This is a genomic window from Flavobacterium sp. CYK-55 (assembly GCF_018413465.1).
Classification (GTDB): Bacteria; Bacteroidota; Bacteroidia; order Flavobacteriales; family Flavobacteriaceae; genus Flavobacterium.
Window position 1 is genome coordinate 57672 of record NZ_JAHCDK010000010.1, and the last position, 57671, is coordinate 115342.

At 41.8% G+C, this 57671-nt stretch carries 46 protein-coding genes and 1 tRNA gene (2 of these 47 cut by a window edge); 11 read left to right on the plus strand and 36 right to left on the minus strand.

Translation table 11 applies throughout. The features are described 5' to 3' along the window. Positions 1 to 2176, plus strand: partial view of a choice-of-anchor D domain-containing protein gene (locus KIH23_RS10940; protein ID WP_213213528.1) — the final stretch only. It extends 3440 nt beyond the left edge of the window; only the last 2176 of its 5616 coding nucleotides appear in the window; its start codon lies beyond the left edge, outside the window; its stop codon occupies positions 2174 to 2176. A 66-nt stretch (positions 2177 to 2242) separates the two neighbouring features. On the opposite strand, the gene bioB is transcribed toward KIH23_RS10940, so the two are convergent. Together bioB and KIH23_RS10950 are read right to left on the minus strand one after the other, a co-directional pair. Further along, positions 2243 to 3331: a biotin synthase BioB gene (bioB, locus tag KIH23_RS10945; protein ID WP_213213529.1), complete on the minus strand. Its 1089-nt coding sequence runs from the start codon at positions 3329 to 3331 to the stop codon at positions 2243 to 2245. A 62-nt stretch (positions 3332 to 3393) separates the two neighbouring features. Continuing rightward, positions 3394 to 4323 (minus strand): bifunctional riboflavin kinase/FAD synthetase, encoded by a 930-nt coding sequence (locus tag KIH23_RS10950; protein WP_213213530.1) that lies wholly within the window; start codon positions 4321 to 4323, stop codon positions 3394 to 3396. Positions 4324 to 4553: 230 nt separating this feature from the next. Between KIH23_RS10950 and KIH23_RS10955 the strand changes: the two genes are divergently transcribed. Further along, on the plus strand, positions 4554 to 7277 hold the full coding sequence (locus KIH23_RS10955; RefSeq protein ID WP_213213531.1) for a reprolysin-like metallopeptidase: 2724 nt from the start codon (positions 4554 to 4556) through the stop codon (positions 7275 to 7277). Between the two features lie 102 nt (positions 7278 to 7379). Further along, positions 7380 to 10064, plus strand: coding sequence for a reprolysin-like metallopeptidase (locus KIH23_RS10960; RefSeq protein ID WP_213213532.1), 2685 nt, complete (start codon positions 7380 to 7382; stop codon positions 10062 to 10064). A 46-nt stretch (positions 10065 to 10110) separates the two neighbouring features. Here KIH23_RS10960 and KIH23_RS10965 read toward each other — a convergent pair whose 3' ends face one another. The 4 genes from KIH23_RS10965 to KIH23_RS10980 form a co-directional block, all read right to left on the minus strand. Continuing rightward, a complete protein-coding gene (locus KIH23_RS10965; protein WP_213213533.1) occupies positions 10111 to 10626 on the minus strand; it encodes a hypothetical protein in 516 nt (171 codons plus the stop codon). A 1-nt stretch (position 10627) separates the two neighbouring features. Continuing rightward, positions 10628 to 11194: an aminoacyl-tRNA hydrolase gene (gene pth, locus KIH23_RS10970; RefSeq protein WP_213213534.1), complete on the minus strand. Its 567-nt coding sequence runs from the start codon at positions 11192 to 11194 to the stop codon at positions 10628 to 10630. 282 nt (positions 11195 to 11476) lie between these two features. Continuing rightward, positions 11477 to 12082 carry a 50S ribosomal protein L25/general stress protein Ctc gene (locus KIH23_RS10975; protein ID WP_213213535.1) on the minus strand — a complete coding sequence of 202 codons (606 nt, stop codon included), beginning with the start codon at positions 12080 to 12082 and terminating at the stop codon, positions 11477 to 11479. Between the two features lie 218 nt (positions 12083 to 12300). Further along, entirely contained in the window at positions 12301 to 13242 is a 942-nt protein-coding gene (locus KIH23_RS10980) for a ribose-phosphate pyrophosphokinase (protein ID WP_213213536.1), read from the minus strand. 283 nt (positions 13243 to 13525) lie between these two features. Between KIH23_RS10980 and KIH23_RS10985 the strand changes: the two genes are divergently transcribed. Next, positions 13526 to 13605 (plus strand) — tRNA-Leu (locus KIH23_RS10985). Between the two features lie 370 nt (positions 13606 to 13975). On the opposite strand, the gene KIH23_RS10990 is transcribed toward KIH23_RS10985, so the two are convergent. The 19 genes from KIH23_RS10990 to aspS form a co-directional block, all read right to left on the minus strand. Continuing rightward, entirely contained in the window at positions 13976 to 14410 is a 435-nt protein-coding gene (locus KIH23_RS10990) for a LexA family protein (protein ID WP_213213537.1), read from the minus strand. After that, positions 14401 to 15675: a Y-family DNA polymerase gene (locus KIH23_RS10995; protein WP_213213538.1), complete on the minus strand. Its 1275-nt coding sequence runs from the start codon at positions 15673 to 15675 to the stop codon at positions 14401 to 14403. Before KIH23_RS10995 ends, KIH23_RS10990 begins: the two co-directional genes overlap by 10 nt. Before the next feature lie 223 nt (positions 15676 to 15898). Next, positions 15899 to 17269 carry an NADH-quinone oxidoreductase subunit N gene (locus KIH23_RS11000; protein ID WP_213213539.1) on the minus strand — a complete coding sequence of 457 codons (1371 nt, stop codon included), beginning with the start codon at positions 17267 to 17269 and terminating at the stop codon, positions 15899 to 15901. Positions 17270 to 17283: 14 nt separating this feature from the next. Continuing rightward, positions 17284 to 18720 carry a NuoM family protein gene (locus tag KIH23_RS11005; RefSeq protein WP_213213540.1) on the minus strand — a complete coding sequence of 479 codons (1437 nt, stop codon included), beginning with the start codon at positions 18718 to 18720 and terminating at the stop codon, positions 17284 to 17286. Between the two features lie 10 nt (positions 18721 to 18730). After that, positions 18731 to 20611 (minus strand): NADH-quinone oxidoreductase subunit L, encoded by a 1881-nt coding sequence (gene nuoL / locus KIH23_RS11010; protein ID WP_213213541.1) that lies wholly within the window; start codon positions 20609 to 20611, stop codon positions 18731 to 18733. A 7-nt stretch (positions 20612 to 20618) separates the two neighbouring features. Then, positions 20619 to 20939 carry an NADH-quinone oxidoreductase subunit NuoK gene (gene nuoK / locus KIH23_RS11015; RefSeq protein WP_213213542.1) on the minus strand — a complete coding sequence of 107 codons (321 nt, stop codon included), beginning with the start codon at positions 20937 to 20939 and terminating at the stop codon, positions 20619 to 20621. A 1-nt stretch (position 20940) separates the two neighbouring features. Next, on the minus strand, positions 20941 to 21453 hold the full coding sequence (locus KIH23_RS11020) for an NADH-quinone oxidoreductase subunit J (protein WP_213213543.1): 513 nt from the start codon (positions 21451 to 21453) through the stop codon (positions 20941 to 20943). Beyond that, the gene (gene nuoI / locus KIH23_RS11025; RefSeq protein ID WP_213213544.1) at positions 21453 to 22001 is read right to left on the minus strand and encodes an NADH-quinone oxidoreductase subunit NuoI; all 549 of its coding nucleotides are present in this window, start codon (positions 21999 to 22001) and stop codon (positions 21453 to 21455) included. Before nuoI ends, KIH23_RS11020 begins: the two co-directional genes overlap by 1 nt. A gap of 135 nt (positions 22002 to 22136) precedes the next feature. Beyond that, positions 22137 to 22661, minus strand: a complete 525-nt coding sequence (locus tag KIH23_RS11030) for an ORF6N domain-containing protein (protein WP_213213545.1) — start codon at positions 22659 to 22661, stop codon at positions 22137 to 22139. Between the two features lie 74 nt (positions 22662 to 22735). Beyond that, positions 22736 to 23788, minus strand: a complete 1053-nt coding sequence (nuoH, locus tag KIH23_RS11035) for an NADH-quinone oxidoreductase subunit NuoH (RefSeq protein WP_213213546.1) — start codon at positions 23786 to 23788, stop codon at positions 22736 to 22738. Next, on the minus strand, positions 23781 to 24830 hold the full coding sequence (locus tag KIH23_RS11040; protein ID WP_213213547.1) for a 2Fe-2S iron-sulfur cluster-binding protein: 1050 nt from the start codon (positions 24828 to 24830) through the stop codon (positions 23781 to 23783). Before KIH23_RS11040 ends, nuoH begins: the two co-directional genes overlap by 8 nt. 34 nt (positions 24831 to 24864) lie before the next feature. Next, positions 24865 to 26229: an NADH-quinone oxidoreductase subunit NuoF gene (gene nuoF / locus KIH23_RS11045; RefSeq protein ID WP_213213548.1), complete on the minus strand. Its 1365-nt coding sequence runs from the start codon at positions 26227 to 26229 to the stop codon at positions 24865 to 24867. Position 26230: 1 nt separating this feature from the next. Next, positions 26231 to 26761 (minus strand): complex I 24 kDa subunit family protein, encoded by a 531-nt coding sequence (locus KIH23_RS11050; protein WP_213213549.1) that lies wholly within the window; start codon positions 26759 to 26761, stop codon positions 26231 to 26233. 31 nt (positions 26762 to 26792) lie between these two features. Further along, on the minus strand, positions 26793 to 28028 hold the full coding sequence (gene nuoD, locus KIH23_RS11055; RefSeq protein ID WP_213213550.1) for an NADH dehydrogenase (quinone) subunit D: 1236 nt from the start codon (positions 28026 to 28028) through the stop codon (positions 26793 to 26795). 18 nt (positions 28029 to 28046) lie between these two features. Beyond that, entirely contained in the window at positions 28047 to 28568 is a 522-nt protein-coding gene (locus KIH23_RS11060; protein ID WP_213213551.1) for an NADH-quinone oxidoreductase subunit C, read from the minus strand. 5 nt (positions 28569 to 28573) lie between these two features. Beyond that, positions 28574 to 29122, minus strand: coding sequence for an NADH-quinone oxidoreductase subunit B (locus KIH23_RS11065; protein ID WP_213213591.1), 549 nt, complete (start codon positions 29120 to 29122; stop codon positions 28574 to 28576). Between the two features lie 63 nt (positions 29123 to 29185). Beyond that, positions 29186 to 29551 (minus strand): NADH-quinone oxidoreductase subunit A, encoded by a 366-nt coding sequence (locus KIH23_RS11070; RefSeq protein ID WP_213213552.1) that lies wholly within the window; start codon positions 29549 to 29551, stop codon positions 29186 to 29188. 230 nt (positions 29552 to 29781) lie between these two features. Next, positions 29782 to 29976 carry a cold-shock protein gene (locus KIH23_RS11075; RefSeq protein WP_213213553.1) on the minus strand — a complete coding sequence of 65 codons (195 nt, stop codon included), beginning with the start codon at positions 29974 to 29976 and terminating at the stop codon, positions 29782 to 29784. A gap of 127 nt (positions 29977 to 30103) precedes the next feature. Beyond that, the gene (gene aspS / locus KIH23_RS11080; RefSeq protein ID WP_213213554.1) at positions 30104 to 31855 is read right to left on the minus strand and encodes an aspartate--tRNA ligase; all 1752 of its coding nucleotides are present in this window, start codon (positions 31853 to 31855) and stop codon (positions 30104 to 30106) included. Positions 31856 to 32151: 296 nt separating this feature from the next. Here aspS and KIH23_RS11085 point away from each other — a divergent pair, with 296 nt between their 5' ends. Beyond that, positions 32152 to 32472 carry a toxin-antitoxin system YwqK family antitoxin gene (locus tag KIH23_RS11085; protein WP_213213555.1) on the plus strand — a complete coding sequence of 107 codons (321 nt, stop codon included), beginning with the start codon at positions 32152 to 32154 and terminating at the stop codon, positions 32470 to 32472. Between the two features lie 76 nt (positions 32473 to 32548). Here the strand turns inward: KIH23_RS11085 and KIH23_RS11090 are convergent, their stop codons facing one another. From KIH23_RS11090 to KIH23_RS11105, 4 genes are read right to left on the minus strand one after another with little or no spacing between them, the layout of a single operon-like run. After that, positions 32549 to 36010, minus strand: coding sequence for an efflux RND transporter permease subunit (locus KIH23_RS11090; protein ID WP_213213556.1), 3462 nt, complete (start codon positions 36008 to 36010; stop codon positions 32549 to 32551). Positions 36011 to 36048: 38 nt separating this feature from the next. Beyond that, the gene (locus tag KIH23_RS11095) at positions 36049 to 37197 is read right to left on the minus strand and encodes an efflux RND transporter periplasmic adaptor subunit (RefSeq protein WP_213213557.1); all 1149 of its coding nucleotides are present in this window, start codon (positions 37195 to 37197) and stop codon (positions 36049 to 36051) included. Between the two features lie 19 nt (positions 37198 to 37216). Then, positions 37217 to 38539 carry a TolC family protein gene (locus tag KIH23_RS11100; protein WP_213213558.1) on the minus strand — a complete coding sequence of 441 codons (1323 nt, stop codon included), beginning with the start codon at positions 38537 to 38539 and terminating at the stop codon, positions 37217 to 37219. A gap of 18 nt (positions 38540 to 38557) precedes the next feature. Next, positions 38558 to 39154, minus strand: a complete 597-nt coding sequence (locus tag KIH23_RS11105) for a TetR/AcrR family transcriptional regulator (RefSeq protein ID WP_213213559.1) — start codon at positions 39152 to 39154, stop codon at positions 38558 to 38560. 146 nt (positions 39155 to 39300) lie between these two features. On the opposite strand from KIH23_RS11105, the gene KIH23_RS11110 reads away from it, so the two are divergent. Genes KIH23_RS11110 through KIH23_RS11120 form a run of 3 tightly spaced genes read left to right on the plus strand, consistent with a single transcriptional unit; the run spans position 39301 to position 41354 of the window. Then, the gene (locus KIH23_RS11110; RefSeq protein WP_213213560.1) at positions 39301 to 40275 is read left to right on the plus strand and encodes a polyprenyl synthetase family protein; all 975 of its coding nucleotides are present in this window, start codon (positions 39301 to 39303) and stop codon (positions 40273 to 40275) included. A 2-nt stretch (positions 40276 to 40277) separates the two neighbouring features. Beyond that, positions 40278 to 40994: a hypothetical protein gene (locus tag KIH23_RS11115; RefSeq protein WP_213213561.1), complete on the plus strand. Its 717-nt coding sequence runs from the start codon at positions 40278 to 40280 to the stop codon at positions 40992 to 40994. A 6-nt stretch (positions 40995 to 41000) separates the two neighbouring features. After that, on the plus strand, positions 41001 to 41354 hold the full coding sequence (locus KIH23_RS11120; protein ID WP_213213592.1) for a hypothetical protein: 354 nt from the start codon (positions 41001 to 41003) through the stop codon (positions 41352 to 41354). Here KIH23_RS11120 and KIH23_RS11125 read toward each other — a convergent pair. From KIH23_RS11125 to KIH23_RS11140, 4 genes are all read right to left on the minus strand, one after another. Beyond that, entirely contained in the window at positions 41351 to 41974 is a 624-nt protein-coding gene (locus tag KIH23_RS11125; RefSeq protein WP_213213562.1) for a hypothetical protein, read from the minus strand. The genes KIH23_RS11120 and KIH23_RS11125 overlap by 4 nt on opposite strands. Before the next feature lie 11 nt (positions 41975 to 41985). After that, entirely contained in the window at positions 41986 to 44370 is a 2385-nt protein-coding gene (locus KIH23_RS11130; protein WP_213213563.1) for a DUF5686 and carboxypeptidase-like regulatory domain-containing protein, read from the minus strand. A 54-nt stretch (positions 44371 to 44424) separates the two neighbouring features. After that, entirely contained in the window at positions 44425 to 45147 is a 723-nt protein-coding gene (locus KIH23_RS11135) for a hypothetical protein (protein ID WP_213213564.1), read from the minus strand. 120 nt (positions 45148 to 45267) lie between these two features. Further along, positions 45268 to 45801 carry a hypothetical protein gene (locus KIH23_RS11140; RefSeq protein WP_213213565.1) on the minus strand — a complete coding sequence of 178 codons (534 nt, stop codon included), beginning with the start codon at positions 45799 to 45801 and terminating at the stop codon, positions 45268 to 45270. A gap of 114 nt (positions 45802 to 45915) precedes the next feature. On the opposite strand from KIH23_RS11140, the gene KIH23_RS11145 reads away from it, so the two are divergent. From KIH23_RS11145 to KIH23_RS11155, 3 genes are all read left to right on the plus strand, one after another. Next, on the plus strand, positions 45916 to 48675 hold the full coding sequence (locus tag KIH23_RS11145) for a 2-oxoglutarate dehydrogenase E1 component (protein ID WP_213213566.1): 2760 nt from the start codon (positions 45916 to 45918) through the stop codon (positions 48673 to 48675). A gap of 247 nt (positions 48676 to 48922) precedes the next feature. After that, positions 48923 to 50152 (plus strand): 2-oxoglutarate dehydrogenase complex dihydrolipoyllysine-residue succinyltransferase, encoded by a 1230-nt coding sequence (gene odhB, locus KIH23_RS11150; RefSeq protein WP_213213567.1) that lies wholly within the window; start codon positions 48923 to 48925, stop codon positions 50150 to 50152. 305 nt (positions 50153 to 50457) lie between these two features. Further along, entirely contained in the window at positions 50458 to 51666 is a 1209-nt protein-coding gene (locus KIH23_RS11155) for a TCR/Tet family MFS transporter (protein ID WP_213213568.1), read from the plus strand. Between the two features lie 48 nt (positions 51667 to 51714). Here the strand turns inward: KIH23_RS11155 and KIH23_RS11160 are convergent, their stop codons facing one another. From KIH23_RS11160 to KIH23_RS11170, 3 genes are all read right to left on the minus strand, one after another. Beyond that, complete coding sequence (locus KIH23_RS11160; protein WP_213213569.1) at positions 51715 to 53970, minus strand: T9SS type A sorting domain-containing protein; 2256 nt, start codon at positions 53968 to 53970, stop codon at positions 51715 to 51717. A 143-nt stretch (positions 53971 to 54113) separates the two neighbouring features. Then, complete coding sequence (locus tag KIH23_RS11165; protein ID WP_213213570.1) at positions 54114 to 56969, minus strand: T9SS type A sorting domain-containing protein; 2856 nt, start codon at positions 56967 to 56969, stop codon at positions 54114 to 54116. A 66-nt stretch (positions 56970 to 57035) separates the two neighbouring features. After that, positions 57036 to 57671: the 3' portion of a T9SS type A sorting domain-containing protein gene (locus KIH23_RS11170; protein WP_213213571.1), read on the minus strand. The gene runs 1677 nt beyond the window's last position; only the last 636 of its 2313 coding nucleotides appear in the window; the start codon falls outside the window, past its right edge — the gene reads right to left on this strand; its stop codon occupies positions 57036 to 57038.

The following is a 57671-nucleotide window of genomic DNA, read 5'->3' on the forward strand; positions in this document are numbered from 1 at the left end:
AACTTGCCCGGGAATGATAGTCGCTTCGGATGTTTACGTAAACGGAAAATGGACAGGATTCAAAGATACCAACTGGTTCAACTGTGGCAATTGGGATACTTTATTGGTGCCCGATGCAACCGTTGATGTACAAGTGGGAGACAATGTTTTCAATCGTCAAGCCACGATTGATGCTACAGCGCAATATGCTGCGGCTTTCGGCAATATTGCAACTGCCAAAAATCTTACAGTAACCGGAGAAAAAGTTGAAATTATCGGTAACGCCAACAACAAACTTGAAGTTCATGGCAATGTTTTAATCAATGGTCCGGCAGGTTATATTGATATGGATGATTCTAACCCAGCCACTGCAGATGGGCAAATTTATTTATACGGAACTTGGACCAACAACATCGGTTCATCGGCTTTTGATGAAGGAAACGGAACAGTTCAATTTGTGGGAACAGGCGTTCAAACCATCAGTAGCTCAGCAACCGTCGGGACAGAAACATTTTACAATGTCATTCTTGACAATAATTTTGATACAGCAACTTCAAACGATTTGATTGCCTCTGGAACACTTACGGTCAATGCTGCCAGAAATGTCAACATTGACAGCGCAGGTTATATCATTGCTGGAAAAAAACTCAGTCATAATGGTAATTTAACCATTGCCAACAACGGACAATTGGTTCAGATTGATGAAGCCAACACCAATGATGGTACTTATACCGGAACTAAGTTTCAAGTCAATAGAACCGCACAAGTCAAACACTTTGATTATGTATATTGGGGTTCTCCGGTCAAAGATTTTCCGGTAGCTTCATTGCCGAATGCATATCGTTTTGAGTGGAATACCTTACAAGCCAATGCCAACGGAACTACCGGAAATTGGATAGCGCCAACTACCTTAACTATGACTACTGGTAAAGGTTACATAGCTCGTGCTTCAAACGGTGCTTCAACTCCTCAAGCCATGAATTTGGTTTTTCAAGGCGAACCCAATAACGGACAATTTACTTTCCCGATTAACCGCGGAACCTATGTCGGGCCTGACTATGATGCTGATCCAACTAACGCCACTAATGCATTGACAACTCAACGTGACGACAACTGGAATTTACTCGGAAATCCATATCCTTCAGCCATTGATGCTGAGAAATTTTTGGTTCTTAATCAAACCAAAATCGAAGGAACGGTTTGGATTTGGAAACACGGATTAGATCCGGCTGCTACCGGAAGCCCATTTTACAACAATTATCAATATAATTATTCAGCAACTTCCGACTTGATCAAGTACAACGGCTTGGGTTCTTCAGAACCAGATAGTTTTGCAGGAAGTATTGCTTCAGGTCAAGGTTTCTTGGTAGCCATGCTTGATTCGGCACCACAACCCGGAAGCACGGTTACTTTTAGCAATGATTTGCGTCGTGGTTCTTTAGTTAGTGCGTCTGGATTGTTTGACAATACTGACTTTTTTAGAATGTCAACAAATGTTGTTGCTGAGCATCGTCCGGAATCAAAAAGCCGCATATGGCTTGATGTTGTTAATCAACAAGGCGGTCAAAAAGATACCGCATTAATTGGTTATTCAGAAAACTCAACTCTCGGAAAAGATCATATGTATGATTGTATGAATTCGATTAAAAATGAGTTGACTGTTTATTCGTTGATTGATGCCGATCCATATATCATTCAAGGCCGACCTTTGCCTTTTGATGTGTCTGATGTGGTTCCAATGGGCGTAAAAATTGCCAATGAAGGGGCGCATACCATTGCCATCCGTAAAGTAGACGGATTGTTTGAAACCACGCAGCAAAATATTTATATTGAAGACAAGCAACTCGGATTGATTCACGATTTGCGTCAAGCTCCGTACAACTTCACCTCGCCAGCAGGCAGATATGATGATCGTTTTGTTTTGCGATATACCAATGAAATGCTGAGTAATCCATCATTTGAATCAAATCAAAATGTGGTGGTTTTGACCAAAACAGATTGTGTTGAAATTCACTCATACAACCAAAATATTCAGCAAATTGAAGTGTATGATGTTTTAGGAAGATCGGTTTTCGAAAGTAAAAACATAGACCAAGCTTCGTTCAACATCAATACTATTAGCCCGTCAAATCAAGTATTGATGGTTGAGGTCAAATTAAAAGACGGAACGCGGGTGGTTCAAAAGATCATTTACTAATTAAAATAAATCAAATAAAAAAAGGCCCGATATATTTCGGGCCTTTTTATTATTAGGTTGTAAAGATTAAGCTTTTGCTTTGTTGCTTGCTTCAAGGTTGCGCTCAATTTGATGTCCGGGGCGTGACCATTTTGGTTTTTCGCCTAACGAAGTAAATTGAGAATCTTTGGCTTCAACTGTAGTGGGTTGCATAAGTTTGATGAATGGTTTTTGCGGTTGCAATCCCAAAAGTTCAAACATTTTCATGTCTTCATTCACATCCGGATTAGGTGTGGTCAACAGTTTATCTCCAGCAAAAATAGAGTTGGCTCCGGCAAAGAAACACATTGCTTGACCTTCACGACTCATATTGGTTCTTCCGGCTGACAAACGAACTTGGGTTTCTGGCATGACGATGCGCGTGGTGGCAACCATACGAATCATTTCCCAGATTTCAACTGGTTTTTCATCTTCCATCGGAGTTCCTTCAACGGCTACCAGTGCATTGATGGGTACAGATTCTGGTTGCGGACTTAGGGTAGCCAAAGCAACCAACATCCCGGCGCGGTCTTCGATGGTTTCGCCCATTCCGATAATTCCGCCACTACAAACCGTAACATTGGTTTTGCGCACATTTTCAATGGTTTGTAGACGATCTTCAAATCCGCGGGTTGAAATCACTTCTTTGTAATATTCTTCAGAAGTATCTAAGTTGTGGTTGTAGGCATACAATCCGGCCTCGGCCAAACGCTGAGCTTGGTTTTCGGTCAACATACCCAAAGTACAACACACTTCCATATCTAATTTATTAATGGTACGAACCATTTCAAGCACTTGATCAAACTCAGGCCCGTCTTTGACGTTTCGCCAAGCAGCACCCATACAAACACGCGATGAACCACTTGATTTGGCACGTAAAGCCTGTGCTTTTACTTGTTGCACCGACATCAAATCATTGCCTTCAATATTGGTGTGATAACGCGCAGCTTGTGGGCAATAGCCACAGTCTTCTGGGCAACCACCGGTTTTGATTGAAAGCAAAGTCGATACCTGAACTACATTCGGATCGTGGTATTGACGATGGATGGATGCAGCTTCAAAAAGCAAATCCATCAATGGTTTGTTGTATAAGTTGATGATTTCTTCTTTGGTCCAATTGTGTCTGATGGTACTCATACATCTTATTTTATGATTGCCTCAAAAGTAGGTAATATGTTCTGAAATAACAATGCTGTTGATCAGCGGTTTTTTAGGTAGTTTCGGGTAATGTCTAAATCACGGCTAATGGCTTTCGTGAGCGCATCAAGCGATTCGAATTTTTCTTCATCACGGATGCGTTCCAAGACAGAGATGTCAAGCTTTTGTTCGTAAAGATCTGCTTCAAAATCTATGAAATAAACTTCTATTGAAAGGTTTTGTCCGCTTACTGTCGGGTTGGTTCCGATGTTCATCATACCATAAGTCAATTTTCCGTTGATGTGGCTTTGAACGATATAAACCCCTATTTTTGGAATCAATTTATAATCAATTCCGAGTTCGATATTGGCTGTCGGAAAACCAATAGTTCTGCCAAGTTGCCTACCTTTTTTTACTGTCCCACTCAACAAGTACGGATAGCCCAAATACTGGTTTGCCAATGTTATTTGACCTTCTTGTAGCGCAGTTCTGATTTTGGTTGAACTCACCGAAACATCTTCAATCTGTTGTGCGGATATTTGCTCAACTTCAAAGCCATATTGGTGCCCAAAATCAATGAGGTCATTAATGTCGGCAGTGCGGTTACGTCCGAAACGGTGGTCGTAACCAATCACAATTTTTTGAATATTGAGTTTTTCAACGAGAACTTTTTTGACAAATTCTTCAGCAGTGAGTCGAGAAAAACTGTGGTCAAAAGGATGAATAATTAAATAATCCAAACCGGTTTTCTCCAGCAACAGTGTTCGTTCTTCAATAGTGTTGAGTAATCTGATTTCAGATTGGTCTTGCAAGACCATTCTCGGGTGCGGAAAAAAAGTCAGAATGACACTGGCACAATGACTTTGTTGTGCACTGCTCAAGAGTTGTTGCACAATTTTTTGATGTCCGATATGAACACCGTCAAATGTGCCGATTGTGACAACGGTTTTTTGATGGCAGCTGAAAGAATCTATTGAGTGAAAAATATTCAAACGTGGTAAATTTTCTTGTGGCAAAGTTAATTTTTCTGAATGATTTTTTTCAAATGATTTTTTACACTATGATTGATGATTGTAATAACGTTGTGTTTTGATGCTTAAGTTGTCTTAATATTTAAAAAGTAGAGTATTTCTATAGCAATCTGTTAAAAAATACAATCTAATTATCAAATTATTACAAAATAGATAGTACCTTCGCATCGCATTAACCCACTTAAATTGAAATGAAAAAACTATTACTCACCTTGACTGTTGTAATGACTATGGCAGGAGCATATGCTCAACGAAAAGTGACCTGGTCTTACACTTCTGAGAAAGTTGCCGATTCACAAAGAATTAAAGAAGAAAACTATTCTCAAAACCAACAACTACTTAAAATTGACTTGGCTAATTTTAAACAAAGTTTAGCTGGTGTTCATGAAAAATTCTCACAACAACCAGGTCTTTTGGTTAATTTTCCGAATATTTCTGGACAAATGGAAACTTATGAAGTTTGGGAAAACTCAAACTTTGAAGCTGAATTGCAGGCTAAGTTTCCTGAAATCCGTTCGTATGTCGGAAAAAGTTTAGACAATCCGGGATCAACCATACACTTCAGTTTATCGCCTGACGGAGTTCAGACTATGGTGATGCGTCCTGATACAGGAAGCGAATTTATAGAGCCATACAGCAAAGATCATTCGGTGTATATTTTGTTTGATTCAGCAACCAGATTGGCTAACCGTTTACCGTTTAATTGTAGTACCGTTGATCAGAGAATCGGTGCTGAATTAGCTGAAAATCCGAGTGTTGCCAATAGAGCAAACAATCAGCTCTACAAGACCATGCGTCTAGCGCTTTCTTGCACGGGCGAATACGGTGTTTATTTTGGAGGTACTGTTGCCGGTGCAATTGCGGGTATGAATGCCACAATGACGCGTGTGAATGCCATTATGGAAAACGATTTAGCGGTTCACTTGAATATGATTGCCAACAACAATTTAGTTGTATATACCAATGCTTCAACAGATCCGTATTCGGCTGCCGGAGCAGGTTCTGGTGGTGCATGGAATGCTGAATTGATGAACAACTTACACAACGTTCTTGGCGATAGTGCTTTTGATATTGGCCACTTGTTCGGAGCTTCTGGAGGTGGAGGAAATGCCGGATGTATTGGATGTGTTTGTTCAAACGTATTGTCAACCGGAGGTACAGCAGAGAACAGTTATAAAGGTTCAGGATATACTTCTCCATCAAACAACGTTCCTGCCGGAGATACTTTTGATATTGATTATGTAATCCACGAAATGGGACACCAATTAGGAGCCAATCACACTTTTTCACACAATATAGAAGGTTCGGGAGTAAACGTAGAGCCAGGAAGTGGTTCAACCATTATGGGTTATGCGGGAATTACCAATTATGATGTTCAATCTAATTCAGATGCATATTATACCTATAGAAGTATTCTTCAAATACAAACAAATTTAGCAACAAAGACTTGTCCGGTAAGTACACCAATTGTAAATACACCGCCAACAGTTACAGCACCTGCTGATTTTGCTATACCATCAAATACTCCGTTTGTCTTAACAGCAGAAGTTTCTGATGCTGAAGGTGATACTCTTACCTATTGCTGGGAACAAAACAATACAGCGACCTCTGCTTCAAGTGGTGCGAATTCAGTTGTTTCGCCAACTAAAACTACCGGGCCAAACTTTAGATCGTTTATTCCTAAAGCGGTTAAAGAAAGATATATGCCAGACATGACTAAAATTTTGGCGGGGACTTACAATGCTAACTGGGAGTGCCTTTCAACGGTAACAAGAGCATCAAAGTTTACGCTTACTGTTCGCGATAATAACCCGTCTGGCCCACAAACAACTACTGATGAAGTAATTGTAACGACCAAAACGGCTTACAACAGCACAACTGCTCCAACTGGTGCGGGTCCATTTACAGTAACCTCTCAGAACACAACAGGAATTTGTTGGGCACAATCAAGTACACAAACCATTACTTGGGATGTAAACAATACAACCAGTTTGACAGGTTCAACCAATGTAAACATTAAATTGTCAACTGATGGAGGCTTAACATTTCCGCATGTTTTGGCCGCTGACACGCCAAATGATGGTTCTGAAGATATAGTTGTACCCAACATTGCCGCGTCACAAACTTGTCGTGTAAAAGTTGAACCAACAGGGAACTACTATTTTGCGGTTAACTCTAAAAACTTTTATGTAGGTTATGAGGCGGTTAATGCTTGTGATACATACACATTCAACACGCCTTACAACATTCCGGACGGAAGTAACAATTATACTTCTAAAACCATCAATGTTCCTACTGCAGGTACAATTACTGATGTAAACATTTCACTTAATGTAACACATCCAAATATTCAAAATTTGACTTTTGCTTTTGTTCGCCCGGGCGGCTCTTTGTCTACCTTGTTTACACAAATATGCTCAGGTAGTTCTGATATAAATGCAACTTTTGATGCTCAAGGAACCACTTATACTTGTGCCAGTCCGTTGGCAGGCAATATCATTCCGCCGTCTAATTATAATATGTCTAGTTTGAATGGCTTAAACAAATTAGGAAACTGGCAATTTGGAATCAAAGATAACGTGGCCGGTAATGCAGGAACGGTAAATTCTATTGCTCTAGAGATTTGCTCAACCAGTTTTGTGTTGTTGTCAAATAACGAGTTGACTTTCCAAAATTTAGCGGTTTATCCTAATCCATCAAACGGAAACTTTACAGTTGAGTTCCAATCAAAATCAAACAACAAAATTGGAATTGAAGTTTATGATATCAGAGGAAGAAAAGTATTCGGACAATCTTTTGATAACAATGGAATGTTCCGTGAAAACCTTGCTTTGTCAAACATTCAACCCGGTGTTTACATGGTTTCTATTCTTGACGGTGATGCCAAAACAGTCAAGAAAATTGTTGTTGAATAATCTAAACATTCTAAAAGTAAATATTAAACGCCTCTTCAAGGGGCGTTTTTTTGTTTTACATAAATTGTATATTTGAGCTTTATTAACCAATAAATTGCTGTCATGAAAAAAGTATTATTTTTTGCGGTTGCTTTTATTTCAGTCTCAATGAGCTATGCCCAAGATATCATCTGGAAGAAAGTTGACCATGTTCCTTCAGGTTTGGCCTTATTAGCCAGAGACTCAAATCCAACTGAATTCAAAATTTTTAGTTTGAACATAGAGGTTTTGAAAGCTCAGTTAGCCTTGGCTCCATCGCAAAACAATACCGGCCAGGAATCACAAATCATCATAGCATTTCCAAATGCGCAAGGTGAAATGAAACGCTACCGTGTTTACGAGGCCTCAGTAATGGATCCGGCTTTGGCTATTAAGCACTCAGAAATTCAATCGTATGTTGGCTTGGGGGTTGATGACCCAACAGCCAGAATCAGATTCAGTACAACTATTTTTGGATTACACACGATGACTTTGTCAGGAATTGACGGGGCCACTTTTATTGACCCATACACTAAAGATTTGAGTTATTATATGGTGTTTAACAAGTCAAAATTAACAACCAACAAAACCTTCAAATGTGATGTTGCAGATACTGAAATTGACCTAGTTGATACTATATTAAATCAGTCACCATTAAATCGTGCCAACAATAGTTTATTTAAAACTTATCGATTGGCTTTGGCTTGTACTATTGAATATGCTGCTTTTCATGTAAATGCAGCAGGAGTAGGTTCAGGAACTTTAGCTCAGAAAAAAGCCGCAGTTTTGGCTGCGATGGTGGTAACCATGACTCGAGTGAACGGTGTTTACGAAAGAGATATGGCACTAAGAATGGTTTTGATTGCTAATAATGAAAACATCATCAACATTACTTCAGATACTTTAGACAACACCAACGCCAATAATGTTCTTTTAGATCAAAATCAAACTTTCATTGATACCACAATTGGTAGTGCAAATTATGACATTGGTCACGTTGCCAGTACCGGCGGCGGTGGAGTTGCTACACCTCAATCACCGTGTAATGACGGTATCAAAGCACGAGGAGTTACCGGATTACCATCACCAGTAGGCGATGAATACGATATTGATTTTGTGGCGCACGAAATGGGTCATCAGTTCGGATGTTCGCATACTTTTAATGGTGATCAAGGAAACTGCGGGGGCGGGAATCGCGTACAAACTTCTGCCTATGAGCCCGGAAGCGGTTCAACTATAATGGCTTACGCCGGAATTTGTTCTCCGCAAGATGTACAATTGCACTCAGATGCGTACTTTCATGCCAGAAGCTTACTGCAAATGATTTCATTTGTCAATGCCGGAGGAAACTGCGCAGTAGCAATAGCCAACAATAATAACCCACCGGTAGTTAATGCAGGAGCAAGTTATACTATTCCCAACGGCACACCATTTGTGCTCACCGGCTCGGCTACTGACGCTAATGAAGATTCTTTAACCTATTGCTGGGAGCAATACAACTTTAGTTCATCAACAGCTTTGCCTTCGCCAACAGCCACCGGAGGGCCAAACTTCAGGTCGTTTAATCCAACGGCTTCACCCAAAAGATATTTTCCGGTATTCTCTAGTGTTTTGGCAAATAATTTAGCCCCAACTTGGGAGGTTATTCCAACGGTTTCACGCTCAATGGTTTTTTCGCTTGTCGTGAGAGACAACCGAAGCCCACTGGGAGGACAAACCGAACGAGGTACCATGAATGTTACTTTTGCCAGTGTAGGACCATTTAGAGTTACCTCACAAAGCACCAATACAGCTTGGGACAGAAATTCTACCCAAACGATTACTTGGGATGTTGCCGGTACAACTGCCAACAATATCAATACAGCCAATGTTAATATTAGATTGTCTACCGACGGAGGGGCTACTTTTCCGTATTTGTTAGCTGAAAACACCCCAAATGATGGTTCTGAAGATGTTATAGCGCCTGAAGTAACATCATCTAATTGCCGTATTATGGTTGAAGCCGTAGGGAATATTTTCTATGCACTCAACACCAAAGCTTTTTATATTGGCTATACTTTGGTAAATGGCTGCAATACCTATACGTTTAATACGCCTTTTAATCTCAATGACGGTTCTAATTTATATACTGTAAAAACCATCAATGTTCCAACAGCAGGAACCATCAGTGATGTAAACATCAGCGTTAATGCAACACATCCGAATTTACAGAATTTAATAATGGCCGTTGCACGACCGGGTGGAGCCATCGGAATTTATTTTAATCAGCAATGCTCCGGAAGTTCTGACATGAATGTAACCTTTGATAGTCAGGCGCCAACACTTACATGTGCGAGCCCAACAACAGGAACCTATGCGCCATCGGGAACACTTAATTTTGATAGTTTTAACGGATTTAGCCAACAAGGAAACTGGCAGTTTGGTTTTAAAGATGTGGTAGCCGGAAATGCCGGTTCAATTAATTCAATTGCACTTGAAATTTGTACTATTTCATTTGTAATGGCCAACAATAATTTTGCTTTTGAAAATTTTGCTTTGGTTCCCAATCCAAACAACGGAGATTTCAGCGTTCAGTTTAATTCAAATTCCAACCGCAACATTCAAATTTCGGTATATGATATGAGCGGCAGAACCATCTTTGATCGCAGCTATGCCAACCACGGATTGTTTGAGCAAGAAGTGCGTTTGCAAAATGCGCAAACCGGAGTTTATCTGGTTTCAATCTCTGACGGTGAAAACAAAATGGTCAAACGCGTTGTCGTTCAATAAAAACCATATTTATATAAAAGAAAAGCCGCTTTGAAAGCGGCTTTTCTTATGGCGTTGTCCAAGAAATATGTTGGACGATTTGTGGTACTTCGGAAATCGTGAAATTAAAATCAACCGAAGTTTTATTTTGACTTTTAGCAACCGATAACTGACCATTTTTGATGGCATAATAACCCGTTTGTCCTTTGCAATAACAAAATCTACCAAAGAGCACTTTTTTCTGCGCCAAAGCTTCATTGGCTAGGCTGATGTTGTCATGATCACTCACTTCAAAAATCACTTCTTCGCGGTATTGTGCGTCTTGTAAATTTCCTTTGACTTTGCGTTTGTAGGTATATTGATAAACGCTTTTGACATTATCATCAACCAATGTATAATACAAGCGGCCAAATTCGTCGGTTTTGAGTTCAATGGCTTTGTGCTGATTGAGTTTTACCGAGCAATCGCCATCTTTTGGACATTCACTGGTAACGGTAATATTAGATTCGGCGACCGTTTGTTTTTTTGATTTGCACGAAAACAAGGTTGTTGCCAATGCTGTAATATAAATCGCTTTCTTCATCTTACTTTCCGTTAAAAGTAGTCATGGTGTTTGAGATGCCTGCTGTTCCGAATGATCTGACAATCTCAGCGCCCAACTGTAAACGCTCGGGCAAAAGTTGGTTTTCTTCGTCTGACCATTCGCCCAAAACATAATTCACTTGTTGGCCTTTTTTAAAAGTATCGCTGATGCCAAATCTAAAGCGTGCATACTCTTGTGTGTTCAAGATTTGCTGAATGTTTTTGAGCCCGTTGTGTCCGCCGTCGCTGCCTTTGGTGCGGATTCTGATCGAGCCGAACGGCAAGTTCAAATCATCGGTGATGACCAATAAATTTTCAAGCGGTATCTTTTCTTTTTCAAGCCAATACTGAACGGCTTTTCCGCTGAGGTTCATATAAGTGTTGGGTTTGAGCAACAAATAAGTGCGGCCTTTAAATTTATATTCGGCCAAATCGCCCAAGCGAACCGTCTGAAAACTCAGTGATTCGGTGCGCGCCAAATGATCTAAAATTTTAAAACCAATGTTGTGGCGGGTATTAACGTATTCAGCGCCGATATTGCCCAAGCCGACAATGAGAAACTTCTTCATAACATCTGAGTTATCTGTGGGCTCGATGGTTTTTGAGGTGAATAAATTTGTGAGCCATTTCATGCGGTAAAAATAGCAAAATTTGTAGATGGTTCTATACGGTGAAACGCAAACCCTAGCCCTGACCGCAGCGGATATCCTTTTGCTAAATGCCCAACTTTGCTTTAACTCAAAAATATCCGAGCAAAAGATATAAGCGTAGGGCAGGTTCCCGGCTCAAAATAAAACATAAAAAAAAGCACCAGCGTAAACTGATGCTTTTGGTATAGTGTTTCGGAAAAATTATTTTTTCTTTCCTTTTGCACCTTTTTCTGCTTTGGCAGCTTCTTGAGCAGCTTTCATCGCAGCACGTGAAATCTTCACTTGACAGATCACCGTGTTGTCTGGGTGCATCAACTTAAAGTTGTTGGTTTCTAATTTAGTAACATATAATTTGTTACCCATTTGCAATTCTGAAATGTTGGCCTCAACAAAATCCGGAAGATTTTTTGGCAAAGCTTTTACTTTCAATCTACGCAAGTTCAAACGCAAATCACCACCCAACAATACACCTGGCGATGTTCCAACGATTTTCACCGGAACTTCCATCATGATTTCTTTGTTCTCGTTGAGTTGGAAGAAATCAATGTGCAAAATTTTGTCAGATACTGGGTGAATCTGAATGTCTTGCAAAATTACATTGGTTGATTTTCCGTTCAAATCCACGACTACTGTGTGTGCGTTCGGAGTGTACACCAAATTTTTAAATGCTTTTTCTTCTGCTGAAAAGTGAATTGGGCTATCTCCTCCGTAAATAACGCAAGGGATCATTCCAGCATCACGTAAGGCTTTAGTAGCTTTTTTGCCTACGCTTTCTCTTTCTTGTCCTTTAATCGTAATCGATTTCATTGTAAAAAAATATAATTAATAAATAAAAATTCTCTGTTGTTAGACTTCAGTTACCTGTGGTCTGTTTTGGGCGTTGCGTTCGTTCCTCACGCCGCGCTATTCGTTTCAATCTTTTACTCCGCTTTGCTCCGCAAAAGGATTTCCACTGCTATCGCTAACGCAACCCTGTTCCAAATCTACGCTTGTTTTTTTCTTGCAGCGCAGCGGTCTTTTTTCTCCTACATTAAGAACTTCCCGCTAATCGAGTTGTTGTTTTGTACCATGCGCATCACATCGGCAAAAAGCGGGGCACAACTCACCACCCTTATTTTTTCAGACGTTCTTTGCAACGGAATCGAATCAGTTACGATCAATTCACTCAGTTGCGAACGCTCGATTTTTTCATATGCATCACCCGATAAAATCGCGTGGGTACAAATAGCTCGAACGCTTAAGGCGCCTTTTTCAATCATCAAATCGGCCGCTTTGGCTAGCGTACCGCCGGTATCTACCATATCATCTACCAAAATCACGTTTCTGCCTTTGACTTCTCCGATGAGTTCCATCGTGTCAATCACATTGGCTGCGCGGCGTTGTTTGTAACAAATCACCACATCAGATTCTAAAAACTTAGAATAAGCATACGCTCTTTTTGATCCGCCCATATCAGGCGAAGCAATGGTGAGATTTTCTAGATTTAAACTTCTTACATACGGCAAAAAAATTGTCGATGCAAAAAGGTGATCTACCGGTTTTTCAAAGAACCCTTGTATTTGGTCAGCGTGCAAATCCATCGTCATGATGCGGGTAGCGCCCGCAGCATCTAATAAATTGGCGACTAACTTGGCTCCAATCGGAACTCTGGGTTTGTCTTTTCGGTCTTGACGTGCCCATCCGAAATACGGAATCACGGCGGTTACGTGTCGGGCCGAAGCTCTTTTGGCGGCGTCTATCATGAGCAACAATTCCATCAGATTGTCTGAACTCGGAAAAGTCGAGCACACGATAAAAACCCTGAGCCCACGAATAGACTCTTCATACGACGGTTGAAATTCGCCGTCGCTGTATTTTGAAAACGTCACTTTTCCGAGCGGTACGCCATAATGCGTGGCTATTTTTTCCGCCAGATGGATACTTTGCGAACACGCAAATATCTTAGCTTCCGGTTCCTGGTGTGGCATTTTTGTCGGTTGTTTTATTCCGTGATTTCACATACAATATGGCTTGTTCATTTCTGAAAAGCCAGACGTATGTAAACGTCTCGGAGGTAGTTAGTTAGTGTGTGTTGCCGTAAATGCGGGGCAAATTTAGAAATAAAAATCAAGTTTCTAAGATTATTTTTCACAAATTTCTTTAGGATATGCTAGATTATTTTTTACATTTGCACCGTGTTTTACAGCAAGCATGATTTTTCATGATTGTTTAAAGCGATAAAGCCAACTGTTGTTGGTTTTTGTCTGTCACGCCCGGATGGCGGAATTGGTAGACGCGCTGGTCTCAAACACCTGTGGGAAACCGTGCCGGTTCGACTCCGGCTCCGGGTACAAAAAGCTCCTCGATAGAGGGGTTTTTTTTTTAGAGCCGAGTCAAAATCTTTTTGTTTGTCGGCTCCGGGTACAAAAAGCTCCTCGATAGAGGGTTTTTTTTTTTTAGAGCCGAGTCAAAATCTTTTTGTTTGCCGGTATCGGGTACAGAAAGCCTCTGAGAAATCTCGATTTTTTCTATTTGTAGAATTTAGAAAATACCTGAAGCCCACTGGGCTTCCTCCTCTTAATATCAAATGGCTCCGGGTACAAGAAATCCTCTCTTTTAGAGAGGATTTCTTGTAGGGCCCTCTGACTGTTAATCAGAGGCTCCTTGAAAAACTTCATCAAATACATGAAGTTAAATTTTATTCGCATTTGCCCAACCGTCTCACTTCACCGCCTTAATCACATAGGTCACTATGCCCCAAATCATCAGTTGGGTTTCATCGGTTATTTGAATCGGTGGATATTTTGGGTTTTCGGGCATGAGCCAAAGTTCTTCTTTTTTGCGTTTGATGCGTTTTACGGTAAACTCGCCATCAACAAAACAAACAGCAATTTTGTGGTTTAGTGGTTCAAGGCTCCGATCTACCACAAGTAAATCTTGATCGTCAATGCCTGCGCCGGTCATAGAATCTCCTTGTACGCGAATGTAAAAAGTAGCCAACGGATGCTCAGAAAGCGCCGTGTTGAGGTCAATGCGCGATTCGGTAAAATCAAGTGCCGGCGACGGAAAACCCGCCGAAACGCCATGACTCACAAACGGTAAAGGTTGTGCATCTTTGAGCTCAGGGGTATAAATAATGTTTTTTTTTACAGACATTTTACAACGAGAATTTGATCCAACTGAGTGGTGTATTTGGGCGAAAGCAACTGCTGTTTCATGTCCCAGGTTTTGGGGCTTTGCGTTCCGAGTTTTATTTTTCGGTCGCCTATTTTTCGATTCACGGCATCAATGGCCTTCATTAGCGGCAAATGTTTCGGGTTTTCGTCTTCAAATAAATCAAATTGTTTTTGATTTTCCGGACTCAATTGGCTCACAATCACGCCCGCTTTGGCAAAAACCAAATCCGGATTCCGCTGGTAAATTTGCGCCAACAAATGAACAGCGGTTTGCACCAAAGTCAGCGTAGAATTTGAAGCAAAAGGCAAAGTCATCAGCTGCTGATAGCTTCGGCTTTTTCGGTGGCCATCCGGGTAGTCCACCGTTTTTAAAAAAACATACACCGATTCACAACACGATTTTTGTGCGCGCAATTTCTCGGCACAAACCGAGGCAAAGGTTGATACGCGTTCGCGCAAAGCATCGTAATCACGCAGCGCGTTCGGAAAACTCCGCGTCACGGCAATGCTCTTTTTTTCGGTGAGCGGCGCTTCAAGATCCAAGACTGATTGCCCTTCGAGTTCGCTGGCCAAACGCAAACCCACTACGCCCATCTGGAGTTTGATCCACGCCCGGTGTTTTGGGTCAACAAAGTCATAAGCGGTCAAGATATTTCGGTCTTTCATCTTTTTAGACAACCTAAAACCAATGCCCCAAACGTCTTCAATTTTCGTCCATTTAAGTGCTTTGATTCGTTTTTCATCAGTATCAATGATGTGCACGCCCAAGGTTTGGTTCGGAAACTTGCGCGCAATTTTGTTGGCTATCTTAGACAAGGCTTTGGTTGGGGCAAATCCCACACAAACCGGAATGCCCACCCATTGCTTGATGCGGTTTTTCATCTGCAAGCCATAGGCGTGAAAATCATCCACACGCAGACCATCAAAATTCAAAAAAGCTTCGTCAATACTGTATTCTTCAACATAAGGTGTATACTGCCGCAGAATTTCAAAAACGCGTTGGCTCAAGTCGCCATACAGCGCATAATTCGATGAGAAAACTTTTACATCGAGCTGTTTTAGCTCTGCTCGCACTTTAAATTCGGGCGCGCCCATCGCAATGCCGAGCGCTTTGGCTTCGTCGCTGCGCGAGATGATACAGCCGTCATTGTTAGACAGCACCACCACGGGTTTTCCGTTCCATTGCGGCTGAAAAACGCGCTCACACGATACGTAAAAATTATTGCAATCTACCAAAGCATACATGGCTTAAAGGTACAATTCAGCCACAAAAAATAAAACCCACAGAAGTTAATTTCTGGTGTTTTTTATCAGAAGCTCATCCGGCTCTGCGCTTTTATCTGGGCTTGCTCAAGACCGCCGCCCAGGATAACCGCTGCGATCCGGGCTAGGGCAGTAGCGGTTGGGCAAAATCTGAACATAAAAAAACCACCCGAAGGTGGCTGTATATTTTTTTTAAAGCAGTTGTTTACCCCAGTAAATCCATCACCAACGACGGAAACAAACCAACGGTCAAGTTGAGTAAAATGGCTACAATCGCTACGGTATAAATCAAAACCGGAGTTCCGGTGCGCGTTTCATTCGGCTCTTTGGTGTACATCGCCAAAATGAGTTTAAAGTAATAACCCACACTAATGATTGAGTTGATGACCGCAGCAATCACCACAATCAAATAACCCGCTTGAATGGTTGGTCCGAACAAAGCCAATTTGGCAAAGAAGCCCGCAAATACCGGAATACCCGCCATAGATAATAAAGCACCGGTCAAAATCGCAGCCAAAAGCGGATTGGTTTTGCCCAAACCGTGAAAGTTTACAATATCTTCGTTGTCGCGGTTTTTGCACACATACAGCAAAACGCTAAAAGCAGCAATTCCCGCTAAGGCATAAGCAGTTGCATAATACAACAACACTGAAGCAGCGCCGGTGGTATTGAGCAAAGTCATAAGCATAAAGCCCGCGTGCGAAATTCCTGAAAAGGCCAACATACGTTTTACGTTGGCTTGTTTGAGCGCCATCAAGTTGCCCACGGTCATCGAGGCAATTGATACCACCACCACAATAATCTGGAACTGATAAGATATCTCGGCGTTCATCGATGTCAAAAGCTTAAACAAAGTAGCCATCGCTGTTACTTTGGCCAAGGTACTCATGGTTGCTGTGGTCAGCGCAGGTGAGCCTTCGTATACATCAGGCGCCCAAAAATGAAACGGAACCGCTGCAATTTTAAAGAACATACCAATGGTCATTAGGGCAATTCCAATCGGAAACCAAATCGGTAATTCAGCCGAACGCGAAAGCTCTGAAATTTCTTGAGTATCAAAAGTGCCCATCGCACCGTAAATCATACAAATTCCGAATAGGATAATTCCTGAGGCGAATGATCCCATCAAGAAATATTTCATCCCGGCTTCGTTGCTTTTTAAGTTCATGCGGTTGCTCGCCGCCAAAACATACAATGAAATCGATAAAACTTCAATTCCTAAAAAGAACATAGCCAAATTGCCAAACGAAACCATCGCTACGGCGCCCGACAAAAGGAAAATTTTGAGTGCCACATAGTCAGACAGTTTGGTCGGATGCGCCTCATAAAAATTGTGGCTGAGCATCACCAAGAAAATCGTCAAAACAATAAACAAGCCCGAAAAACCCGAAGCAAATTTGTCTAAAACCAGCATGTGGTTGTAGAAACTTCCTTCAGTTCCGAACTCTGAAGCCGTCAAGCCCAATATGCCCAGTAAGCCCACTACCGTTAGTGGGATCAATACTTTTCTCAGATTTAGGATTTCAAGCAAAAGGCAAAATATACCCAATCCTACAATAGCAATTAATGTATTCATTTCTTATCTGACGATTATCGGTTGATTTCAGTTAATATGTTTTCAATGCTCGGCGTAATCAAATCGGTAATTGGTTTTGAATACAATCCAAAGAAAAACAATACAGCCACAATAGCCAGTAAAACAAGTTTTTCGTTCCAGTTTACTTCGGCAAAAGGTTTCGCATTGGTTTCGCCCAACATCACGTGTTGAAACATTCTGAGCATATAATAGGCGCCCAAGATGATGGTCAAACCACCGGCAATGGCAAAGGCCATATTCACTTGGAACAAACTGTATAATACGGTAAATTCACCCACAAAGTTAAAGGTTGATGGCAAGGCAACCGAAGCCAAAACCAACAACAAAAACAAAGAGGTAAACTGCGGGCTTTGTGCGCGAATTCCGCCCAATTCAGCAATTTGACGCGTTTGATAACGGCGCTCAATAATTTCAGCTACAAAGAACAAACCGACGACCACAAAACCGTGCGCGAGCATTTGTAAAACGGCTCCGCGTAAACCATCCATCGTGAGTGAGTAGGCTCCGGCAGCGATCAATCCGACGTGTGCCAAAGAGGAATAAGCCAATAATTTTTTGAGGTCTTTCTGGCGCAAAGCCACAATCGATCCGTAAATAACTCCGGCAATACTCAAACCAATGAGTGCGTATTGATAGCCTTTAGCGGTAAGCGGTGCCATCGGTAACTGCCAACGCAAAACGCTGTATAATCCCATTTTGAGCATGATGCCCGAAAGCAACATCGTGCCCACGGCCGGTGCTTTTTGATAAACATTAGCCTGCCAAGTATGAAAAGGAATAATCGGAATTTTGATGGCATAAGCCAAGAAGAATCCCATGAAAATCCAGAATTGCTGACCGCATGACAAACGCAATTGGTATAAATCAGCTAGGGCAAAACTTCCGGCTTGCAAGTATAAATAAACGAGTGCAGCCAACATAAAAAGCGATCCGCCCAAAGTATAAATAAAGAATTTAACCACCGCTTTTTTGCGCTCTTCCATATCGCCATTGCCCCAAAGCAAAGCAATAAAGTAGATTGGAATCAGCGAAAGTTCCCAGAAAATATAATACAACAAAGCATCGGTAGCCATAAAAGTGCCCACCATGGCAAAAGTCATAAACAAAATCAGTGCATACAGAGAACGGGCATTTTTAAAATCAGTGCCCCAGCCCGATAAAATAATCAGCGGAGTCAAGGCTGCCGAAAGCAAAATCATCGCCATAGACAAACCATCGGCTTGCAAAGCAAAGGCTACATTCGGATGCGAAATCCATCCAGACGAATAGACAAGCGGTGTTCCGCCACTCATCAGGTTCAACAAATGCAACGAATATCCGAGCGTGACAAGTCCGAAGAGCAAAGCTACTTTCGGCGCTAATTTGTCGCCCGAGAGATAGGTGGCCAGCGCACCGACCAAAAACAAAAGCAATAAGTAAACTATATCCATCTGTTACTGATTATTGAACGAGAAATAAATACGAAATAATGGCGCAAACCCCAATCACAAAGGCAAACAAATACAAACCGATGTTTCCGTTTTGCAATCTTCTACCTTGAGCGCCCAAGGCAACCGCGGTTTTGCCCAAGCCAAAAATGAATCCTGAAACAGCGGTTTCAATATAATCTCTGAATAGGCGCGATAAGCTATTGATGGGTTTTACGATGATCATTTCGTAGCATTCATCTACATAATATTTGTTGTATAAAACTTTGGCAAAACCTTCCATTTGCTCATCTGCCGGTGGCAATTGATTCTTTTTGAGGTATTGCGAAAAAGCGATGCCAATACCAATCAGCCCGCCTACCACAGCCACAGCCATGAGCATATATTCGGTGGTGCCCAAATGATGCGCCTCAGCTTTGTGTGCCGATAATACCGGAGCCAAATATTCGTTGAGCCAACTGTTGCCCGGCAAACTAATCAGTCCGCCTACCGTAGCCAAAATAGCTAATACAACCAGTGGGAACGTAATCAGCGCAGGGCTTTCATGTAAATGGTGTTTTTGTTCTTCGGTACCTCTGAAATCATTAAAGAAGGTCAGATACAACAAACGGAACATATAAAAAGCCGTCATGATCGAGGCTACAGAACCAATCACCCAAAGCGCTTTGTTGTGTTCAAAGGCCACCATCAAAATTTCATCTTTTGAGAAAAACCCTGAAAACGGCGGAATACCTGAAATGGCCAAGGATGAAATTAAAAACGTAATGTAAGTAATTTTCATCACGCCTTTGAGTCCGCCCATGCGGCGCATATCTTGTTCTCCGTGCAGAGCGTGAATCACCGAACCTGAACCCAAGAACAAACATGCCTTAAAGAACGCGTGTGTAATTACGTGAAAAACGGCTACTTCATAAGCGCCCAAGCCCAAAGCCATAAACATGAGTCCGAGCTGAGAAACCGTTGAATAAGCCAATACTTTTTTAATATCGTTCTGAACCAAACCAATAGTGGCGGCAACCAGTGCTGTTACAGCTCCGACAATGGCAATTACATTTTGGATTTCGGGAGCCAAATCAAACAAGAAGTTCAAACGCGTGATCATAAAAATACCCGCGGTGACCATGGTTGCTGCGTGAATGAGTGCCGAAACCGGAGTCGGGCCGGCCATCGCATCAGGAAGCCAAGTATAAAGCGGGATTTGTGCTGATTTTCCGCAAGCGCCTATAAACAAAGCCAAAGCAGCAGCAGCAATCCAGAAAGCATCGGCTTTGCCGGTAGCGAGCGCAGTTTTGAGCGACATAAAATCTAAGGTTGAGAACAATACGCCCAAGATAAAAATTCCGATGAGCAAACCTAAATCGCCCACGCGGTTCATGATAAACGCTTTCTTGGCCGCATCGTTGTAATCTTGGTTTTTATACCAAAATCCGATGAGTAAATACGAGCAAAGACCTACGCCTTCCCAACCAATAAACATCATCGGAAGGTTGCTGCCCATTACCAAAAGAATCATGAAAAACACGAACAAGTTCAAATACGCAAAAAACGAATGCATTTTTTCATCCTCGTGCATGTAACTCATCGAATACAAGTGAATGAGTGAACCGATTCCGGTCACAAACAACAACCACAAAATCGAAAGTTGATCGAGTAAAAACCCAAAACTCACTTTGAAGTTGCTGATGCTCATCCATTCAAATAAATCAACCGTAATGGCTTGTTTGCTCTGACTGATTTGCATAAAGAACATCACCGAGGCAATGAACGATACGGCTACGGCCAAAGTTCCCAAGGCACCCGAGAGGGTTTTGCCGAGCGATTTACCCAAGAATACGTTGATTAAAAAACCAGCGAAAGGCGCTAATACTAACAATAAGGCTAGAGTGGTATCCATTGCGTGTTTATCCTTTTAATTTTTTTAAGTTGTCAATGTCAATCGAGCCCAAATTGCGGAAAATCGAAACCAAAATCGCCAATCCAACGGCTACTTCGGCAGCGGCTACCGCCATCGAGAAAAATACAAATACCTGTCCTTGGGCATCTTGATGGTAGGTTGAAAACGCCACAAACAACAAATTCACGGCGTTCAACATGATTTCAATCGACATAAAAACGATGATGGCATTTCGGCGATACAACACTCCAAAAACGCCAATGCAAAACAAAATGACGCTCAAAAAGATGTAGTTCTCAATACCTATTTGATTCAGAATATTGTTCATCTTACTTTTGTGATTTTTCTTTTTTAGACAATAATACCGTTCCAATCATGGCTGCCAACAACAAGATAGACGCGTATTCAAACGGCACCATATATTCGTTGAGCAATACTTTTCCGAGTACTTTGATCGATTGGTAATCTTCACCAGTTGATACATATTCGCCCACAATAGGTTTTGAATTCACAAAAATGGCAATGAGTACCAAACACATCAAGCAAAACAAAACCACCGCAGCCCAACGTGTCACGCGCGGCTTGTGGACTTCATCTTCTTTATTGAGGTTCATGAGCATGATCGTAAAGAGAAACAAAATCATGATGGCACCCGAATAAACAATGATGTGCACGATGGCCAAAAACTGTGAGTTCAAAAGCAAGTAGTGACCGGCAATCGAAAAGAAACAAATCACCAAATAAATCGCCGAGTGAATCGGGTTTTTGGTAAAAATGGTCAAGAACGCGGTAGCCAAAGTAATGGCCGATAACACGCAGAATAAAATGAGTACTACTGACATTAGTTCGCGTTTTTAGATTGAGTATTTTGCATGGCCATCTCCAACGGCATGACCAATTTGTCTTTTCCAAAAATAAAGTCTTCGCGATCGTAACTCGATGGCACTAAAACTTTTGATTTGGTCAAATAAATGGCGTCTTTCGGACAAGCTTCTTCGCACAATCCGCAGTAAATGCAACGCAACATATTGATTTCATAAATCGATGCGTATTTTTCTTCGCGGTACAAGTGTTTTTCATCCGGTTTGCGTTCTGAGGCCACCATCGTAATGGCTTCAGCCGGACACGAAAGCGCACACAATCCGCAAGCCGTACAGTTTTCACGACCTTGCTCATCGCGTTTAAGCATATGCTGACCGCGATAAACCGGACTCATCGGACGCACTTGCTCCGGATACTGAATAGTCACTTTGCGCTTAAAAAGGTGGCGCAGGGTAATGAACAACCCTTTGATAATCGCAACCAGATAAAGGCGTTCCCAAAAGCTCATTTGCTTGTTGGAAACCACTACTTTTCTGCCTGACAATGAAATAGTTTCAATAGAAGCCATTTGTTTTTATTGTTTTTCAGAAGCCTTTTCCCGCTATCCGCTTTATCTTTTTTTGCCTTTGGTTTTCGTTGCACTACAACGCAAAAGCTAAAAAAGGATGCCGCTTCTATCGGGGCTAGGGCATTGGGTTTTTATTTATAATTCCGGTTTAAAACCTATTTTCGTTCGTTCGTTATTCATTTGTTTTTGGTGCATCAACTCATCTAAATAGGTAAAAACCAATTCGATGTTTTGGTCTTGACTCACCAATTTCTTTTTTATTTCTTCGAGTTCGAGTTTCCAATTCAAATTCGTCAACAGAAAATCTCTGAGTTTGACAAACACCTCAATAATTTGGATGCTTACTTGGCTAGCTCGTTCACTTTTTAATACGTTGGCCAACTGCAAAATGCCATGTTCGCTAAAAGCGTAAGGCAATTTTCTGGATCCGCCCCAACTTGAAGTCGCATTTTGCGACTTCAAGTTTTCGTATTCTTCAGCTGTCAGTTGAAACATAAAGTGCTCGGGAAAGCGCATTTTGTTTCGCTTGATTTGCTCGTTAATCCTTTTTGTTTCGACTCCGTATAGCATAGCTAAATCACGGTCTAACATTACTTTGGTATTTCTGATGTAATAAATTTTATCAGAAATCACCTCGTTTGAAATGAGTTCTTCGTTCATAAAAAATCTGTTTGGCGTTGATATATAAAATTTTGCGCTTTTTTGAGTGCTGCCCAAACGCACTTTATATTTAATTACATACCCAAAAGAGCTGCAATTTCGTGTCTTAAAATGACAATTCCGGTAATCACAATATTGGCAATCGATAGCGGAATCAAAATTTTCCAACCCAAATGCATCAATTGGTCATAACGGAATCTTGGAATCGTCCAACGAACCCACATATAAAAGAATATGAATCCGCAGATTTTAGCAAACAACACGGCAATACCAATGATGTTGGCCACATTTACACCCCAGTTTTCAATCGCCCAGCCCATGCCCGGATAGTTGTATCCACCAAAGAACAAGACGGCCAAAATGGTTGATGAGATAAACATGTTTGCATATTCGGCAAACAAATAAAAGCCCATCTTCATTGATGAATATTCGGTGTGATAACCACCAATCAACTCTGATTCACACTCAGCCAAATCAAACGGTGTACGGTTGGTTTCGGCAAAAGCACAAATCAAGAAAATCAAAAACGAAAGCGGTTGATAAAAAACATTCCAGTGCATGCCCGGTTGTTGTGCTGCTATTTCGCGCAAGCTCAAAGTTCCGGTCATCATCAAAAGCGCAATGATTGATAAGCCCATCGCTACTTCATACGAAACCATTTGCGAAGCTGCACGAACAGCACCCATCAAAGAAAATTTGTTGTTCGAAGCCCAGCCTCCAATCATGATTCCATATACACCTACTGAGATCACCCCGAAAATATAAAGCAAAGCCACATCAATGTCGGTGGCTTGCAAAATAATATCGCGACCAAATAAATGCAGTTTATCGCCCCAAGGAATCACGGCACTGGTCATCAGCGCTGTACTCATGGCAATCGCAGGCCCAACGACAAATAAGAAACGGTTGGGTGTATTCGGAAAAAATTCTTCTTTTGAAAATAATTTTAAACCGTCGGCCAGCGGTTGAAAAATACCGCCGATTCCGGCGCGGTTCGGTCCGATTCGGTCTTGCAACCAAGCAGCAATTTTTCGTTCGGCCAAAGTTGAGTACATCGCCATAAGCATGGTAATGGCAAAAACCACTACAATAACCACACTTTTTTCTATGATAAAAGCACTATCCATTGTGGGTTAAGTTTTGTTGGTTTTTAATATCTTCTTCGGTCAGTGGCACGTTTTGCATACTGATTTTTTTGCGGTCGGTATCGCGTCCCATCAAAATATTTTTCTCGGTGTGGATGGTTACTTTACCCAATTTACGCGTGTAATTGTTTTGGTTAATTACAGAGTCTTTTTCAAACTTGCGCGGCCCTTCAATTACCCAATCCGCCGGATTTTTGTGGTCAAAACGACACTCATTACAAATAAACTCTTCCACTTCATGGTATTCGTTTTTACGGCCGGTCACACGTTGAATTTCATCACCAAACATCCAAACGGTGGTTTTTCCGCAACATTTGGTGCAATTGCGGTGTGCGTTGTATGGTTTGTTGAACCAAACTCTTGATTTGAATCGGAACGTTTTATCGGTGAGCGCACCTACCGGGCAAACGTCAATCATGTTTCCTGAAAACTCGTTGTCAATCGCTTTTGAAATACAGGTTGAAATGTTCGAGTGATCGCCTCTGTCCATAACTCCGTGTACACGATTGTCGGTAAGTTGGTCGGCTACCATCACACAACGGTAACACAAAATACAACGATTCATGTGCAACTGAATGTTCGGACCAATGTCTTCTGGTTCAAAAGTTCTTTTTTCTTCAATGAAACGCGTCTCTGATTTTCCGTGCTCAAAGCTTAAGTTCTGCAAATCACATTCGCCGGCTTGGTCGCAAATCGGACAATCAAGCGGGTGGTTGATGAGCAAGAATTCAGTGACGGCTTTGCGGGCTTCGGTTACGCGCTCAGAAGATTTGCTGTTGACTTCCATACCATCCATGACTTGAGTCACGCATGAGGCAACCAATTTAGGCATCGGACGCGGATCGGCTTCGCTTCCTTTAGAAACTTCTACCAAACAACAACGACATTTTCCGCCGCTTCCTTTGAGTTTAGAATAATAACACATGGCCGGTGGCACCGACTCGCCGCCGATCATTCGGGCAGCTTGCAAAATGGTGGTTCCCGGTTCTACGTCAATTGATTGACCGTCTACAGTTACTTTCATTATCTTTAGATTTAAAGCTGAAATCAGCTTTTCATTATACGGTTTGTTTTAATAAATGGCGCACTTTTTCAAAAGGCTCTGCCACAAAATGTTCTCTGTTTTTCACCTTTTCAGGGAATCTGATGTGAAACTCAAATTCTTCTTTAAAGTGTCGAATTGCAGCAGCCACCGGCCAAGCAGCAGCATCTCCGAGCGGGCAAATGGTGTTGCCTTCAATTTTGCTTTGGATGCTCCACAAAAGTTCGATGTCTTCTTCACGACCGTGACCATTTTCAATGCGGTGTAAAACTTTTTCAAGCCAACCGGTTCCTTCACGGCAAGGAGAACATTGCCCACAGCTTTCATGGTGGTAAAAACGCGAGAAATTCCACGTGTTGCGCACAATACAAGCCGTGTCGTCATATACGATAAATCCGCCTGAACCCAGCATAGAGCCTGTAGCAAAACCTCCGTCGCTGAGCGATTCGTAGGTCATGAGTCGGTCTTCGCCGGCAGCGGTTTTAAAAATCAAATTTGCGGGTAAAACAGGTACTGAACTTCCCCCCGGTACAAACGCTTTAAGCGGACGGTCTGAGCTCATTCCGCCCAAATATTCGTCAGAATTCATGAATTCATCTACGCTTAAGCCTAATTCAATTTCATAAACACCCGGATTTTTGATATGTCCTGAGGCTGAAATCAATTTGGTTCCGGTAGATCTTCCAACACCAATTTTAGCGTATTCTTCGCCGGTATTGTTCACAATCCAAGGCACGGCTGAAATCGTTTCAACATTATTTACAACCGTCGGATTGGCCCAAAGACCTGATACCGCCGGAAACGGTGGTTTGATTCTTGGGTTTCCGCGTTTTCCTTCAAGCGATTCAATGAGGGCAGTTTCTTCGCCGCAGATATAAGCACCGCCACCGATTTGAACGTAGAGTTCTAAGTCATAACCGGTTCCGAGGATGTTTTTTCCGAGCCAACCGGCAGCTTTCGCCTCGGCAATAGCGCGCTCTAAAATTTTGTATACCCACATGTATTCACCGCGGATATATATATAGGACAAATTTGCGCCCAAGGCATAGCTCGAGGTAATCATGCCTTCAATAAGCAAATGCGGAATGTATTCCATCAAGAAACGGTCTTTAAAAGTACCCGGTTCTGATTCATCGGCATTACATACCAAATGTCTTGGTTTTCCTGATTTTTTATCGATGAAACTCCACTTCATACCGGCCGGGAAACCCGCACCGCCACGACCGCGTAGCCCTGAAGTTTTGACTTCTTCAACTACTTCGTCCGGAGTCATGCTTTTGAGGGCTTTTTCAACCGAAGCATAACCGCCTTCTCTGCGGTATACTTCGTAGGTTTTAATCCCCGGAACGTTGATTTTTTCTAATAATATTTTTTTCGACATATTATTTATCGTGTAAGTTGATTTTACCTTCTTTGCAATCAGCAATCAGTTGGTCTACTTTTTCTTCGTTCAAATGTTCGTGGTAATAATCGCCCAATTGCATCATCGGAGCATAGCCACAAGCGCCCAAACACTCTACACCGCGCACTTCAAACATACCGTCAGCGGTGGTTTCACCTATGCCAACTCCAAGTTTTTTACAGGTGTAATCCATCAGGTTTTCAACGCCGTTCAAACAGCAAGGCGAGGTCTGACAAAACTCAAACATATACTTGCCAATCGGTCTTTGATTGAACATGGTGTAAAAAGTCACCACTTCATATACTTCAACAGGTTTGATGCCCAAGATTTCAGCGACTTTGTCTTGCAGCTCAATGCTGAGCCAATTGTCATGCGCATCCTGAACTTCGTGTAAAACGGGCAACAAAGCCGATTTTCTCTTATCGTCCGGATAGTGGCTGATGAGTTCGTTGATGCGCTCCATCAAGGCCTCGGTGATGTTGATTTGCTGTGGATGTTGGGTTATTTTCATTTAAACTGAAAATTTAAATTCTTCATTTATTTTATGCGTCGAGTTCTCCGGCAATCACGTTCAAACTAGACAAAATCACGATGGCATCTGAAAGCATCGCGCCTTTAATCATTTCAGGATACGCCTGATAATAGATAAAACACGGACGACGGAAATGCAAACGATACGGTGTTCGGCTGCCATCGGTAATCAAATAAAAACCGAGTTCTCCATTACCGCCTTCAACAGCGTGATATACTTCGGCCACCGGAACCGGAACTTCACCCATCACAATTTTAAAGTGATAAATCAGCGATTCCATATTGTGGTATACGTCTTCTTTTGGCGGTAGATAATAATCAGGAACATCAGCGTGATAAGGGCCTTCAGGTAATTTAGCCAAGGCTTGACGAATGATGCTTAAACTTTCCCAAACTTCTGCGTTGCGCACACAGAAACGGTCATAAGTGTCGCCAGAGGTTCCTACCGGAACTTTGAAATCAAAATCTTCATACGAAGAATAAGGATGTGCTACACGCACGTCATAATCAACGCCGGCTGCACGCAAATTCGGTCCGGTAAATCCGTATGAAATGGCTTTCTCAGCACTGATTGGACCTACATTTACAGTTCGGTCAATAAAAATACGATTGCGCTCAAAAAGGTTTTCAAATTCTTTCCAAGCTACCGGGAACTCTTCTAAAAACACATTGAGTTTTCTGAAAGCTTCTTCCGGCCAATCGCGTTCAAACCCACCAATACGACCCATGTTGGTTGTGAGGCGAGCGCCGCAGATTTCTTCGTAAATCTCATATACTTTTTCACGGAATTGAAACACGTATAAAAAGCCAGTATAGGCTCCGGTGTCAACCCCGAGAATAGAGTTGCAAATTAAGTGGTCGGTAATACGGGCGAGTTCCATGACAATAACACGCAGATATTGTGCGCGTTTGGGAACTTCAATGCCCAATAACTTTTCTAAAGTCATCCACCATGCCATGTTGTTGATGGGCGATGAACAGTAGTTCATGCGGTCAGTGAGTGGCGTGATTTGATAAAACGGTCGGTTTTCGGCAATTTTTTCAAACGCGCGGTGGATGTATCCCACAGTTGGCTCGGCATCTAAAATACGCTCGCCATCCATCAGTAATATGTTTTGGAAAATTCCGTGCGTAGCCGGATGCGTTGGCCCGAGGTTGAGTATCGAGAGTTCGCTGCCGTCTTCGTTTCGTCTTTGGTCAATTACCTTGGCGTATCGATGCTCTGGTGATAACAATAAATCTGACATGTGCTATCTGGAGTTATATTAACAGTTGGTAGTGGTTCTTCCGAAGAAACGGTCGTCTTTGTCGGTGCGGCCGCTGTCTTCCATCGGGAATTCTTTGCGCATCGGGAACGATTCCATTTCATCCATGTTCAAAATGCGTTTGAGTTGCGGATGTCCGATAAAATCAATACCGAAAAAGTCATAGGTTTCGCGTTCCATCCAATTGGCAGAAAGAAAAATATTACTGACGGTTTTGATTTCGGGTTTTGCGCCGTTTAAAAAAGCACGGATGCGGATGCGTTTGTTTTCATACCAATTGTGCAGGTGATAAACCACCGAGAATTGTTCTGAGGCATCGTTGTCCGGATAGTGAACTCCGCAAACATCTGTTAGGAATTCAAAGCGCAATTCTGGGTTGTTCTTTAAAAACAAAATCACAGCGGTGTTTTGTGCCGGATCTACTTCAAAAGCAAAAACATCTTGCTCTTGCTGAAAATTTTTAACGCCGTCGCCAAAAGCTTCGGTGAGTTTATTTTGGATATCTGTGTTTTCTAATGCCATCTCAATTATTTGATGTTGTAAGAAGCCAAAAGTTCTTGGTATTCTGGTGAACTTCTGCGACGAACAGATTCAGTTCTCACCATTTCTTGTAATTTCATCACGCCGTCCACAATTTGTTCCGGTCTGGGCGGACAACCCGGTACATACACATCAACCGGAATCACTTTGTCAATGCCTTGAAGCACAGAATAAGTGTCAAAAATTCCGCCTGATGAGGCACATGCGCCAACGGCAATGACCCAACGCGGCTCTGACATTTGCTCATAAACTTGACGAAGAATCGGAGCCATTTTTTTAGAAATGGTGCCCATTACCAACAACATATCGGCCTGACGAGGAGAAAAACTCACACGCTCAGAGCCGAATCGGGCCAAATCGTAATGTGATGCCATGGTGGCCATAAATTCAATACCGCAGCAAGAAGTAGCAAACGGCAAAGGCCAAAGTGAATTGGCTCGGGCAAGACCTACAACATCGTTGAGTTTTGTGGCAAAAAAACCTTCGCCAACCACACCTTCAGGCGGTGCAACCATATTTATTTTAGAATCGCTCATGGTAGTTTTCATTCTTGAATTTTGAATCGGTTAGAATTGAAAATTCATCATTTGAAATAAATTTTATTCCCACTCTAAGGCTTTTTTCTTGATGATGTAAAAGAAACCAACAAGTAAAAGTGCCATGAAAATGACCATTTTGATCATGCCTTCGGCGCCCAAGCTTTTGAAGTTTATGGCCCATGGATAAAGGAAAATAACCTCTACATCAAACAAAACAAACAAAATGGCTACTAGGAAATATTTTACCGAGAAGGGTATACGTGCGTTGCCGACAGATTCAATACCGCATTCGAAATTTTTGTCTTTTATTTGAGAGGAGCGCTTCGGGCCTAATTTGCCGGAAATAATGATGGTCATCACTACAAAACCAACAGCTAGAAGCATTTGCATGATAATCGGAAGATAATCTAATTGATTCGATTGCATGTTGCTGGAATACTTTAAAATTTTTCAACGACAAAGATAACTTTCATTCATTAATTAGCAACCAAAAAGTAAAATTTAGTCTATAAATCAGAAAGGCAACAGCGTAATTTTTATTCATTATAAATAATAAAAAAATAGTGCCTTTACATCTTGAAGAGCAATGATAAATAATGAAAAACGCCTCGGTGAATTCGAGGCGTAGTCTAGTAAAGTCTGAAAATAGATATAATTTAAAGAAGGTGAACCTCAGTGGCTACTTTCCCTTTTCTTCCGTCTTCTTCCTGATAGCTTACGCGATTTCCTTCGCGAAGTTCTTCAGCTTTAACTCCTGAGGCGTGAACAAAAATGTCTTTGCCAGTTTCTTCATCTGTGATGAATCCGTATCCTTTAGATTCAACGTAAAATTTTACAGTGCCTGTGCGCATGGTAATGTTAATAAAAATTAAATAAAAACAAATGTAACTTTTAAAAGTATACAAATGACAGCTCAAGGTTATTTTTTTGTAAAATTTATTGATTTACAAGCTTTTTGCTTTTTTCTTCAAAATAAACTTAACTTAAATTGAGCTGAATTTGCAATTCTGTAAGTTGAGCTGAATCTATCACCGAAGGTGCATCAATCATGACATCGCGGCCAGAGTTATTTTTCGGGAACGCAATAAAATCACGGATGGTTTCTTGTCCGCCCAAAATGGCCACCAATCGGTCTAAACCAAACGCTAAACCTCCGTGTGGTGGTGCGCCATATTGAAATGCATCCATCAAAAACCCAAATTGATTGCGGGCTTCTTCATCAGAAAAACCTAAATATTTAAACATCAGTTGTTGGGTTTCTTTGTCGTGAATACGAATCGAACCGCCGCCAATTTCGTTTCCGTTGAGTACCATATCATAAGCATTGGCGCGCACTTTTCCGGGATCGGTTTCGAGCAATTTCATATCTTCAGGTTTGGGCGAAGTAAACGGATGGTGCATGGCATGCCAACGGTTGCTGTCTTCATCTTTTTCTAAAAGCGGAAAGTCAATCACCCACAGCGGAGCAAACTCATCAGGTTTACGCAAGCCCAATCGGGTAGCGATTTCCATACGCAAAGCACTGAGTTGTGTGCGGGTTTTGTCGGCCGGACCTGAAAGCACAAAAATCATATCGCCTGCTTTGGCTCCGGTGGCTTTAGCCCAAGCAGCTAAATCAGTTGGGTCATAAAATTTATCTACCGATGATTTATAGCTTCCGTCTTCGTTGCATTTTACATACACCATGCCCGAAGCACCGATTTGCGGACGTTTTACCCAATCAATAAGCGCATCGATTTCTTTGCGGGTCATTTCGCCACAACCAGGCGCAGCAATACCTACCACGAGTTCTGCCGAATTAAATACGCTAAAATCTTTGTGTTGCGCTACTGCGTTGAGCTCGCCGAATTCCATGCCGAAGCGAATATCGGGTTTGTCATTTCCGTAGGTTTTCATGGCGTGGTCATAGGTCATACGAGGGAATTTATCTACCTCAATGCCTTTGATTTCTTTGAGTAAATGACGTGTCAAACCTTCAAAAGTATCTAAAATATCTTCTTGTTCTACAAAAGCCATTTCGCAATCAATTTGCGTGAATTCAGGCTGACGATCCGCGCGCAAATCTTCGTCGCGGAAGCATTTCACAATCTGAAAATATTTGTCCATTCCACCCACCATTAGCAATTGCTTAAAGGTTTGCGGCGATTGTGGTAAAGCGTAAAATTGTCCGGGATTCATGCGGCTCGGAACCACAAAATCACGAGCGCCTTCAGGTGTTGATTTAATCAAATAAGGTGTTTCAACTTCGCAAAAACCTTGTTTTGAAAGATAGTTACGCACTTCCATGGCCACGCGGTGACGGAACAACAAACTGTTTTTTACCGGATTGCGTCGGATGTCGAGGTAACGGTATTTCATACGAATGTCTTCGCCGCCATCGGTTTCGTCTTCAATGGTGAATGGCGGAACAATCGCCGCGTTGAGCACGGTGAGTTCTTGTACCAAAATTTCAATATCGCCTGTTGGGATGTTGGGGTTTTTGGATTCGCGTTCAATGACTGTTCCGCGCACTTGAATTACGAACTCACGACCTAAAGTTTTGGCTTGTTCAAACACAGTTTTGTCGGTGCGGCTTTCATCAAAAACCAATTGCGTAATGCCGTAGCGATCGCGCAAATCAACCCAATTCATGAATCCTTTATCACGTGATTTTTGTACCCAACCCGCGAGGGTTACTTGGGTATTGATGTGGGCGCTGTTGAGTTCGCCGCAAGTATGACTTCTGTACATGTTTGAAATTTTAACCGCGCAAAGTTAACCATAATTGTCAATTTACCATACGGTTTTTTGCTGAAGATACGGCGCTGCGTTAGGGATGGAAGCGGCATCCTCCCGTTTTTTTCGGGAGATACAGCGCACAGCCCGACCCGCAGGGAACGCCCTATTGACAAGGGTTAACGGTGTTTTTGTGAAATTTTCAATGTTAAGTTTTTACCCAATGTTACCAAATTGTTAAGTAAAAGTTTGGTTAATGTAAATTAAAACCTAATTTTGAGGTATTGAAAACAACTTAAAACAACCTACATATGAGAAAGTTTGTGATATTAGCAGGATTGATGATTTCAGGATTGGTACAAGCCCAAGCATTAGAACCTCAATTTGAAGTTATAGGAAACCGTGTTCAAATTACGTATTTCTATGACAACGGAAGAGTACAACAACAAGGTTTTTATAAAGACGGAAAACTCGATGGCGCATGGACATCGTATGACGAGCAAGGCAATAAACTTGCGGTGGGCACTTATGCGCAAGGACAAAAAGTAGGCGAGTGGTCATTTTGGAGCGGATCGCAATTGAGCCGCGTGCGCTATACCGACAACCAAATTGCTTATGTGAGCAAAAACTAAAAATTAAGATTTAAAATATTAAAAAGCCCGCTGATGAAGCGGGCTTTTTTGCGTTTGTTTGTTTGTTTTGTTGTATTTATTCGGCAAGTTTTGCAGCGCGTCTATCACGCAAGCGATACTTGATGCGTTTAACCAAGAAGAAGGTTACAGGAACAATCACCAAAGTCAAAATGGTGGCATAGGTTAATCCGAAGATGATGGTCCAAGCCAATGGCGACCAGAAAATCACGTTGTCACCTCCGATAAAAATATGTGGGTTCAAATCAGTGATGAGTGAGAAAAAGTCAAAGTTCAAACCAATGGCCAGCGGAATTAAACCCAACACGGCGGTAAGCGCGGTGAGCAATACCGGACGCAAACGCGATTTGCCCGATTCGATGATGACTTCTTTGATTTCGTCTAAGGTTAAATCATCGTGTGATTCGACGCCTTTTTCTTCAACTTTTCGATCCATGAGCAACACAAAGAAGTCCATGAGTACGATACCGTTTTTCACCACGATTCCCGCCAGTGAGATGATGCCCATCATGGTCATCAGAATCACGAAATCCATGTTGGCAATCACATAGCCATAGAAAACACCGCTAAAACTCAAGAGCACCGTAAAGAGAATCACCATGGTTTTAGACATGGAGTTGAACTGCAACACAATAATCAAAGTAATTCCGGCAATAGCCAACAAGAACGCAATGTTCAAGAATGCTTGGTTTTTGCCTTGTTCTTCTTGTACGCCCGAGAATCCGTAAGCAATGTTTTTAGGCAATTTGTAAGTTTCCATTTGTTGGGCAATTTCTTTGGTAATCGCATCGGCATTGTAACCGGTCAATACGTTGGAATAAATGGTCATCACGCGTTTGTGGTTTTTGCGTTTGATCATATTAAACGTATTGGTTTTATCTGTGTGCGATACCGCTGAAACCGGAACTTGCATGATTTGTCCGTTGTTCGGATTGCGGAATGTGAGCGATTGGTTGAACAAAATGTTCTCGTTTTTGCGCTGATCTTCCTGCATACGCATCACGATGTTGTAATCGTCATCGCCTTCTTTATAGGTAGAAATTTCTTGGCCGTAAACCGAACGACGCAAAGTAAATCCGAGTTGTCCGGTGGATACTCCGATGCTTCCGGCGTTGGCGCGATCTACACTTACTTGAAGTTCCGGACTGTCTTTGTTGATGTCAACTTGGAGTTTTTCAATGCCCGGAATGTTTTTAGAGTTGATGTACGAAATGATCTTGTTCGATTCGGCCAACATTTGGTTGTAATCGTCGCCTTTAAGCTCCAAACTAATCGGATATCCGGCTGGCGGACCGTTAGAATCTTTCTCAACCGTTACAATGGCACCCGGAATTCCTTTGACCAATCCGCGGATTTCTTCGAGCAATTTTGAAGTATCCACACCACGACGGAATTTGAATTCTCTAAAGTTAATCGAGACTTTTCCTTTATAAGGCGTTTCGTTGGCAGAACCGGCATCGACATTTGGGTTACCGGCGCCAACACCTACTTGTGAAACGATGGATTCGGCCAAGTAATTCTCACCGGTTGATTTGTCTTGGTATTTATCGAGAATTTTGACGATTTGTTGCTCGACATAACGCGTGGCTTTGTTGGTTTTTTCAATGTCGGTTCCTTGTGGATATTCAATATAAGTAATAACTTGATTCGGGATGTTGTCCGGGAAGAAGAGCACTTTTCTCGGGAATACACCTACCAATACAAAGGATAAGATGAGCATTCCGATGATGCCCACAAAAGCATACCAAGCATTGCGTCCGGTGAGGATTTTAGCCAAAAAGATTTTGTATTTTTCTTCCATTCTCGGAAAGAAACTGTGCTGGAAGTCTTGTGTCCACTGATAAATTTTTAAGTGATAAGCCCACATCATACCCAAAGCAATCACGGCTAAATGCCCCATTGATTTGAAAAATTTACCGTCGGTGCTGTATCCCACCACCAAAAAAATCACGGCTGCAACGCCCATATAAATGGTGTTGCGACGGATGTTCTTTTTAGAAACGTTTCTGTCTTCAATATCCATCGAACCGCCCGTCATGGCTGCGTTGACCACCATCGCCACAAACAACGATGCGCCTAAGGTGACCGATAAAGTCATCGGGAAATAAATCATGAATTTACCCATCGTGCCCGGCCACAAAGCAAACGGCAAGAAAGCCATCAGCGTGGTAGCGGTAGAGGAGATAACCGGCCAAGCAATTTCGCCGATTCCTAGTTTCGAAGCTTGCAGTCGTGTCATGCCTTTTTTCATGTTGGCAAATACGTTGTCAACGACCACAATACCGTCGTCTACGAGCATTCCCAATCCCATAACCAGCCCGAATAAAACCATAGTGTTGAGCGTTTTGCCCATCGAAGCCAAGAGCGCAAAAGCAATGAACATCGACAGCGGAATGGCCGCGCCCACAAACAACGAGTTGCGCAATCCCATGGTAAACATGAGTACAATCATCACTAGGATAATCCCGAAAATAATGTGGTTTGAAAGTTCATTTACTTGGTGTTCTACACGTGATGATTGATCACCGGTAAATTCGAGTTTGAGGTTTTTAGGCAAATAATTGGCTTGTGCCTCGGTTACTTTTTCGCGCGCTTGTTCAATGGCCGAAATCATGTTCTGACCCGAACGTTTTTTAACGCTGAGCATGACGACTTCTTGACCGCGTTCACGGGCATAAGTGGTGCGCTCTTTTTCTTTAAAGCTAATGGTAGCGATGTCTTTTAGATAAACCGATCCGCCAAATGATTTTACGATGATTTGGTTGAGTTCGGTCGGATCTTTCATCTCACCAATGATGCGGATGTTGTTGCGCGAGCCTTGTGAAACCAAGTTTCCGCCCGACAAAGTCATGTTTTCACTACGCACAGCGTTTTGAATATCGTCAAAGCTTACTTGAGCCGCGGTCATTTTAAAAATATCCACCGCAATTTCAACTTCTTTGTTGTCAACCCCGAGGATGTCCACCTTTTTTACTTCGGGAACTTCTTCAATATCGTCTTGCAGTTTTTCGCCGAATTTTTTGAGTTGTTGCGCCGTGTAATCGCCTTTGAGGTTGATGTTGAGCACCGGAACTTCTTCAGAAATGTTGAGCTCAAATACGTTGGGCTCGACTTTGCTTCCGTTGTCTAGATTCGGCCAATCGGTGTCGGCTTTGGCGTTATCGACTTTGTCTTTGATTTTTTGTTTGGCGAGTTCAATGCCAATTTTGTCATCAAATTCAACAACGATCATTCCGTAATCTTGAAACGAACTCGAAGCAATTTTGTTCACGCCACTGATGTTTTTGAATTCTTTTTCGAGTGGTTTTACAACGAGTTTCTCAACATCTTCAGCTGAGTTTCCTGGGAAAACCGACGAGATGTATACTTTGTTTTCGATGATTTCAGGGAAATCTTCACGCGGCATGGAGATGTATGAATAAATCCCCGCCACGACGATGATAAAAGTCAAGATGTACACCGTTACCCGATTGTCAACGGCCCAACTTGATATGCTAAATTCTTTGTTATGCTTGCTCATTTTTTTTGTTTAAGGATGTGTATCAAAGAATGTTTCGTTTAGAAGTTAAGCTTCATTCCCTCAGAAATGTTGTTCACACCGTCGGTTACAATCATGTCTTGGGCAGTTAATCCGCTCAAAATTTCAGTAACATTGTCAGATGATTGGCCTACTTGAACAACTACTTTTTTGGCCGTGGCTGTTTTGTCTTTGATGTTGGTTGCTACGTATACATAGTTTTCGCCAGAAGCATCTTTTTGGATGGAATTTGATGGAGCAACGATGGCTTTTTTGTTGGTGTAATCAATGATGCGCAACTTGGCCACTTGATTCGGGCGCAACAAACCTTGTGGGTTCGGAACGCTTACTTCAATACCGAAACTGCGGTTGCTCGGGTTGATGAAATTGCCTACTTGGCGTACTTTTCCTTTGTAGGTTTTGCCCAGTGATGTTAAGAAAACATCTACTTCGGTTCCGACTTTGAGTTTGCCGATATAGGTTTCAGGCACTGATGTTGACACATACATATTACTCACGTTTACGATGCGCATCAAACCTTGCGGTGTGCCCGGCGCAACAACTTGACCTTTTTCAACAAAAACTTCGTCAATGGTTCCGCTAAACGGAGCGCGAATCACGGTTTTGGCCAATTGTGCTTTTAGCTGTGCCACGCCTTTTTGCGCGCTGATCATATTGGTTTGCGCTTGAAGGTATTGCATTTCTGAGCCAATTTTTTTGTCCCAAAGATTTTTCTGACGATCAAAATTGGTTTTGGCCAGCGCAAATTGATTTTCTAAACTCGCGAGTTGTTGGCTCAGGCCGGCGTCATCTACACGCCCTAAAATTTGCCCTTTGGCTACGCTTTGTCCGGCTTTGGCATTGAGACTCACCAATGTCCCACTGAATTCTGGTTGTACGATGATGTTTTCTTTGGTGTCCACATTTCCCTGAACTTCAAGATAATGCGTAAAAACCGTGTCTTGAATGGCTTGTACCGAGACCAAAGCCTCGTCTACTTTTACGTTGAGCTGGGTAAGCGCCGCATCAATTTTGTCAATATCTGCTTGTAAGGCTGTTTTTTTGGCTTGTAGTTCGGTTACTTTTTTGCCTTTGATTAAATCGTCGATAGAACCCGTGGCTTCTTCTTTTTTTCCGCATCCGATGACCAGTAATGCCGATGCCAAAATGAGTGTGATATGTTTTTTCATGGTTGTATTTAGTGTTTATTTAGTTTTTACTGAGTAATTTTTCAAGCGAAGCTCTTTTGGTAATGACATCCACCATGGCTTGCAAATAGGTTTGTTGCGCACTGTACAACTGACGTTGCGCATCGGTCAAATCAAAACTTGACGTGAGTCCTTCTTTAAACTTGACTTGATTTTTGTTCTCGATGCGTTCGGCTAGGTTCAAATTGCTTTTTGAAGTGCCCAATTGCTCTAAGCTGAATTCATAATCGCTTTTGGCTTTTTCAAAATCTAATTTGAGTTTTTGCTCGGTTTCTGAGAGTCGGGTTTTAGATTGCTCGAGAGCGATTTTGGCTTGCTGCGTACGTGCGCTTCGGCCTAAACTACTGAAAAGCGGAACGGTCAATCCAACACCAACATTCGAATAATTAAACCAAAGTTGATCACTGTTGAACATGGTAAATCTGCTCCCAAAAGTATTCGAACCAAAATTTACTTGTGCGCCCAATGACGGCAAAGCTTTGCTGCGTTCTAACTTGAGCAACAACTCGCTGCTGGTGAGTGTGTTTTGCCCAATTTGATAATCGATGTTGTTTTTAACTTGAAACTCTTCTTTGAGAATGGCCAAATCCATATTGTTTTGGGTTAGGTTTTCAAGCTTGTCTTTCAAGGTTAATTGATCTTCGAGGTTGATGCCTAAAACGAGTTTGAGCATATCAAGCGCAATGCGTTTTTGTCGTTTTACATTCTCGAGCGCGCTGTTGACCGATGCGAGTGTAATTTGCAATTGCTCGACGTTTTCTTCTTCAATAAAACCGTTTTTGTAGATTTCCTTAGTGTCACCTAAAGTTTTTTCTAAAGCTGCTTTGTTGCGCTCAAAAATTGCGATGCTTTCATCGGCCAACAAAACGTTTCCATAAGTATTGGTCACAATTTCGCGCAATTCTTGGTGGGTTTTTACCTTGGCATTTTCTGAAATTTTCAAATAGGTTTTTGCTGATTGCAATCCGACCAAATAAGAACCGTCAAAAATCAATTGGGTCAATTTAAGACTGGCATCCATCGAGTTGTAATTACCAAACGCGATGGTCGTGCTTTGACCGTTAACCGTAATTTGATTTTGTTGGATTTTTAAATTGTTCAAGTAATTGACGTTTCCGCTGATTTGTGGCAAACCGATGGTTGTGGTTTCCCATTTTTTCTTTTGGGCGGCTTGTACGTCGCGGCTGGCGTTGATGGAAGTGTAGTTGTTTTCAATGGCGTGACTAATGGCCTCTTGTAACGTAAATGCATACGTTTGAGGCTGATTTTGCCCATACATCACTACCGAAAACAGCACCAGAATGAGATAGAGTTTGTTTTTCATAAAGCTGACTGATGATTATTAATAAGTGTATTTGGATAGTTGTTTTTCTAATTCTTCAATGCCTTTGGCCGTTGCAATAGCTCGTGTATGGTATTCAAGCGCTTTGGCTTCAAGCTCGTAGGCATCTTTCTCAAGCATGGTGTTTTCATTGATCGAGAAAATCAAAGTATAATAGAATTTTACGGCAGCTTCTACATCGGTTTCTGCTCGGTACAAACCTTCTGAGATTCCTTTGAAGATGTTTTGACGGAACATTGTACTGCAATCTTCTACTTCGTTGGCCATCATTTTTTCATAAATCTCCGGATAGTGTTTTTTGAGCTGATAGGCCGGCGAATGATCAAACGATTGAAACATTTCTTTAAACATTTTGCGCAATTCAAAGTTTTCGGCAATGGCATTGTGGTTTTGAGCGACTACTTCGTCCATTACCGCATGAATTTTTTGATGCACCACTTCAGTGCCTTCTTCAATGAGTTTTTCTTTGTTGCTGAAATATTTGTAGATGGTTTTTTTTGAAATGCACATCTCGCAGGCAATATCGTCCATCGTCACACTTTTAAAGCCGAGCTTCAAAAACATATCGGTTGCCTTTTTGATGATTTTATCTTTCATAGGTGGGATAAATTTCTGGGCAAATGTAAAATGGAAACTTTAAATACCAAAAAAGTTTCCAAAGTATTTACAATTTTTTAACATATGGTTCAAATGCTGTTTTGTCAAACCCGACAGAAAGATTTACTTTAGCCAAAAATTTCTACATGCAAAGTCTCGCAGTTTACCAGGCTAATTTTCAAGCTTATCTTGAGCAACATCAACCCCAAAAAGAGCCTAAAAATCTCTATGAGCCTATTGAATATATCCTCAGTTTGGGCGGAAAACGCATCCGACCCATTTTGACTTTAATGAGTGCCGAAATCTTTGGAAAACACAGCCAAGAAGCATTACCAGCGGCTATGGCGGTTGAGGTTTTTCATAATTTTTCGCTTGTTCACGATGACATTATGGACGATGCGCCCCTTCGTCGCGGCAATGAAACTGTACACGAAAAATGGAATCTCAACACCGGAATTCTCTCGGGTGATGCGATGCTTATTTTGGCGTATCAATATTTTGAGCAATACCCGCCGGAGATTTTTAAAGAATTGGCGCAACTTTTTAGCAAAACGGCGCTTGAAGTTTGCGAAGGACAACAATGTGATATTGATTTTGAAACCCGAGATGATGTGACTTTGCCTGAATACCTCAAAATGATTGAATTCAAAACGGCGGTTTTGGTGGGTGCAGCTTTGCAAATGGGCGCCATCATTGCCCAAACCAGTACTGAAAATGCTCGTTTGATTTATGATTTTGGCCGAAATCTAGGCATTGCCTTTCAGTTGCAAGATGATTATTTAGATGCTTTTGGCAATCCCGAAACTTTTGGCAAACAAGTAGGGGGCGATATCATCGAGAACAAAAAAACATATCTTTATCTTAAAGCGGTTGAGTTTGCTTCGGCAGATATGCGCGAACAACTAGATCAACTTTATTCAATCAAACCCAATGACCCAACCGATAAAATTGAATCGGTCAAGCAAATTTTTGAACAAACCGGAGCCGTAAATGCTACGCGCACTGCAATTCAAGACTACACTTCAAGAGCTTTTCAATCATTAGAACAATTACAAATCAGTTCAGAAGCCAAGCAAATGCTTCATGCCTTTGGATTGAACTTAATGGGTCGTTCGGTATAAAAATGAACGCAAAAGCCATCAATTTTTTGTTCAGAAAAAACACTGAAAACCCTAAAACACTGTGGTTTTTAGCTGTCTTTTTCTTCGCTTTTACACCGTTGGCCTTGTCTGTAGAATCGGTTCAGACTCCCATGAACGGGCGTTGTGTAACCAATGTCATGGCCATTTTGTATTTTTTGCTGATGTGGCTTTCAGCCGATAAACTTCTTCGGCTGTTGATGATGCACATGGTTTGGCTTTCATATATCGGTGAGCTTATTTTTTGCGAGTGGCTCAAGATGTATCACTATCGAACCGATGGAATTCCGATGTATGTTCCGTTTGGTCATGCCATTGTTTATGCTTCAGGTTATGTGTGGGCGCACAGAAATTGGGCAATACAAAGTGATGCGCTCATTCGAAAAATATTTACCGTTCTTTTTTTATTGTCATTTTTAGCGGTTGGCTGGTGGTTAAACGATATCTTTACCTTGGTTTTTGCCGTGTTCTTTTTTGCTTTACTCAAACGAAAACGCTGGCAAAATCTGTATTATTTTATTGCGGTTTGCGTAGTTTTTATTGAACTTGTTGGAACCTATTTTAATTGTTGGGCTTGGTCCGAAAAAACGTTTGACTATCTTCCGACAGCCAATCCGCCTATTGGAGCCGTGTTTTTTTATGCCGGCGGCGATGTGTTGTTGGCTAAATTGGTTCAGAAATTAAATCAGAATCACACTTAAATAATGATGAGTTTTATAGCGCCTTTAAATACCGATATGCTTTTGGATGAAGCCTCAAAACAAGAGCTCTACCTTAAACTCATTGAGCAAATCAACAAAGATTTTAATTTGGCCAATGAAGGTGTTGATTTTCCGATGAGCACCACGCCTGAAGAACTCAAAATACAACTACACGAAAAAATGTACCGGCTTATTCAATACAAATTTGCCGAATATCTCAACTTGCTTTACATTGTTGATGTTTCAGAAGATCAAGTTAAAAAGCTCGACGGTTCAGACCTAAACAAACTTTCTAAAGAAGTAGCTTTTTTGATTCTCAAACGCGAATGGGTAAAAGTCTGGTTTCGCAACCGATACTAATTGATATTTTGTTCAAATATTTTTTTGAAATTGGGATTATTCCGAAAAAAGTCAACCGGATAATATTCTATAACCTCGCGCTCTAATATTTTTGAAGAAAAAAAATCCAAGGTTTGTTTATTCTTAACAAAATGAAACTTCTTGTTGTTTAATTTTTCTAGAACTTCAACACAAAATTCAGAGCAATAAAGTTTTTTATTTTGGGCTTTAAAATCAGTATCGAAGGTGATTTTTTGCTTCGAATAACTCTGAAGAATTTCATATAATCTAAGCTGTTCCTTTTTTGATATAGCACATGCCCAAATACTCAGATAGAATAAATCCTGAGGGCTTTTAAAACCTGCAAGCGATTCAATAACCAAATCTGAAGGCCCGTTGCGGTCATTGATTACATGATAAATCATAAATTTTTTACGCACCCAAAGTCCAATTCCAACATGTGTGATATGCGGATCTTTAAGATTGTATTTTTCGGCTATTAAACCTACTTTTTGTTTGGTTCCGCGACAAATTAAATAGATGCAATCTTTGCGATATAGGTTTTGAGCTGATAACGAACTACTGCACAATAACAGCATGGCAGACCAAAACACAAGCAAGGTCTGAATTGTTGATTTCATTATTTTGTGATTTATTGTGTGCTGAACTGAAAAGTAATTTTGTAAGCTAGATTGTCATTCGCTTCCGGATGGGCATAATATCCGTATCGATAAAAAACAGCAGTTCCTATACCTAAGTAGCCAATATTTGAGACGTTTACCTTAATCAAATTGTCTAAGCCTAATCCGGCTTCTAAAAACACATTTTTTTGATCTTTAAACCAAAGATTTGCTGTGTTTTGTTGATTTAATAATTGACCCCAACCCAAATGATTATATATACTCAGACCGGGTTGCACATATTTGGTTTTAAATAATAAAGTGCCAAAATGATGTTTTAAAAATAGATGTGCATATCGATCAGATGAAAACTCGTACGGCTTCATGGTTTGAAAAGTATTCTTAGTCACATAAGGGATGTCGGAATCATAACTGCCTTCACCGGTAAACTGCAAACCTAAGGGTACTGTTTGGTTGATATAGCCTGACTCAAATCGGTAGGAAGTTGTTCCGAAATTAGTAGTGTAAAAGCTTTGTTCAACAGCCATTTGTAATTTGAGGTAATTCAAGTCTGAGTTAAACCAATTTTTGATTCCTTTTGATCCAAAAAAGTACAAGATTGGATAGGTGGTTCCCGAACTAATATTTCTGTTAAAAACCTGCGTTATTTTTTCTTTGTAAGCAAACCTCAAGAAAATTCTCAAATCGGTATTGTGGTATCGGCTCAAATTTGAAACAAAATCAATAGGGTAAACAGGCTTAATGCTTGTTCTGTTGAGCGAAGTTTCACCAGTTAAATATCTTGAAATTCTATACCGAGCAACAATTGAGTTTTGATGAACATTGTCAAACCACGAACTTATAAACCTTCTCCATTTTAGTATATTTTTATCATACAGACTCAAATCAGTTCCTCCGATTTCAAATAGATTGTTTTGATGGCTAATACCAATACATAGCTCGTGTTTTTTTGAAATAAAGTAGTTGGCTTCATAACCGTATTTCCACTCAGAATCGCCTGTTCCGTAACCAGCAAATGCGCCCAATGAAAATTTTGAAGAGATTTTTTCATTGGTGTAAAAACCAGTTCCTAACCGTAATTTTTCAAACTCGTTATAATGGAACGTTTGAGAAAGATCAAGATCAACATAACCCAAATCTACTCGATTGTTGGCTGCTTTTTCGGCTATTCTCAAATAGCGATCAAACTGATGTTTTTGCCCGATACTATCCATAAAGCGATAGGTTTTAATCTCCTGATTATTGAGCTTTTCTTTTCGGTTTTCATCCCAAAACGATGTGTCTTTTTGGCCTGCATCAGCTGCTAAATGAACCGCTTCCAGCGCAAATTCTTTACGGGTAAGTTTAGGATTAATCTGCACTTGGTTAAGATAGCTTTTCCCTTCAAAAACAAAACCGGCTTTTTTAGACGGATATTCATCAAGTTGCAATACGTAATTTAATTGTTCCGGAAACCAATAAGTTCCTCCAATTAATTGATATTGTTGTTGAATTTTTAAATTAATCTTACCGCGTTGATAAGGCGATGCAATTACATTTTGCACAGCATACTTATTTGAGTTGATATACAGTAATCCTTTCAATCCATCAAAGTTCTTGTTTTTTTTAGGTTCAAACGAAATAATAAAAACAGTATCTTTTTCTTTCAGAAAAGAGTCTTCAATTTTAAACTTATATTTTTTTAAGCTGCCAGAGCTGATCGGATTTAAGTAGTGAATATCGATTAGTTTGATGTTGTCTTGATAAAACGAAAAAGGTTGCATTTCAGTAGCGACAGAGGCAAACATCGGGTTTTTAAATCCTGAGACTTTTGTAGCCAAAACTTCTTCATCGCTTAAATCGGGGGCGATAAATTTTCTGCGCGTTACGTTTTCCATGATAAATAAATGTTTTCCCCGCATAAATTGCTTCAAGCCAATACTGTCTTTTTGGTCTTTTGAATTGAGCTTAAGATCAGCAACCAATTTGTTGTAGCATTGATAAGTAAAAGACCCTGATTTTTCAGGATTGTTGATGTCTTTGTTTTCAATAACTTTTTTCATGATGCGCCAAGCAGGATTCTCACCGGGATAAACCGTAACCTCATTCAAATTTTGACTATCCGGAGTCAAGGCAATAGTCATGATCGAGTTCGGAGCTACTGTAAAAGGTACTATTTTGGTTTGATAACCAATAAAACTGCACCTAAGCGAAGTAATCTCTTGAGCCGAATAATAACTAAATGTACCGTTGATATCGCTACTAACCGATAGAGCGCTGTTGTTGTTGAATATAATATTCGCAAATGACAAAGGTTCGCCTGATGCTGCATCAACAACTTTTCCTCGGAGCGTTTGTTGGGCATACAAACCGATGAAGAAAAAACAAAAACACAGAATCAAAAACTTTTTTTGCATAGATAAATGTATAAAAAACCACAGTAAGCTATCTCACTGTGGTTTAATTAATTTTTACGGTTGGGCACCCCATCCAGAACTGTAACCAGAAGAGCCGCTTGAAGAATTAACAACAACTGTTCTAATACTGCCTTCGTCCATCCATCCGCCAATAACAAGGCCGACGAGTCCGCCAACAGCAGTGCCTATAGGGCCAAATGTGCTTCCATAACTAGCCCCAATACCGCCCCAAATAATAGCGTTGTATCCGTTAGAGCGATTCAAAAGTACGGTGTCTGAATAATTGCTATGACCAAGTGACCCTTTGCCGGGCGAAGTTTCGGTCTGATCAAAATAGGGCGCTATCAAATTGTAGTTGATGGCCAAAACACACAAGACATCCTTTTTTTCACGATCAGCAATTTTACTTTTTTGAACTTCGTCAACCAATTTGGTTATGCTGTAGTGCTCTAGTGATTTTTGTAAAAAAACCTTGGCTTCGTTTGAATACTTAGCATTTTTAATGATTGAAGCATTGTTAGCATTTTTGAAGCTTGCTAAAATTTGATTAAAATCAGCTAATGAAATGTTGCCCTGTTCCGGAAAGAACTTTTTGATGTAGAGGTCTAAAGTTTCTTGATCAATGTTGTTGAGTTTACCATTCTGATAATCAACATAAACAGCTTTGGCTGCGGTGACTACATCAATTCCAAATTGATTGTAAGGGTTGTTGGCTTGCGCTAAGCTCAATGATGCGCAAAAAACGCTGGCAATAATGCCTAAAAGAATTTTTTTCATGATATAAATATTAAATGGCGTTGATAATAAAAATGTTTGAACCTTCTCGAGAGTTTCAGAAAACTAAATTAGTAAGATTTGCAATTTATGCGCTGAGGATTTTCTGTAGTTTTTCTTAATTTAAAAATAAACCCGAACAAACGGCATAAAGGCCTCGCTATACACAAAATCATCTTTTTTAAACAGCACATTATATCTGAAACCCACCGTTATGTTGTCAGTACTGTAACCGGCACCAAAATACAAGGCGGTATTCCAAAAGTTGCGTTTGTATTCCAATTGTTTGAATTCTTGATTAACGCGAACTTGCTCTAATTCAACCGATAACTGAATGGCCTCCATCGGATTGAACAACCCGATCAAACTTCCGCCGTAAATATTTGACGTATATTCGTTTTTAAACTTTACATGACTGCCCTGCAAGCCTACACCAGCCGAAAAATAATCGTTAAAATTATAAACAGCACTGGGTGCAATCAGAATATCGGTATAGCCTGAACCTACACTAATTCCGAAGCCTCCGCCAAAGCGTACATGATCCCAAAAGTCGCTTTTAGGGGTTTGGTTTTGAGCGTTTGAGGTGATGGTTAAAAGCAAACTAAAAAATGCGAAAATCCATTTTATTCTATCCGAAAAAAACACATTTTTAAACATGTCAAGTTTTTTTTTGATTAAAACATAAAAGTATCCAAATTAATGAGAAATGAAAGGCATTTATTGTACTTTTGCCTAACATTTTTTAAAAATCCGCACATTCCTATATAAATTATGGACAGGTTTTCATTTCTGAACGCAGCACATACCCAGTTTTTTGCCGATTTATACGAACAATACACCCAAAACCCAGACAGCGTTGAACCCAGTTGGAGAGCATTTTTCCAAGGTTTTGACTTTGGGTTGGAATCATCGGGTGAGTACATCGGTGAGCAAATTGCTGCCGAAGCTCAAACCGGCACCGGTTCTGAAAAACTTCAAAAAGAATTCAACGTACTTCGTCTGATTGATGGCTATAGAACCCGCGGTCATTTGTTTACCAAAACCAATCCGGTACGCGATCGTCGTGTGTATGCACCCAATTTAGATTTAGAACATTTCGGTCTGGGCGCAATCGATTTAGAAACCGTTTTTGATGCCGCCAGAGTATTGGGCAAACAGCCGTGTTCACTCAAACAAATATTGGTGCATTTACAAAATATGTACTGCCAACACATTGGTATTGAATACATGCACATGGAAAACCCGATTTTTGTCAATTGGGTACAAGAGCGCATCAACCAAAATGACAACCAGCCCAACTTTAACGCTGAGCAGAAAAAACACATCCTCGGAAAACTCAATCAAGCGGTTTCATTCGAGAACTTTTTACATACCAAATATGTCGGACAAAAACGTTTCTCGCTCGAAGGCGGCGAAAGTCTCATTCCCGCGCTTGATGCCGTGATTGAAGCGGCTGCCGAAAAAGGCGTAGAGCATTTTGTTATGGGTATGGCCCACCGCGGACGTCTGAATACGCTGGCCAATATTTTTGAAAAACCCACCCAAGATATATTCTCAGAGTTTGACGGAAAAGACTATGACAAAGAATATTTTGACGGTGACGTAAAATACCACTTAGGGCTTACCTCTGAGCGCAAAACCAAATCAGGTAAAAAAATCAACATTAATTTGGCGCCGAATCCTTCGCATCTTGAAACCGTAGGTGCCGTGATTGAAGGAATTTCTCGCGCCAAACAAGACAAATATTTCCCGGACGATTTCTCAAAAGTATTGCCGATTGCTGTACATGGCGATGCGGCCGTAGCCGGACAAGGCATCGTGTATGAAATTGTACAAATGGCTTTGCTGGACGGATACAAAACCGGCGGAACCATTCACATCGTCATCAACAACCAAGTAGGTTTTACCACCAATTACCTCGATGCGCGTTCATCCACCTATTGTACCGATATTGCCAAAGTAACGCTTTCACCGGTGTTACACGTCAATGCCGACGATTCTGAAGCCGTGGTGCACGCCATGTTGTTTGCCCTTGATTTCAGAATGCAATTCGGACGCGATGTATTTATCGATTTACTCGGATATCGCAAATACGGACACAACGAAGGCGACGAGCCGCGTTTTACCCAACCGGTCTTGTACAAAATCATCGCGCGTCACAAAAACCCACGCGACATTTACGCCGAGAAGCTCATCACCGACGGCATTATTGATGCAGCTTATGTAACCAAAATTGAAAATGATTACAAAGCCAAGCTCGATGAAAACCTTCAAGCTTCGCGCAAAAAAGATAAAACCATCATCAAACCCTTCTTGCAAGACGAGTGGAAAGGCTTTGTTCAGGTTTCAGATGATGAAATGCTCAAAAAAGTCGACACCAAATTTGACCGCAAAAAACTCGATCAAATCATCGAGACCATTGCCAATTTGCCTTCAGACAAAAAATTCATCAGCAAGATTCAAAAAATTGTTTCTGATCGCAAAACGATGTATGACAACAACGCCCTTGATTGGGGAACCGCAGAGGCTTTGGCCTACGGAACCTTGCTTACCGAAGGCTACGATGTGCGTATTTCAGGTCAAGACGTTGAGCGCGGAACCTTCTCGCACCGTCATGCGGTAGTGAAAGTTGAAGACAGCGAAGAAGAAGTCATCTTGCTCAACCAACTCAAAGACAAAAAAGGACAATTCCACATCTATAATTCATTCCTTTCAGAATACGGCGTACTCGGATTTGACTACGGTTATGCCTTGACCAATCCGAATGCACTCACCATTTGGGAAGCGCAGTTTGGTGACTTCTCTAACGGAGCCCAGATCATGATTGACCAATACATTTCTTGTGGCGAAGACAAATGGAACAACCAAAACGGCATCGTGCTTTTGTTGCCTCACGGATATGAAGGACAAGGGGCTGAGCACTCATCGGCGCGTATGGAGCGCTACTTGCAGCTTTGTGCCCGTCACAATATGTATGTAGCCGATTGTACCACACCGGCCAACTTTTTCCACTTGTTGCGCCGTCAGATGAAAACCAAATTCCGCAAACCGCTCGTGGTGTTCTCGCCTAAGAGTTTATTGCGCCATCCGCTGTGTGTATCTACCGTTGACGAGCTGGCCAAAGGCGAGTTCCAAGAAACCATAGACGATACCGGCGTTGACAAGAAAAAAGTAAAAACCGTAGTGTTCTGCACCGGTAAATTTTATTACGACATCTTGGCCGAGCGTGAAAACTTAGGCCGCAACGATGTAGCTTTGGTGCGCATTGAGCAGCTGTTTCCGTTGCCGGTAGAGCAACTCAAAGCCATCATCAAAAGCTATCCGAAGGCCGATGATTTTGTTTGGGCACAAGAAGAGCCGAAAAACATGGGCGCCTATAGTTATATGCTCATGAATTTCGACTTGGTGCCTTGGCGTTTAGCATCGCTCAAAGCTTATGCAGCACCGGCTGCCGGAAGTCACACGCGTGATCGCCGCCGCCATGCCGATGCCATTAGAATGGTATTTGATAAAAATTTATTCAGATCATAAGAAGCTCATTCCCGCTCTGCGCTGCAATCTTTGGGTTCTTCAAGAAAGAACCAAAAGGATTTCCGCTTCGATCGGGGCTAGGGCAGCAGAGAAAACAGAAACAATACAATAAAGAATAAACTAAAATATACTACTATGATTTTAGAGATATTTGAAATTAAAAGGAGGACAGCCAGTGGCTGTCAGGTATTTTGAATATTCTAAAACAGTTCAATACTAATTAGAGAAATAACTAAAATATATTACTATGATTTTAGAAATGAAAGTCCCATCACCGGGCGAATCGATCAAAGAAGTGGAAATCGCAACTTGGCTCGTGAAAGACGGAGATTATGTAGAAAAAGATCAAGCCATTGCCGAGGTTGATTCAGACAAAGCAACCCTTGAACTTCCGGCTGAAGCCAGTGGCGTCATTACCCTAAAAGCCTCAGAAGGCGATACGGTAGCCGTTGGCGCTGTGGTGTGTTTGATTGACACCGCCGCTGCCAAAACCGCCGCCGCTGCACCTGCAGCCCCAGCCCCAGCCGAAAAACCCGCCGAAGCTCCTAAAGTAGAAGCTTCTAAACCTGCACCAGCACCAGCACCAGCCGCTACTTATGCAGCGCAAGCACCCTCACCGGCTGCTCGAAAAATATTAGACGAAAAAAACCTGCAACCTTCTGACGTGATCGGCACCGGAAAAGGCGGTCGCATTACCAAAGACGATGCAGTGAATGCGGTAGCTTCTATGGGAACGCCCACCACCGGCGGTAACCGGGGCAGCGAGCGTACCAAACTTTCAATGTTGCGCAGAAAAGTTGCCGAGCGTTTGGTTTCGGCCAAAAATGAAACAGCCATGCTTACTACGTTTAACGAAGTAGATATGACCAACATTTATGCGCTTCGCGAGCAATACAAAGACGAATTCAAAAACAAACACGGCGTGGGCTTGGGCTTTATGTCGTTCTTTACCAAAGCCGTTACCCGCGCTTTACAATTGTATCCGGATGTGAATTCGATGATTGACGGTCAAGAGAAAATCTCCTATAACTTTTGCGATATCTCCGTAGCGGTATCAGGCCCGAAAGGATTGATGGTTCCGGTGATGCGCAATGCAGAAAACCTTTCTTTTAGAGGTGTGGAAGCCGAAATCAAACGTTTGGCTTTGCGCGCTCGTGATGGTCAAATTACCGTGGATGAAATGACCGGCGGAACTTTTACCATCTCCAATGGTGGTGTGTTTGGCAGTATGCTCAGCACGCCGATCATCAACCCGCCGCAATCAGGTATTTTAGGCATGCACAATGTGGTGGATAGACCGATTGTGCGCAACGGACAAATTGTGATTGCTCCGGTAATGTATGTGGCGCTTTCTTATGACCACCGCATCATTGACGGACGCGAATCAGTAGGTTTCTTAGTAGCAGTGAAGGAAGCGCTCGAGAATCCGGTAGAAATATTAATGGATAACAACCCTAAAAAAGCCTTAGAGCTTTAAGGGTTTCTTACGTTCCCGGATGGGACGCCTATATATTTGATCCCGCTTGTTTTTTCAGGCGGGATTTTTTTTTAAGACCTACAAGGTTTGATAAACCTCGCAGGTCACCCAACCTCGCAGGTCAAAAAACCGCACAGTTTCCCACAGATTTTTCGTTTATTTGTGCAGCCGCGTGAGCGATGGGAGCAGAAATCTTGAGCGCCCGAAGCTTTGCGTAGGGCGGTCAAATTGCCGCGGACAGCGCGACGCGAGGAGGCACGACGAAGCGGCACGCCCCAAAAATCAGCAACCAAACAAACGGCATCATGAAACAAAATCAGAAACAAGCAGCCATCGGGTTTATTTTTATCACGATGCTTATTGACATTACCGGTTGGGGTATTATTATTCCGGTGATTCCGAAACTCATTGAAGAACTCATTCACGGCGATATTTCGCAGGCGGCCAAAATTGGCGGTTGGCTCACGTTTGCTTATGCGATTACACAGTTTATTTGTGCGCCACTGATTGGCAATTTGAGCGATAAATACGGACGACGGCCGGTGATTTTGATTTCGCTGTTTGGTTTTGCGATTGATTATTTGTTCTTATCGATGGCTCCGACCATAGGCTGGCTGTTTGTTGGGCGCATTATTGCTGGGGTGACTGGAGCGAGTATTACCACGGCTTCGGCTTATATTGCTGATGTGAGCACCCCTGAGAACCGCGCCAAAAACTTTGGAATGGTGGGTGCAGCCTTTGGGCTTGGGTTTATCATTGGGCCGGTCATTGGCGGATTGCTCGGGCAGTACGGAGCGCGCGTTCCGTTTTATGCCGCTGCGGTTTTGTGTATGCTAAATTTTATATACGGACTGTTTATTTTGCCCGAATCATTGGATAAAAGCAATCGTCGAGAATTTGATTGGAAGCGAGCCAATCCGGTGGGTGCTTTGCTCAATTTGAGAAAATATCCACAAGTGATTGGGCTGATTACCTCGGTTTTTATTTTGTATGTAGCCTCACACGCGGTGCAAGGCAACTGGAGTTATTATACCATGTATAAGTTTAAATGGGATGAAAAAATGGTCGGTATTTCATTGGGTGTTATCGGTGTTTTGGTGGCCTTGGTTCAGGGCGGACTCATTCGGTGGGTAAACCCCAAACTCGGCAATGAAAAATCAATTTATGTGGGCTTTGCGCTGTATGCTCTAGGCATGTTTATGTTTGCCTTTGCTACCCAGAGCTGGATGATGTTTGCTTTTTTGGTGCCTTATTGTTTGGGCGGAATAGCCGGTCCGGCTTTGCAGTCGGTTATTTCAGGCGATGTGCCACCCACCGAGCAAGGTGAGATTCAAGGAACACTCACGAGTTTGATGAGCGCTTCGGCCATTGTAGGGCCACCGCTTATGAGCATGTTGTTTTATTATTTTACGCATGACCAGGCGCCGGTTCAGTTTGCCGGAGCACCGTTTATATTGGGCGGAGTGATGATGCTCATCAGTGCGATTATTGCTTATTTTTCGTTTAAGAAATAAATAAAAAACCCGCTTCAACAGAGCGGGTTTTTTTATATCGTTTCATCGTTATTGGCGAATGAGTTTGACGGTTTTTTCTTGAGCACCGCTGCTGAGTTTGGCAAAATATACACCTTTGTTCAAGTCGGATAAATCTACTGAAGCATTTGCATTTTTAACTGCTTTAAACAACAATGTTTTTCCGAGGATGTCGCTGATTTCTATGTTATCGATTATAGCATTTTTCATTGAGAAATTGACTGTTGAAGCAGTTGGATTCGGATAATATTCTAAACTTCCGCCCGCAAAAACATCCACGCCCAAAAACGGCACAAATTCTGTTGTGCATGTATTGGTTACAATGGCCGGATTAAAGTCAAAATAAATGTTGGCGCTGTTCGGAATGATGTCCCCCAAAGCAAAACCGGCTTTAGGTTTTACTTGAAACACAATGTAGCCATGACCGGTTACTTCGTCTCCGGCTACCGAAGGCGGCAAGTTAACTCCGTCAAAACGCCAAGTCAAGTGATTGCCTATGCGATCGAGCGTATAATTATGACTCGCGCGTATCATTTTGATAGAACCTTCATTGAGCTTGTTGTCTAAAACATCATCTACGCGAATATTGATGGCTTCGGCCGTTCCGGTATTCTCAAAGCGAATGGTATAGGTCAGATAATCATCGGCTGTAAAACCAGAATGCACAATCTTTCCGCCATGGGCTTCGGTTTTGTCGTTCGGATCATATGAACCAATGATGTTTTGAGTTATGCTCTGGCTGTTGTTGGCCATATGAGCGTCTGTAGGGGTAACCGAAACCGAATTGGTGAGCAATTGCCCCAAGCTTACCGTGGGAATGGTCGGCACTTGCATGGTTACGGTAACCGATCTGGATTCGCCGGGATTAAGATTGTAAAAATTCAATGTGAATCCACTGGCGTTGGCTGTATACCCAGAATCTGAAACCGCCGTAACGGTTACAGCGTTGTCTTTGGTAAAAGTAAGGATGCCGCTTGGAATGGCTTGATTTCCTTCGTTTTTATAATTAATGGTGTTGGTGTAAGTAAAACCGGGTCTGGGTCTGCTCCAATATGAGTTAAGGTATACAGCAATATCAGTACAAGGAACTGCGGTAATGGCAAAATTATAAGTCACAATTCCGGAGCCATGGGCAACAGTAATCCCCGTGTAGGATGATGTTGCTATGGTGTATTGTGTGCCGCAATAATTGTTGTTCGGATTAATGTTGTATTGCAAAGTATACGAATGGTTTGGATTGGTTTCGTATAAATAATGCGTTCCGGTTGAAGTCATTACTTGGTGGCTCTCACCTGAATTTATTTGATAACTAAAAGAACCTTCGGTATAATTCTGTTCGCCGTTGTCTTGAACTCCGTTGTTATTGGTATCAATAAACGCATTGAGTTTAATACCGTCTGAGATATTCAAAGCTACATTTATCGGTACACTAAAAGGATTAATGCCCGGGTTAGAAACACCTATGTTGATAGGCGCATGCACAAGACCACTGTTGATGTGTTCTTGAGTAATCGGAGCATATCCGGTTAGTGTCGTTGCATCTGTTGCGCTTGGGGCAAGGATAGGTATCGGCCCGCCCGTGGGTGTAATCAGATAATAAACTTCCACATCGTTCATTGTACAAACTGGACTACTGTTGAATACAGTAAACTGATAATTGACAATATCGCCCACATTGACAATACCGTCATTGTTGTAATCCTGATAAGTTCCGGTTCCTGTTGCGCTGAGCGGATTGTCAATGGTCAGATAGCCGGCGGGTTTATAGTATTCGGCAATAATCCCGCAATTGTCGTTGGTAATCTCATAAAAATAATCTCCGAAGGTAAGATCCTGAATAAATAAGTCGGATTCTGGCTGTCCCGGAAATAGCTGATAAGTTCCAACAGGTTCAGAGATTCCGTCTTTGTAAAGTTTTAGGGAGCAAGGCCCACCAACAGCCGATACGTTATGGATTGTGATGGAACCACCATTCGGATATTCACACGTGGGTTGTGTGATGATGCTAGCATACGTTTGTAAACGGTGTATCAAAAAAGTAATCGTACTAACGTTTGAAGTGTTACCCATAAGATCTTGTACCGTATAGCTGATGTCTACGCTCTGTAGCGGAGGGCCAATCGGAAAAGGCATAAATGAAATATTCCCATTTGACACCATAAAAAACCCTTGAGGATTTACGTCGATTTCGCTTTGAATTCCGGGCTGGTTTTGATCAAGATCCACTGTGCTCCAATTTACACCGCCTCCGGTATTAGTCACACTGCCACTGCTTATTAAATACATAAAAGGCGAATTGCAATCTGACGCAAATATCTCAAAAAAGGCAGGGTTAGCTACAGGTGCTTGTGCTAATAAGGAGTTGTTACACAATATTCCTAAAAATAAGAATATGAGGTTATAATTTTTTTTCATGAATGTTTACAGGATTATTGTTTGGCTATTTTAATGGTTTCTTCTTGTCCGTTGGCTTTTATTTTTACCAAATATATTCCTTTTTCAAAAGAGGATAAATCAAGGGTCGCCTCACGATAGTCAACCGTTTTTGAAAGCAATGTTTTGCCCAGAATGTCCATAACTTCAACAGTGTTTATGGCTGATGAACTGTTTTTCAGGTTAAAGGTTACCATGCCCGAAGTCGGATTCGGATAATATTCTAAACTTCCGCCCGCAAAAACATCCACGCCCAAAAACGGCACAAACTCCGTCGTACAGGTATTGGTTACAATGGCCGGATTGAAGTCAAAATAAATGTTGGCGCTGTTCGGAATGATGTCCCCCAAAGCAAAACCGGCTTTAGGTTTTACTTGAAACACCACATAACCATGACCGGTCACCGGGTCTCCATCTACCGATGGCGGCAAATCAATCCCGTCAAATTGCCACGAAAGCGCAGCGCCCGTGCGTTTTAACACATACGGATGGCTCGAAGCAATGGTGCGCACGCTAGATTCGTCCAGTTGTGTGTCGAGCACATCGTCTACTTTTACGTTGATGGCGTTGGCGGTTCCGGTGTTTTCAAAACGAATGGTATAAGTCAAGTAATCGTCGGCTGAAAAATCTGAAAAAACTACCTCAGAGCCGTGGCTTTCAGATTTGTCATTCGGGTCGTAGGAACCCACAATAATCTGGGTTAAGCTCGAAGTATTGTTGTTGGGTGCAATGTCATTCGGGGTTAAAGTAATCGAACATGTATTGGTTAGTTGTTGTCCCAAGGCCACTGTCGGAATGGTCGGAACCTGCATATTCACCGTTATAAAACGCGTCTCGTGTGGTTGTAAATTCGTAAAGTCATAGGTAAATCCGTTGGCGTTCATGACCACTCCGGCGGCAGAAGTGCCGGTAATGTTCAGTAAAGGATCTTTGACAAAAGTAACCGTTCCTGAAATGGCTTGAATGCCTTGGTTGGTATACGTGATGTAATTTTGATAGATAAATCCGGGTCTAGGCGGTGCTGAATAAGTGTACAGATAAACGGCTAAGTCGTTGTAAGGAAGAATGGTAATCGGAAAGTTATAGGTTGTGATGCCTGAGCCTTGAGCTACAGTCACATTGGTATAACTGCTCGGCGATACGGAGTAATTTGCCGCTATGGCCGGATTAACCGCATATCCTAAATGATAAACGTTGGTTGGGTTTGATTCGTAAATGTAGTGCTGTCCGCTGTTGGTTGCGATGTTTATATCTGATCCGCCATTGATGCTGTAGCTGAATTCACCCTGTGAAAAGTTAATCTCGCCCGGATCTTGAATGCCGTTGGTGTTGAGGTCTAAAAAAGCGTTGAGTTTGATGCCGTCGGATGTGTTTAAAGCATAAGTGATTAACATGGCAAAATCATTGAATAGGGGTATCCCGTTTTGCATTCCAGAAATAGATAAACTGCTTGAAATTTCTCCGTAATTAATATCTTCTTGTGTAATGACATGAACAGCAGTAAAAGTGGTGCTGTCGGTGGTTCCTTGCGGAAAGAAAGCAATAGGGCCACCCTGAATTTCTAATCCTGAATGCAGCATGAAATCAGTTATATCTCCACAAGTACTATTCTGAACCGTAAAACTAAACTGAACAATGTCTCCTACATTGGTATAGCCATCATTGTTAAAGTCAATATAGGTTCCTTGCTCAGAGGTGTTGACAACAAACAAATTGTCATTTATATTGAGATTTATATTAAACGATTCAAAACAATTCGCCAGCAAAATATCTTCGGCCAAAACATTCAATTGATACGATCCCGGCGCTAAGTTCGGGATACTTGTAGTTGTTCCGGCGCCGGTAAGCGTTTGTGTTGGGCCATTAGGCAGTTTTTTATAATTGATGGTCCAAGTGCCCATCTCGGGTAATCCGCTCAAAGCAACAGCGCCCGTGTTTACGGAACAAGTGGGTTGGGTAACGGCATCAATGATGGGTGTATTCGCTCTGCAATAATCCACTAAAACAGTTACCGTAGCGGTATCGCAGTTACCAGGCGCAGTTAAATCACAAATTTGGTATATCAATGTATACAATCCGCTGGGCGTATTCGAGTTGGCAGATACTCGGCCATCAGGGGTTAAACCTACATTCGGATTGGTGGTTGATAGTAAATTGAGAGAAACAGTATTCAGATTGGCCGGTTGACCCCCTGCGGTATCGTTAAACAACACACTGCCGTTGCCCGGAGGCGTAGTGGTGCCATCTAAGTTTGATAAAGTAAACGAATCATCATTGGCCTCAATGGTAATCATCGGAGGGTTAAAAACCGACACCGTTGAAGTACTACTACAGCCATTAACGTCAGTTACAGTGGCTGTTACAACATACATTCCGGGGGTATTGGGCGGAAGCATAAACGTTGGTCCTCCGTTTATAACAGGAGTTCCATTCATTGCCCAGAGATAGGTATAAGGTTCTTGACCTCCGTTTACCCAAGCAGTAACTATTGAGCTGGGCAAAGTAATAATGGTATTTAAAATAACTTGTAAATCACTATTGACAACCAAATTCACCGGAACGATACTTGTGGTTAATGCAATCGAGTTCAGCACCCGCGCAAAAACAACTTGCTGTGTTGTGCTGATCGTAAAGTTGGTCGGGTCAGCAATGGCGTTGAGGTTGTTGGTGGCATCGCCTTGTGTTAAATGATAGGTAATCGTTGCTTGTGGCGGATTTTGATTGCCCATTATTTGACTATTGAGCTGAGTCAAATCAAACGATGAGTCGTTACAATAATTAGTCAAGGTAAGGTTTTGCGCATAACCGATGATGCCCATCAACAGCAATACGAGGAGGAGTGTTTTTTTCATAGCTTTTGTTTTTAAAAAAAGAAAACTCCAAATAAATCATTCGGAGTTTTCTACAGGGTTTGGTATTTATTCTTTGATGATTTTAAACACTTTACTTTGTTTTTGTGCCGTAGCTTTTACAAAATATACGCCCGAATTAAGTTGCGATAAATTAATCTGCGCTTCTGTGGTTTGCAGTGTTTGCTCAAGAACGATTTGTCCAAGGGTGTTCGTGATGCTCACTTTCTCTATCGGGGTGGTGTTTGAAATTGTCAATTGGTCTTGTACCGGATTCGGGGCATAATGCAATTGGTCTAAGTTAAAAGTGGTATTAGATAAATTAGGCACAAACTCAGTAGTACAGGTATTGGTTACAATGGCCGGGTTAAAGTCAAAGTAAATACTGGCCGTGTTCGGAATCACATCGCCCAAAGCATAACCCGCTTTTGGTTTGATTTGAAAGGTCACAAAACCATGTCCAATGTTGGTGTTGGGCACTGATGGCGGCAATTGAATATCATCAAAAAACCAAGTCAAAGAGCTGCCCTCACGATCTAGTGTATAACTGTGGCTGGCATTGATCATCATCAAAGTGGTTTCGTCTAATTGATTGTCAAGCTCATCGGTGATTCTAACAAATTCAGCATTGGCCGTACCTGTATTTTCAAAAGTAATGGTATAAGTCAAATAGTCATCTGAGCCAAAATTTGCATGCACCACACG

Bases quoted from the DNA above. Each gene is read 5' to 3' on its own strand.
- KIH23_RS10990 (WP_213213537.1), bottom strand. From the start codon at position 14,410: ATGTCTGTAAAAAAAAACATTATTTATACCCCTGAGCTCAAAGATGCA.
- KIH23_RS10955 (WP_213213531.1), top strand. From the start codon at position 4,554: ATGAAAAAACTATTACTCACCTTGACTGTTGTAATGACTATGGCAGGA.
- KIH23_RS11130 (WP_213213563.1), bottom strand. From the start codon at position 44,370: ATGCAAAAAAAGTTTTTGATTCTGTGTTTTTGTTTTTTCTTCATCGGT.
- aspS (WP_213213554.1), bottom strand. From the start codon at position 31,855: ATGTACAGAAGTCATACTTGCGGCGAACTCAACAGCGCCCACATCAAT.
- KIH23_RS11070 (WP_213213552.1), bottom strand. From the start codon at position 29,551: ATGCAATCGAATCAATTAGATTATCTTCCGATTATCATGCAAATGCTT.
- KIH23_RS10960 (WP_213213532.1), top strand. From the start codon at position 7,380: ATGAAAAAAGTATTATTTTTTGCGGTTGCTTTTATTTCAGTCTCAATG.
- pth (WP_213213534.1), bottom strand. From the start codon at position 11,194: ATGAAGAAGTTTCTCATTGTCGGCTTGGGCAATATCGGCGCTGAATAC.
- nuoF (WP_213213548.1), bottom strand. From the start codon at position 26,229: ATGTCGAAAAAAATATTATTAGAAAAAATCAACGTTCCGGGGATTAAA.
- nuoL (WP_213213541.1), bottom strand. From the start codon at position 20,611: ATGGATACCACTCTAGCCTTATTGTTAGTATTAGCGCCTTTCGCTGGT.
- KIH23_RS11000 (WP_213213539.1), bottom strand. From the start codon at position 17,269: ATGAATACATTAATTGCTATTGTAGGATTGGGTATATTTTGCCTTTTG.
- KIH23_RS11020 (WP_213213543.1), bottom strand. From the start codon at position 21,453: ATGTCAGTAGTACTCATTTTATTCTGCGTGTTATCGGCCATTACTTTG.
- KIH23_RS10965 (WP_213213533.1), bottom strand. From the start codon at position 10,626: ATGAAGAAAGCGATTTATATTACAGCATTGGCAACAACCTTGTTTTCG.
- KIH23_RS11005 (WP_213213540.1), bottom strand. From the start codon at position 18,720: ATGGATATAGTTTACTTATTGCTTTTGTTTTTGGTCGGTGCGCTGGCC.
- KIH23_RS11075 (WP_213213553.1), bottom strand. From the start codon at position 29,976: ATGCGCACAGGCACTGTAAAATTTTACGTTGAATCTAAAGGATACGGA.
- nuoK (WP_213213542.1), bottom strand. From the start codon at position 20,939: ATGAACAATATTCTGAATCAAATAGGTATTGAGAACTACATCTTTTTG.
- KIH23_RS11030 (WP_213213545.1), bottom strand. From the start codon at position 22,661: ATGAACGAAGAACTCATTTCAAACGAGGTGATTTCTGATAAAATTTAT.
- KIH23_RS11090 (WP_213213556.1), bottom strand. From the start codon at position 36,010: ATGAGCAAGCATAACAAAGAATTTAGCATATCAAGTTGGGCCGTTGAC.
- odhB (WP_213213567.1), top strand. From the start codon at position 48,923: ATGATTTTAGAAATGAAAGTCCCATCACCGGGCGAATCGATCAAAGAA.
- KIH23_RS11120 (WP_213213592.1), top strand. From the start codon at position 41,001: ATGAGTTTTATAGCGCCTTTAAATACCGATATGCTTTTGGATGAAGCC.
- KIH23_RS11165 (WP_213213570.1), bottom strand. From the start codon at position 56,969: ATGAAAAAAACACTCCTCCTCGTATTGCTGTTGATGGGCATCATCGGT.
- nuoH (WP_213213546.1), bottom strand. From the start codon at position 23,788: ATGGATAGTGCTTTTATCATAGAAAAAAGTGTGGTTATTGTAGTGGTT.
- KIH23_RS11060 (WP_213213551.1), bottom strand. From the start codon at position 28,568: ATGGCATTAGAAAACACAGATATCCAAAATAAACTCACCGAAGCTTTT.
- KIH23_RS11160 (WP_213213569.1), bottom strand. From the start codon at position 53,970: ATGTATTTAATAAGCAGTGGCAGTGTGACTAATACCGGAGGCGGTGTA.
- KIH23_RS11040 (WP_213213547.1), bottom strand. From the start codon at position 24,830: ATGAAAGTAACTGTAGACGGTCAATCAATTGACGTAGAACCGGGAACC.
- KIH23_RS11065 (WP_213213591.1), bottom strand. From the start codon at position 29,122: ATGAGCGATTCTAAAATAAATATGGTTGCACCGCCTGAAGGTGTGGTT.
- KIH23_RS11125 (WP_213213562.1), bottom strand. From the start codon at position 41,974: ATGAAATCAACAATTCAGACCTTGCTTGTGTTTTGGTCTGCCATGCTG.
- KIH23_RS11100 (WP_213213558.1), bottom strand. From the start codon at position 38,539: ATGAAAAACAAACTCTATCTCATTCTGGTGCTGTTTTCGGTAGTGATG.
- KIH23_RS11115 (WP_213213561.1), top strand. From the start codon at position 40,278: ATGAACGCAAAAGCCATCAATTTTTTGTTCAGAAAAAACACTGAAAAC.
- KIH23_RS10995 (WP_213213538.1), bottom strand. From the start codon at position 15,675: ATGTATGCTTTGGTAGATTGCAATAATTTTTACGTATCGTGTGAGCGC.
- nuoD (WP_213213550.1), bottom strand. From the start codon at position 28,028: ATGTCAGATTTATTGTTATCACCAGAGCATCGATACGCCAAGGTAATT.
- KIH23_RS11085 (WP_213213555.1), top strand. From the start codon at position 32,152: ATGAGAAAGTTTGTGATATTAGCAGGATTGATGATTTCAGGATTGGTA.
- nuoI (WP_213213544.1), bottom strand. From the start codon at position 22,001: ATGGCTTCTATTGAAACTATTTCATTGTCAGGCAGAAAAGTAGTGGTT.
- KIH23_RS11105 (WP_213213559.1), bottom strand. From the start codon at position 39,154: ATGAAAGATAAAATCATCAAAAAGGCAACCGATATGTTTTTGAAGCTC.
- KIH23_RS11110 (WP_213213560.1), top strand. From the start codon at position 39,301: ATGCAAAGTCTCGCAGTTTACCAGGCTAATTTTCAAGCTTATCTTGAG.
- KIH23_RS10980 (WP_213213536.1), bottom strand. From the start codon at position 13,242: ATGCCACACCAGGAACCGGAAGCTAAGATATTTGCGTGTTCGCAAAGT.
- KIH23_RS11155 (WP_213213568.1), top strand. From the start codon at position 50,458: ATGAAACAAAATCAGAAACAAGCAGCCATCGGGTTTATTTTTATCACG.
- KIH23_RS11135 (WP_213213564.1), bottom strand. From the start codon at position 45,147: ATGAAAAAAATTCTTTTAGGCATTATTGCCAGCGTTTTTTGCGCATCA.
- KIH23_RS11145 (WP_213213566.1), top strand. From the start codon at position 45,916: ATGGACAGGTTTTCATTTCTGAACGCAGCACATACCCAGTTTTTTGCC.
- KIH23_RS10975 (WP_213213535.1), bottom strand. From the start codon at position 12,082: ATGAAATCGATTACGATTAAAGGACAAGAAAGAGAAAGCGTAGGCAAA.
- KIH23_RS11050 (WP_213213549.1), bottom strand. From the start codon at position 26,761: ATGAAAATAACCCAACATCCACAGCAAATCAACATCACCGAGGCCTTG.
- KIH23_RS11140 (WP_213213565.1), bottom strand. From the start codon at position 45,801: ATGTTTAAAAATGTGTTTTTTTCGGATAGAATAAAATGGATTTTCGCA.
- KIH23_RS11095 (WP_213213557.1), bottom strand. From the start codon at position 37,197: ATGAAAAAACATATCACACTCATTTTGGCATCGGCATTACTGGTCATC.
- bioB (WP_213213529.1), bottom strand. From the start codon at position 3,331: ATGAGTACCATCAGACACAATTGGACCAAAGAAGAAATCATCAACTTA.